The organism is Actinomadura sp. 6K520 (assembly GCF_004349245.1).
Lineage (GTDB): Bacteria > Actinomycetota > Actinomycetes > Streptosporangiales > Streptosporangiaceae > Spirillospora.
The window spans coordinates 1-50,041 of the sequence record NZ_SMLC01000042.1 but is presented as its reverse complement, the minus strand read 5'-3'; the positions used below and the strand labels follow the sequence as shown (position 1 = coordinate 50,041).

44 protein-coding genes and 1 pseudogene are annotated in these 50,041 nt (G+C 73.5%); 17 read left to right on the top strand and 28 right to left on the bottom strand.

The genetic code is table 11. The annotated features are described in order from the left end of the window. From E1289_RS14205 to E1289_RS14195, 3 genes are all read right to left on the bottom strand, one after another. On the bottom strand, positions 1–131 hold a 131-nt coding region (locus E1289_RS14205), incomplete at its 3' end, for a sigma factor (protein WP_279487341.1). Between the two features lie 154 nt (positions 132–285). Further along, complete coding sequence (locus E1289_RS14200) at positions 286–1,353, bottom strand: alcohol dehydrogenase catalytic domain-containing protein (protein ID WP_131980132.1); 1,068 nt, start codon at positions 1,351–1,353, stop codon at positions 286–288. A 14-nt stretch (positions 1,354–1,367) separates the two neighbouring features. Beyond that, positions 1,368–1,865 carry an XdhC family protein gene (locus tag E1289_RS14195; RefSeq protein WP_131980130.1) on the bottom strand — a complete coding sequence of 166 codons (498 nt, stop codon included), beginning with the start codon at positions 1,863–1,865 and terminating at the stop codon, positions 1,368–1,370. Between the two features lie 147 nt (positions 1,866–2,012). On the opposite strand from E1289_RS14195, the gene E1289_RS14190 reads away from it, so the two are divergent. Both E1289_RS14190 and E1289_RS14185 read left to right on the top strand, forming a co-directional pair. Then, positions 2,013–2,564: a universal stress protein gene (locus E1289_RS14190; RefSeq protein WP_165970463.1), complete on the top strand. Its 552-nt coding sequence runs from the start codon at positions 2,013–2,015 to the stop codon at positions 2,562–2,564. Beyond that, on the top strand, positions 2,561–3,400 hold the full coding sequence (locus tag E1289_RS14185) for a pyridoxal-phosphate dependent enzyme (protein ID WP_131980126.1): 840 nt from the start codon (positions 2,561–2,563) through the stop codon (positions 3,398–3,400). The genes E1289_RS14190 and E1289_RS14185 overlap by 4 nt, the downstream gene beginning before the upstream one ends. Before the next feature lie 50 nt (positions 3,401–3,450). Here E1289_RS14185 and E1289_RS14180 read toward each other — a convergent pair whose 3' ends face one another. From E1289_RS14180 to E1289_RS14165, 4 genes and pseudogenes are all read right to left on the bottom strand, one after another. After that, positions 3,451–4,539: an acyl-CoA dehydrogenase family protein gene (locus E1289_RS14180; protein WP_131980124.1), complete on the bottom strand. Its 1,089-nt coding sequence runs from the start codon at positions 4,537–4,539 to the stop codon at positions 3,451–3,453. Then, a complete protein-coding gene (locus E1289_RS14175) occupies positions 4,536–5,729 on the bottom strand; it encodes an acyl-CoA dehydrogenase family protein (protein WP_131980122.1) in 1,194 nt (397 codons plus the stop codon). The genes E1289_RS14180 and E1289_RS14175 overlap by 4 nt, the downstream gene beginning before the upstream one ends. Before the next feature lie 104 nt (positions 5,730–5,833). Next, entirely contained in the window at positions 5,834–6,244 is a 411-nt protein-coding gene (locus tag E1289_RS14170; protein WP_131980120.1) for a nuclear transport factor 2 family protein, read from the bottom strand. A gap of 40 nt (positions 6,245–6,284) precedes the next feature. Then, positions 6,285–6,515, bottom strand: a pseudogene (locus E1289_RS14165) (hypothetical protein); the annotation flags it as partial. A 137-nt stretch (positions 6,516–6,652) separates the two neighbouring features. Here E1289_RS14165 and E1289_RS14160 point away from each other — a divergent pair. After that, on the top strand, positions 6,653–7,447 hold the full coding sequence (locus tag E1289_RS14160; RefSeq protein ID WP_131980116.1) for an SDR family NAD(P)-dependent oxidoreductase: 795 nt from the start codon (positions 6,653–6,655) through the stop codon (positions 7,445–7,447). A gap of 21 nt (positions 7,448–7,468) precedes the next feature. On the opposite strand, the gene E1289_RS14155 is transcribed toward E1289_RS14160, so the two are convergent. Further along, a complete protein-coding gene (locus E1289_RS14155) occupies positions 7,469–10,684 on the bottom strand; it encodes a carboxyl transferase domain-containing protein (protein WP_131980114.1) in 3,216 nt (1,071 codons plus the stop codon). Positions 10,685–10,854: 170 nt separating this feature from the next. Between E1289_RS14155 and E1289_RS14150 the strand changes: the two genes are divergently transcribed. Next, entirely contained in the window at positions 10,855–11,421 is a 567-nt protein-coding gene (locus tag E1289_RS14150) for a TetR family transcriptional regulator (RefSeq protein WP_131980112.1), read from the top strand. Between the two features lie 3 nt (positions 11,422–11,424). Here E1289_RS14150 and E1289_RS14145 read toward each other — a convergent pair whose 3' ends face one another. Then, on the bottom strand, positions 11,425–12,858 hold the full coding sequence (locus tag E1289_RS14145; protein WP_243712822.1) for an aldehyde dehydrogenase family protein: 1,434 nt from the start codon (positions 12,856–12,858) through the stop codon (positions 11,425–11,427). Between the two features lie 189 nt (positions 12,859–13,047). On the opposite strand from E1289_RS14145, the gene E1289_RS14140 reads away from it, so the two are divergent. Further along, positions 13,048–14,229, top strand: a complete 1,182-nt coding sequence (locus E1289_RS14140; RefSeq protein ID WP_131980110.1) for an acyl-CoA dehydrogenase family protein — start codon at positions 13,048–13,050, stop codon at positions 14,227–14,229. Between the two features lie 26 nt (positions 14,230–14,255). On the opposite strand, the gene E1289_RS14135 is transcribed toward E1289_RS14140, so the two are convergent. The 3 genes from E1289_RS14135 to E1289_RS14125 form a co-directional block, all read right to left on the bottom strand. After that, positions 14,256–15,053 (bottom strand): enoyl-CoA hydratase/isomerase family protein, encoded by a 798-nt coding sequence (locus tag E1289_RS14135; protein ID WP_131980108.1) that lies wholly within the window; start codon positions 15,051–15,053, stop codon positions 14,256–14,258. Then, positions 15,034–16,014 (bottom strand): alpha/beta hydrolase, encoded by a 981-nt coding sequence (locus E1289_RS14130; protein ID WP_131980106.1) that lies wholly within the window; start codon positions 16,012–16,014, stop codon positions 15,034–15,036. The genes E1289_RS14135 and E1289_RS14130 overlap by 20 nt, the downstream gene beginning before the upstream one ends. A 99-nt stretch (positions 16,015–16,113) precedes the next feature. Then, positions 16,114–16,866, bottom strand: coding sequence for a gamma-glutamyl-gamma-aminobutyrate hydrolase family protein (locus E1289_RS14125; RefSeq protein ID WP_131980104.1), 753 nt, complete (start codon positions 16,864–16,866; stop codon positions 16,114–16,116). 554 nt (positions 16,867–17,420) lie between these two features. Between E1289_RS14125 and E1289_RS14120 the strand changes: the two genes are divergently transcribed. After that, complete coding sequence (locus tag E1289_RS14120) at positions 17,421–18,530, top strand: globin domain-containing protein (protein ID WP_243712821.1); 1,110 nt, start codon at positions 17,421–17,423, stop codon at positions 18,528–18,530. A 4-nt stretch (positions 18,531–18,534) separates the two neighbouring features. Here E1289_RS14120 and E1289_RS14115 read toward each other — a convergent pair whose 3' ends face one another. After that, positions 18,535–19,335 carry a helix-turn-helix transcriptional regulator gene (locus tag E1289_RS14115; protein WP_131980100.1) on the bottom strand — a complete coding sequence of 267 codons (801 nt, stop codon included), beginning with the start codon at positions 19,333–19,335 and terminating at the stop codon, positions 18,535–18,537. Positions 19,336–19,441: 106 nt separating this feature from the next. On the opposite strand from E1289_RS14115, the gene E1289_RS14110 reads away from it, so the two are divergent. Next, positions 19,442–19,846, top strand: a complete 405-nt coding sequence (locus E1289_RS14110; RefSeq protein ID WP_243712820.1) for a PaaI family thioesterase — start codon at positions 19,442–19,444, stop codon at positions 19,844–19,846. Positions 19,847–19,860: 14 nt separating this feature from the next. On the opposite strand, the gene E1289_RS14105 is transcribed toward E1289_RS14110, so the two are convergent. The 4 genes from E1289_RS14105 to add all read right to left on the bottom strand — a co-directional run bounded on the left by E1289_RS14105 (position 19,861) and on the right by add (position 23,767). Further along, positions 19,861–20,559, bottom strand: a complete 699-nt coding sequence (locus E1289_RS14105; protein ID WP_207928958.1) for a dienelactone hydrolase family protein — start codon at positions 20,557–20,559, stop codon at positions 19,861–19,863. Positions 20,560–20,607: 48 nt separating this feature from the next. Further along, positions 20,608–21,735, bottom strand: a complete 1,128-nt coding sequence (locus tag E1289_RS14100; protein WP_131980096.1) for an LAGLIDADG family homing endonuclease — start codon at positions 21,733–21,735, stop codon at positions 20,608–20,610. 151 nt (positions 21,736–21,886) lie between these two features. Then, positions 21,887–22,618: an FAD-dependent thymidylate synthase gene (gene thyX, locus E1289_RS14095; protein WP_131980094.1), complete on the bottom strand. Its 732-nt coding sequence runs from the start codon at positions 22,616–22,618 to the stop codon at positions 21,887–21,889. A 123-nt stretch (positions 22,619–22,741) separates the two neighbouring features. Continuing rightward, positions 22,742–23,767: an adenosine deaminase gene (gene add / locus E1289_RS14090; protein ID WP_243712819.1), complete on the bottom strand. Its 1,026-nt coding sequence runs from the start codon at positions 23,765–23,767 to the stop codon at positions 22,742–22,744. A 111-nt stretch (positions 23,768–23,878) separates the two neighbouring features. Between add and E1289_RS14085 the strand changes: the two genes are divergently transcribed. Further along, a complete protein-coding gene (locus tag E1289_RS14085) occupies positions 23,879–24,859 on the top strand; it encodes a YafY family protein (protein WP_131980092.1) in 981 nt (326 codons plus the stop codon). Positions 24,860–24,886: 27 nt separating this feature from the next. Here E1289_RS14085 and E1289_RS14080 read toward each other — a convergent pair whose 3' ends face one another. The 4 genes from E1289_RS14080 to E1289_RS14070 form a co-directional block, all read right to left on the bottom strand. After that, positions 24,887–25,291 carry a ChaB family protein gene (locus E1289_RS14080; protein ID WP_131980090.1) on the bottom strand — a complete coding sequence of 135 codons (405 nt, stop codon included), beginning with the start codon at positions 25,289–25,291 and terminating at the stop codon, positions 24,887–24,889. 115 nt (positions 25,292–25,406) lie between these two features. Continuing rightward, positions 25,407–26,324 (bottom strand): SDR family oxidoreductase, encoded by a 918-nt coding sequence (locus tag E1289_RS14075; protein WP_131980088.1) that lies wholly within the window; start codon positions 26,322–26,324, stop codon positions 25,407–25,409. Positions 26,325–26,394: 70 nt separating this feature from the next. After that, positions 26,395–26,541, bottom strand: coding sequence for a GPGG-motif small membrane protein (locus tag E1289_RS38195; protein WP_165966046.1), 147 nt, complete (start codon positions 26,539–26,541; stop codon positions 26,395–26,397). A 273-nt stretch (positions 26,542–26,814) separates the two neighbouring features. Beyond that, positions 26,815–28,989, bottom strand: a complete 2,175-nt coding sequence (locus E1289_RS14070) for an anthranilate synthase component I (protein WP_131980086.1) — start codon at positions 28,987–28,989, stop codon at positions 26,815–26,817. Between the two features lie 250 nt (positions 28,990–29,239). Between E1289_RS14070 and E1289_RS14065 the strand changes: the two genes are divergently transcribed. After that, on the top strand, positions 29,240–30,448 hold the full coding sequence (locus E1289_RS14065; RefSeq protein WP_131980084.1) for an acyl-CoA dehydrogenase family protein: 1,209 nt from the start codon (positions 29,240–29,242) through the stop codon (positions 30,446–30,448). A 159-nt stretch (positions 30,449–30,607) separates the two neighbouring features. Continuing rightward, complete coding sequence (locus E1289_RS14060; RefSeq protein WP_131980082.1) at positions 30,608–33,400, top strand: family 20 glycosylhydrolase; 2,793 nt, start codon at positions 30,608–30,610, stop codon at positions 33,398–33,400. A gap of 64 nt (positions 33,401–33,464) precedes the next feature. Here the strand turns inward: E1289_RS14060 and E1289_RS14055 are convergent, their stop codons facing one another. Both E1289_RS14055 and E1289_RS14050 read right to left on the bottom strand, forming a co-directional pair. Continuing rightward, on the bottom strand, positions 33,465–33,869 hold the full coding sequence (locus tag E1289_RS14055) for a phosphomannose isomerase type II C-terminal cupin domain (RefSeq protein WP_243712818.1): 405 nt from the start codon (positions 33,867–33,869) through the stop codon (positions 33,465–33,467). Continuing rightward, entirely contained in the window at positions 33,866–34,546 is a 681-nt protein-coding gene (locus tag E1289_RS14050) for a TetR family transcriptional regulator (protein ID WP_131980080.1), read from the bottom strand. The genes E1289_RS14055 and E1289_RS14050 overlap by 4 nt, the downstream gene beginning before the upstream one ends. 112 nt (positions 34,547–34,658) lie before the next feature. On the opposite strand from E1289_RS14050, the gene E1289_RS14045 reads away from it, so the two are divergent. The 3 genes from E1289_RS14045 (at position 34,659) to E1289_RS14035 (ending at position 39,489) form a co-directional block, all read left to right on the top strand. Next, positions 34,659–36,029, top strand: a complete 1,371-nt coding sequence (locus tag E1289_RS14045; protein WP_131980078.1) for an LRV domain-containing protein — start codon at positions 34,659–34,661, stop codon at positions 36,027–36,029. Between the two features lie 252 nt (positions 36,030–36,281). Beyond that, complete coding sequence (locus E1289_RS14040; protein WP_131980076.1) at positions 36,282–37,925, top strand: NAD(P)/FAD-dependent oxidoreductase; 1,644 nt, start codon at positions 36,282–36,284, stop codon at positions 37,923–37,925. A 172-nt stretch (positions 37,926–38,097) separates the two neighbouring features. Next, positions 38,098–39,489, top strand: a complete 1,392-nt coding sequence (locus tag E1289_RS14035; RefSeq protein WP_131980074.1) for a GntP family permease — start codon at positions 38,098–38,100, stop codon at positions 39,487–39,489. Positions 39,490–39,500: 11 nt separating this feature from the next. Here the strand turns inward: E1289_RS14035 and E1289_RS14030 are convergent, their stop codons facing one another. Further along, positions 39,501–40,208: an FCD domain-containing protein gene (locus E1289_RS14030; protein WP_131980072.1), complete on the bottom strand. Its 708-nt coding sequence runs from the start codon at positions 40,206–40,208 to the stop codon at positions 39,501–39,503. A gap of 32 nt (positions 40,209–40,240) precedes the next feature. Between E1289_RS14030 and E1289_RS14025 the strand changes: the two genes are divergently transcribed. Continuing rightward, positions 40,241–40,777: a gluconokinase gene (locus E1289_RS14025; protein WP_131980070.1), complete on the top strand. Its 537-nt coding sequence runs from the start codon at positions 40,241–40,243 to the stop codon at positions 40,775–40,777. A gap of 68 nt (positions 40,778–40,845) precedes the next feature. On the opposite strand, the gene E1289_RS14020 is transcribed toward E1289_RS14025, so the two are convergent. From E1289_RS14020 to E1289_RS14010, 3 genes are all read right to left on the bottom strand, one after another. Beyond that, complete coding sequence (locus E1289_RS14020; RefSeq protein ID WP_131980068.1) at positions 40,846–42,075, bottom strand: acyl-CoA dehydrogenase family protein; 1,230 nt, start codon at positions 42,073–42,075, stop codon at positions 40,846–40,848. A gap of 93 nt (positions 42,076–42,168) precedes the next feature. Next, entirely contained in the window at positions 42,169–43,152 is a 984-nt protein-coding gene (locus E1289_RS14015) for a glucosyl-3-phosphoglycerate synthase (protein WP_131980066.1), read from the bottom strand. Positions 43,153–43,293: 141 nt separating this feature from the next. After that, positions 43,294–44,730: a helix-turn-helix domain-containing protein gene (locus E1289_RS14010; RefSeq protein WP_131980064.1), complete on the bottom strand. Its 1,437-nt coding sequence runs from the start codon at positions 44,728–44,730 to the stop codon at positions 43,294–43,296. A gap of 150 nt (positions 44,731–44,880) precedes the next feature. On the opposite strand from E1289_RS14010, the gene aceA reads away from it, so the two are divergent. Further along, on the top strand, positions 44,881–46,164 hold the full coding sequence (gene aceA, locus E1289_RS14005) for an isocitrate lyase (RefSeq protein ID WP_131980062.1): 1,284 nt from the start codon (positions 44,881–44,883) through the stop codon (positions 46,162–46,164). Between the two features lie 140 nt (positions 46,165–46,304). On the opposite strand, the gene E1289_RS14000 is transcribed toward aceA, so the two are convergent. Next, complete coding sequence (locus E1289_RS14000; protein WP_207928957.1) at positions 46,305–46,814, bottom strand: hypothetical protein; 510 nt, start codon at positions 46,812–46,814, stop codon at positions 46,305–46,307. Positions 46,815–47,043: 229 nt separating this feature from the next. Between E1289_RS14000 and E1289_RS13995 the strand changes: the two genes are divergently transcribed. Both E1289_RS13995 and E1289_RS13990 read left to right on the top strand, forming a co-directional pair. After that, complete coding sequence (locus tag E1289_RS13995) at positions 47,044–49,140, top strand: DUF6077 domain-containing protein (protein WP_131980060.1); 2,097 nt, start codon at positions 47,044–47,046, stop codon at positions 49,138–49,140. 91 nt (positions 49,141–49,231) lie between these two features. Then, positions 49,232–49,969, top strand: a complete 738-nt coding sequence (locus E1289_RS13990) for a hypothetical protein (protein WP_207928956.1) — start codon at positions 49,232–49,234, stop codon at positions 49,967–49,969. The last annotated feature ends 72 nt before the right edge of the window (positions 49,970–50,041 follow it).

The window sequence follows — 50,041 nt, the reverse complement described above, 5'->3', positions numbered from 1 at the left end:
AGGTAGGTCTCCTGCACCAGGTCCTCGGCGTCGTGGATGGAGCCGAGCATCCGGTAGCAGTGCGCCAGCAGTTCCCGCCGGTACGGATCGGCGAGTTCCTGGAAATCCCGCTCTAGGGTGCTGTTCGCCATCGTGGTCGTCACCTTCGCTGGGCATCGTCGCTGGGACGGGCACCCCGGCGGGCCCCGTCACTCCCGACGGTAGGCGGACCCACCGACAGAACACGCTCGCCGCCCATACTACGCCGCTGACCAGCGAGATCACCGAGGAGGAGGAGCGGTGGCGCTACCCGCCGTCCGCGCCCTGCGGCCCACCCTGCCGGTGCGGCTCGATCATCGTGATGCCGGGGGCGGGCAGGTCCGTGAGGGCGGCCGGGGCCTCGTCCAGCGCGAGGACGCGGCCGATCAGCAGATCGGGGCGCAGCGTCCCCGCCCGGACCAGCTCCACCATCGGGCCGTAGGCGTGGGCGGCCATCCCGTGGCTGCCGACGATCTCCAGCTCCATGGCGACGACCCGTTCCATCGGGAGGTCCGCGCGGCCCGCGCCGGGCGGGAGCAGGCCGACCTGGACGTGCCGGCCCCGCCGGCGCAGGCACTCGACCGAGGCGCGGGCCGTCTCCGGGCTGCCCAGCGCGTCCAGCGAGACGTGCGCGCCGCCCCGGCAGGCCTCCCGCACGGCGCCCGCCACGTCGGCGTGGCCGGCGGCGTTGACGACCGCGGACGCCCCGCTGCGCCGCGCCAGCTCCAGCGCCCCGGGCGCGACGTCGACGGCCACGACGCGGGCGCCCGCCGCCGCGGCGATCATCACGGCGGACAGGCCGACGCCGCCGCAGCCGTGCACGGCCACCCACATGCCCGCGGAGGCACCGCCCTGCGCGAGGACGGCCCGGAACGCGGTGGCGAACCGGCAGCCGAGGGCGGCGGCCGCGGTGTACGACATCTCGTCCGGCAGCCGCACCAGGTTGACGTCGGCGTTCCCGACCGCGACGTAGTGGGCGAAGGAGCCCCAGTGGGTGAAGCCGGGCTGCGTCTGCGCCTCGCAGACCTGCTGGTCCCCCGCCGCGCAGGCGGCGCAGCGGCCGCAGGCGCACACGAACGGGACGGTGACGCGGTCCCCCGGGCGGGCGGTGGTGACGCCCGCGCCGACCTCCTCGACGGTCCCCGCCAGCTCGTGGCCGGGCACGTGCGGGAGGACCCGGATCGCGGGATCGTGCCCCCGCCAGCCGTGCCAGTCGCTGCGGCACACCCCCGTGGCCTCGACCCGGATGACCGCGCCGCCCGCGGGCGGCCGCGGATCGGGGACCTCGCGGACCTCCGGCGGCGCGCCGAACTCCGCGTAGACGACCGCCCGCATCAGAGGGCCCGCACCTAGAACTCGAAGCCGCCGGGGCGGCCGTTGCGGTCGGCGATGAGGCCGGCCAGGGTCGCGATCGCGATCTCCGCCGGGGTCCGCGACCCGATGTTGAGGCCGATGGGCCGGTGGACCCGCGCGATCTCGCGGGCGGGTACGCCGAGTTCGGTGAGCGCCGGGATGTGCGGGGCGGGATGGCGGGGGTTGCCCATGACGCCGACCCAGCGGACCGGCTGGGTCAGCACGTCCCGCAGGACCGGTCCCAGCTCGGGGCGGTGGTGGTCGGTGACCACGACGTCGGCCGTCGCGTCGAGGTGCGGCAGCTCGGCGGCGCCGCCCCGGTCCTTGTCGGGGTCGACGAGGAAGGTGCGGTAGCCGAGGTCGGCGCCGTAGCGCAGCAGGTGCTCGGCGACGGGACCGGCGAACACCGCGACCAGCGTCCGCTCCGCCGCGGGCGCCGGGACGTCGCCGTGCGCGACGGCGCAGGCGGGGTCGGTCTCGTGCGGTGTTCCCATACCCGCAAGTCTGCCCCGCGCGGGCGCGGCCGGTCCAGCGGGCCGCACCGTTGACGGAAAGCCGGGTTTCCCCGACGCGAGACCCTTCCTTGGGAACGGGTATGCCTGCACCCTAGAGTGCACATCCAGGCGGGCTCGGGAGGAACCGTGATCACGAGACCGGAGGGCGGCCCCCGCGTCGTGGTCGGGGTGGACGACTCGGCGGGCGCTCGTAGTGCCCTGTCCTGGGCGATCGGCGCGGCCCGGCTGCGCGGGCTGCCGCTGCTGGTGGCCCATGCCGCTCCGCTGCCGCCGCACGTGTCGGCGGCGGGGCAGCTCGGCTGCGGCGTCACCGAGGCGCTGCGCGCGTCCGGCGCCGAGCTCATCGCCCGGGTCCTCGGCGACGTGTGCGGCGGCCCGCCCGAGGGCGTGGACATGACGGCGCTGGCGCTGGTGGGCGAGCCGGGCGCGGTGCTGGTGCGGCTGGCGGGCGACGGCGACATCCTCGTCGTCGGGCACGGGACGCGCGGCCCGTTCTCGCGGCTGCTGCGGCCCTCGGTCCGGCTGCACTGCGCCCGCCGGGCGCGGGCGACGCTCGTCTGCGTGCAGACGCCCTCGTTCGACACGATGCTGGAGCGCCTGGCCGTGCGGGACGAGTCACCCGACGTGCAGGGCTCCCGGTTCCGGCGGCTGGGCCGCCGGCTGCGTCACCCGCTGTGACCTCCCCGGTCGTGGAGCTGGCGGACGAGCGGGCCGCCCGGCGGGGCGTGCGGCTGTTCCTGAAGCGGGACGACCTGATCCACCCGGAGCTGCCCGGCAACAAGTGGCGCAAGCTCAAGCACAACCTCGGGCCGGCCCGGGAGCACGGGACGGTCCTCACCTTCGGCGGCGCCTACTCCAACCACATCCGGGCCACGGCCGCGGCCGGGAGGATCTTCGGGTTCGCGACCATCGGCGTGATCCGCGGCGAGGAGCACCTGCCGCTGAACGACACCCTCGCCTACGCCGAGCGGATGGGCATGCGGCTGACCTACCTGGACCGCGCCGCCTACCGGCGCAAACACGAGCCCGGCGTCGTCGCCGCCCTGCGCGAGCGGTGGGGCGGCTTCCACCTCCTCCCCGAGGGCGGCAGCAACGCGGCGGCCGTCAGGGGCTGCGCGGAACTCGGCGCGGAGGTGCCGGGCTACGACGTCGTCTGCTGCCCGTGCGGCACCGGCGGGACACTGGCCGGACTGGCCGCCGGGCTCGCCCCGGGCCAGCGCGCCCTGGGGTTCTCCGTCCTGAAGGGCGGCTTCCTGCACGCCGAGGTGGAACGGCTCCAGCGCGAGACGTACGGCGGGCTGCGCGGGGCCTGGCGCGTCGAAGACGGCTTCCACTTCGGCGGCTACGCCAGGCGGACGCGCGAGCTGGACGCCTTCATCGCCGACTTCGCCGAGCGGCACGGCATCGTCCTCGACCGCGTCTACACGGCGAAGATGATGTCCGGCGTGCTCACGCTGGCCGAGCGCGGCGCGTTCCCGGAGGGCGCACGGGTGCTGGCCGTCATCACGGGGTGACCGGGCGGGCCCCGCATGCCGCGCGCGGGGCCCGCCGGTCACCGGTCCGGTCAGGCGGGGGGCAGGTCGGCCAGGCGGGCCAGGGCGGCGCGGTGCCGGTCGGGCGTGCCGAGGGCGATGGAGTCGGCCTTGGCGCGCTTCAGGTACAGGTGCGCGGGGTGCTCCCAGGTGAAGCCGATGCCGCCGTGCATCTGCACGCACTCCTCGGCGGCCTTGACGGCGACGGCCGAGCAGTGCGCCTGCGCGACGGCCACGGCGATCGCGGTGTCGTCGTCACCGGCCGCGACATCACCGGCCGCGACGGACGACGCGGCGTGGCGGGCGACCGCGCGGGCCTGCGTGATGGACGTCCACAGGTCGGCGAGGCGGTGCTTGAGGCCCTGGTAGGAGCCGACCGGCCGGCCGAACTGGTAGCGGGTCTTCACGTAGGCGACGGTGTCGTCCAGGCAGCGCTCGGCGAGCCCGAGCTGCTCGGACGCCAGCATCGCGGCGCCGGTGAGCAGCGCGGCCCGGACGGCGTCCGCCCCCTCGGCGACGAGCCGCGCCGGCGCCCCGGAGAACGTGACGTCCGCCAGGCGGCGCGTCATGTCCAGGGAGGTCACGGCGGTGCGGCGGGCGTCCGCGGCGTCCACCGCGTAGAGGCCGCCGGACGCCGGGACGAGGAACACCTCGGCCGCCATCCCGTCGGCGACGCTGGTGACCTCGCCGGTCACCGTGCCGTCCGCGGCCCGGACCTCCGGCGCCGCGTCGCCGGGCGCCGTGCTGAACGGCACGGCCAGGACGGCGATCGTGCCGCCCGACGCGAGCCGCGCGAGCAGGTCGCGCTCCCCCGCGGCCAGCAGCGCGGCCGTCGCGGTGACGGCGCTGCCGAGGAACGGTACGGGCGCGGTGCAGCGGCCCAGCTCCTCCATGACGACGGCGGTCTCGCGCCAGGTGGCCCCCGCGCCGCCGAGGTCCTCGGGGACGGGCAGTCCGGCGCAGCCGAGCTGCCCCGCGACGGCCCGCCACAGCGCCGCGTCGTAGGGCTCGTCCTTCTCGGTCCCGGCGAGGACGGACGTCCAGGGCGCCTTGTCCGCCAGCACCTCGCGGACGCTCGCGCGCAGGTCGTTCTCGATCTCGCTGTACAGCAGATCGCTCATTTGGGCAGGTCCTTCCACGGCACGTCCTTGTCGACCCGGATCTCGCCGGGGAGCCCCAGCACCCGCTCGGCGATGATGTTGCGGAGGATCTCCGACGTGCCGCCCTCGATGGAGTTGCCCTTGGCGCGCAGGTAGCGGTACCCGGGCGAGCGGCGGGTGAAGTCGACCTCGGCGGGCCGGCGCATCGTCCAGTCGTCGTAGCGCAGGCCGTCCTCGCCCAGCAGTTCCAGCTCCAGGCCGGACACCTTCTGGTTGAGCTCGGCGAACGCCAGTTTGGCCCCCGAGCCCTCCGGGCCGGGCTGCCCGGCGGTGAGCTGCTGGCGCAGCCGCTCCCCGGTGAGCCGCGCGGCCTCGGTCTCGACCCAGGCCCGCAGCACGGCGTCGTGGAGGCCGGGGGTGCGCAGCTCGGGGCGGTCGCGCCACAGCGCGGCGACCACGCCGATCATGCCGCCCCCACGGGGCGACCCGGCGCCGCCGATGGCGACCCGCTCGTTCATGAGCGTCGTGGTGGAGACCCGCCAGCCCTGCCCGACCTCGCCGAGCCGGTGCTCGTCGGGGATCCGCACGTCGGTGAGGAAGACCTCGTTGAACTCGGCCTCGCCGGTGATCTGCCGCAGCGGGCGCACCTCGACGCCCGGCGCGGTCATGTCGCAGACGAAGTAGGTCATGCCGCGGTGCTTGGGGACGTCCGGGTCGGTGCGGGTGACGAGAATCGCCCAGCGCGCCTCGTGGGCCATGGACGTCCAGACCTTCTGGCCGTTGACCGTCCAGGCGTCGCCGTCGCGGACGGCGCGGGTGCCGAGCGCGGCGAGGTCGGAGCCGGCGCCGGGCTCGCTGAACAGCTGGCACCACACCTCCTCGCCGGTCCACAGGGGGCGCAGGAAGCGGCGCTTCTGCTCGTCGGTGCCGAACGCGAGGATCGTCGGCGCGGCCATGCCGAGCCCGATGCCGTTGCGCTCGGGATGGTTGGTGGGCGCACCGGCCTTGGCGAACGCCCGGTCGACCGCGGGCTGCAGGGCCCGGGGGGCGCCGAGGCCGCCGAGGCCCTCGGGGTAGTGGACCCAGGCGAGGCCGGCGTCGAACCGGGCCCGCAGGAACTCCAGGGGCTCGCCGGCGGACGGGTCGTGCGCGGCGAGGAACTCGCCCACCCGCCTCTCCAGCTCCTCGGCGTCGGGCGGTGCTGTGCTCACGGGGCGGACCTCCGCAGGGCGAGGGGGCGGCGGCCGGGCCGCCCCACGAACATACCAACCGGTCGGTATGGTCCGCCCAGCCTAGGAACCGGCGGGTCGGCGAGTCAACCGCCGTCCGCTCCCATGGCGCGGTCGAGCCCGGCGTGGTCGTGGTAGTCGCGGAACTCCACGATGCGCCCGCCGCGCACCCGCAGGACGAAGACGCTGGGCACGACGAACTCGCGCCCGGTCTCGGTGTTGTGCCCCGCGTACTCGAACTCCGCGATGATCACCTCGGGGTCGGCGGTGTGGTGGACGACGACGTTGCGCGCGGTCATCTCCAGCGGCATCGCCTCCAGGCGCGCGAAGTGCTCGCGCACCGCGTCGCGTCCCTCCAGGCGGATGGCGGGATGGGCGAACGGGCGGACGACCACCGCGTCCTCGGCGTACAGCCGCGGCAGCGCCTCGGGCCGCCGCGCGGTCACCCCGTCGATGAGCCGCTGGAAGACGGCCCGGGGGCTGGCGAACTCGGACATGTCCCTCCACTACAAGTCACGGCTTCACTTGTCAACGGCTTCACTCGCCGGAGGCGTGTGCACGGTATCCGTCCGGCGGTGGACGGTGGGCGCCTCGGCCGTTCGGTTCGGCGGGGAGCTCGTCCCGGTGCGGCACCGTCAGCGACGTCACGGCGCGGGTGAGGACGACGTACAGGCGGGCGGGGCCGCGGGCCTCGGCGGCGGCGATGCCGGCGGGCTCGGCGACGACCACCCGATCGTACTCCAGGCCCTTGGCCGGCGTCGCGGGGACGAGGTCCTCACCGGCCCGCCCCGCATCCCGCCCACCGGTTTTTCCGGCCGGGTGCGGCTGCGCGCGGCGTTCCTCCTTGCCGGGCGGGGACCCGTGTGTGACGTTGGGCGCCATGATGAGGTCGGGATGGTGATGGCATGGTGACGCTGAGCGGCCGGACGGCGCTGGTCACCGGCGCCTCGTCCGGCATCGGCGCGGTCGTGGCGGAGGCGCTCGCCGAAGCCGGCGCCCGGGTCGGGCTGGTGGCGCGGCGCAAGGACAGGCTGGAGCAGGTGCTCGCCCGGTGCCGCGAGCACGCCCCGGACTCGGCGATGTGGGTCGCCGACCTCGCGGACCTGGACGGCATCGCCGGCCTCGCCGCGGACGTCGAGCGCGAGTTCGGCGCCGTGGACGTCCTGGTGAACAACGCCGGCATGCCGAAGCGCCGCCGCGTCCAGGACCTCGCGCCCGCCGAGGCCGAGGACGTGATGCGGCTGAACTACCTGTCCCCGGTGCGGCTCACGCTGGCGCTGCTGCCCGGGATGCTCGCGCGGGGGCACGGCCACCTGGTGGCGGTGGGGTCGGTCGCGGCGCGGCTCGGGCCGCCGCACGAGGCCGCCTACGCGGCGTCCAAGGCGGCGCTCACCGCGTTCTGGGAGAGCACGGCGGTCGACCTGGACGGCACCGGGGTGCAGGTCCACGTCGTGCAGCCCGCGATCATCGCGGGGACCGAGCTGTTCACGCTGCCCGGCAACGAGAAGCCGCTGAGCGACGTGTCCGAGGGGCTGCCGCCGCGGGAGGTGGCCGCGGCCGTCCTGGACGTCCTCGGCGACGGGCGGTTCGAGCGGTACGTGCCGGGGTGGTTCCACGAGATGGCCTCGGGCAAGGCCGCCGACGTCGACGCGTTCGTCGCCGGGGTCAAGGAGTGGACCCGGGAGCGGCTGGAGGGCTGACCCGCGCGCCCGGCGCGCCCGTCACCAGGTGTCGATCCAGCGGCGGCCGTCCCCGGGCGGCGGGGCCGAGGCGAACGCGGTGGTGATCCAGCGGCGGGTGTCGGCCGGGTCGATGACGTCGTCCAGCTCGAAGACCGTGGCGGCGTGCAGGGCCTTGCCGTGCTCGTAGGCGGCGGCGACCATCGTCCGGAACAGCTCCTCCGGGTCGTCGGCCTCGGCGAGTTCCTTGCGGTACCCGAGCCGGACGGCGCCCTCCAGGCCCATGCCGCCGATCTCGCCGGTGGGCCACGCGACGGTCGCGAGGGGCGCCTTGAACCCGCCGCCCGCCATGGCCTGCGCGCCGAGGCCGTAGCCCTTGCGGAGCACGATCGTGACGAGCGGGACGCGCAGGTTCGCGCCGATCACGAACATGCGGCCGAAGTGCCGGACGGTGGCGGTCCGCTCGGCGTCCGGGCCGACCATGAAGCCGGGCGTGTCGCACAGCGACACCACGGGCAGCCCGTGGGCGTCGCACAGCTGCAGGAACCGGGCGGCCTTGTCGGCGGCGTCGCGGTCGATGGCGCCGCCGAGGTGGGCGGGGTTGCTGGCGATGAGGCCCATCGGGTGTCCCTCGATCCGCACCAGCGCGGTGATGATCCCGACCCCGAAGGCGCGGCGCAGCTCCAGCACCGACCCGGTGTCGGCGAGGCGGGCGATCGCGCGGCGGACGTCGTAGGCGCGCAGCCGGTTCTCCGGGACGACGTTCCGCAGCGGCCGCTGGTCGTCGCACGTCCAGTCGCCGCTCGGGCCCTGGAAGTAGGACAGGTAGCGGCGGGCGGCGGCGACGGCGGCGGCCTCGTCCGCCACGGCGATGTCCACGACGCCGTTGGGCTCCTGGTCGGTGATCGGGCCGATCTCCTCGGGCGCGAACACGCCGAGCCCGCCGCCCTCGATCATCGCGGGGCCGCCCATCCCGATGTTGGCGTCGCGGGTGGCGATGATGACGTCGCAGCAGCCGAGCAGCGCGGCGTTCCCGGCGAAGCAGCGCCCGGCGGCGATCCCGACGGACGGGACGCGGCCGCTGAGCCGCCCCATCGCGTGGAAGGTCGTGACGTCCAGGCCCGACACCGTGGAGGTGTCGGTGTCGCCGGGCCGGCCCCCGCCGCCCTCGGCGAACAGGACCACGGGCAGGCGGCGGCGGTGGGCGATGTCGAGCATCCGGTCGGTCTTGCGGTGGTTCTGGTAGCCCTGCGTCCCGGCCAGGACCGTGTAGTCGTAGGACATGACGACCGCCTGCGCGCCGGCCACGTCCCCGATGCCGCACACCATGCCGTCGGCGGGGGTGCGCTCGATCAGGTCCTCCAGGGACCGGCGCCGCCGCTGCGCGGCGATGGCCAGCGCGCCGTACTCGACGAACGTGCCGGCGTCGCACAGGTCCTCGATGTTCTCCCGGGCGGTGCGGTGGCCGCGCGCGTGCCGCCGGGCGACCGCCTCCGGACGGGACGCGTCCAGGCCGGTCTCGTGCCTGCGCAGTGCCTCGGCGAGGTCGGCGCGGATCTCGCCGGGGTCGGGCTCGGCGTCCTCGGCGGCGTGGCCGGCGCCGGCCTCGGCGGGTTCCACGAACAGCAGCGGGGCGCCCTCGGCGACGGTGTCCCCGGCCGCGGCGGCGACGCTCCGCACGATGCCCGCCTCGCCCGCGCGGACGACGTGCTCCATCTTCATGGCTTCGAGGACGAGGACCGGTCCCCCGGCCCGCACGAGGTCGCCCTCGGTCACGTCCACGCTCACCACCGTGCCCTGCATGGGCGCGGACACGGTGATCGTGCCGGGCGGCGCGTCCGGGGCTGCGGCGGCGGGGGTGCCCTCCTCGTCCCGCACGGTCTCGACGTAGTAGCGGCGGTGCTCGCTCTCCAGCAGCTCGGGCAGGTGGCCGGCGATGAAGGACGTGTCGAAACCGCCGGCGGTGAAGCCGGGGTGGCGCAGCACGCCCTGCAGCAGCGGGATGCTGGTGGCGACGCCGGCGATCTCGAACTCGCCGAGCGCGCCGTGCGCGCGGGCGGCGGCGGACGGCAGGTCCTCCGCGCGGGCGACGACCTTGGCGAGCAGCGGGTCGTAGCGGGGGCTCGCGCGGTAGCCGGCGTACCCGCAGGTGTCGACGCGGACGCCGGGCCCGGACGGCGGCGCGAACGCGGTCAGCGTCCCGGCCCGCGGGTGCGGCGTGCCGTCCGCGTCGAGGGTCTCGGTGTTGACCCGGACCTGGACGGCGCACCCCGCGGCGCGGGGCGGCCCGCCGGCCAGGCCCACGGCCGCGAGGTCCTCCCCCAGCGCGAGCCGGATCTGCGTCTTGACCAGATCGACCCCGGTGATCTCCTCGGTCACGGTGTGCTCGACCTGGAGCCTCGGATTGACCTCCATGAACCAGAAGTCCCCGTCCGCGACGAGGAACTCGAACGTGCCGATGCCGTCGTAGCGGACGCGGGCGGCCATGCGCAGCGCCGCGTCCAGCAGCGCGTCCCGGACGTCCCCGGGCAGCGCGGGCGCGGGCGCGACCTCGATCAGCTTCTGGTGCCGCCGCTGGATACTGCAGTCGCGCTCCCACAGGTGGACGACCGCGCCGCTCCCGTCGCCGGCGATCTGCACCTCGATGTGGCGGGCGCGCGGCACGTACCGCTCGGCGTACAGGTCGCCGGAGCCGAAGGAGGCGAGCGCCTCGGAGCGGCACCGCTCGTACGCGGCGGCCATGCCGGCCGGATCGGTGACGGCGCGCGTCCCGCGCCCGCCGCCGCCGGCCACGGCCTTGAGCATCACGGGCCCGTGCGCGCGGGCGAACTCCTCCGCGCCGGCGAGGCTCACCGGGCCGTCCGTGCCGGGCGCCACCGGCACGCCCGCGTCCCGGGCGAGCGCCCGCGAGCGGGTCTTGTCGCCGAACAGCTCCAGCAGCTCGGGGCGCGGGCCGGTGAACGTCAGCCCGGCGGCGGCGCAGCGCGCGGCGAACGCCGCGTTCTCGCTCAGGAAGCCGTAGCCGGGGTGGACGGCGGTGACGCCCGCTTCCGCGGCGGCGGTGAGCACGGCGGCGGCGTCCAGGTAGCCGGCCGGGCCGTCGCCGGGCAGCACCCGCACCTCGTCCGCGCGGCGGGCGTGCGGCGCGGGGGCCTCGTCGCGGGTGCGCACGGCGACCGTCCGCAGGCCCAGCTCCGCCGCGGCGCGGACGATCCGCAGCGCGACCTCGCCCCGGTTGGCCACCAGGATCCCGCCCACCCGTCCTCCTCGCCTCGCTCCGCGCGCCCTCGCCTCGGCTGGGCCTCACTCTAGAGAGGCGGGCGGGTCCCGGTGACCGGCGGGCGCCCGGTGACCGCCGGCGGGACCGGGGTGATAATGGTCCTGTGGGGCCGCCTCCCCACGATCACCTCCGGAGGGATCGACGACTCATGGGCACCGCCGGCCGTTCCGTGCGCGAATCCCTCCTGGACGCCGCCGCCTCCCTGCTCGTGGAGCGCGGCTACCGCGGCGTCCGGATGCGGGACGTCGCGGCGGCCGCCGGGGTGAGCCGGCAGACCGTCTACAACGAGTTCGGCGACAAGTGGGGCCTGGCGCAGGCGGTCGTGATCCGCGACAACGAGCGCTACCTCGACGGCGTCGACGCGGCGCTGTCCGCGCACGACGACCTGTACTCGGCGGTGACGGCGGCGGTCATGTACACGCTGGAGACGTCCGCGGACGACCAGCTGAAGAAGGCGGTGCTGACCGGTGCGGGCGGCGACGAGCTGCTCCCGCTGCTCACCACGCAGGCCGAGCCGGTGCTGTTCACCGCCAGCGCCCGCATCGCCGAGCACGCGCTGCGGCACTGGCCGGACCTGGACCGCGACGCCCTCACCGAGATCGCCGACGCCGCGGTGCGGCTGACGATGAGCCACCTCATGCTGCCCTCCGGCCCCCCGGAGCGCTTCGCCCACTTCGTCGCCCGCATGGTGACCCGCTACGTGACCGCTACATGACCGCTACGGGATGACGGTCTGCAGGTGGACGACCTTGACGGCCGTCATCTCGTCGAGGAGCTCGGGGCCGTAGCCGAAGCCCCGCCCGCTGGCGCCGCGCGGGGTCGCGGCCCCGCCGGGGGCGCCGCCGAACACCGCGTTGATCTTCACGGTGCCGGTCTTCAGGCCGCGCCAGGCCGCCTGGGCGTGGGCGGGGTCGCGGGTGAGGACGGTCGCGGCGAGGCCGTAGCGGGTGCGGTGCGCCGCCTCCAGGCCCTCCGCGAAGGACGCGACGGTGCGGACGGGCGCGACGGGCCCGAAGGTCTCCTCGGCCATCACGGCCATGGTGTCGGTGCAGCCGGTGAGGACGGTGGCGGGGTAGAAGCAGCCGGGTCCCTCGGGGATCCGCCCGCCGGTGCGGAGCCGCGCGCCGTCCGCGACGGCCTTCTCGACCTGCTCGTGGACCCGGGCGCGGTGCCGCTCGTCCACCAGCGGGGCGAGTTCGGTGGCCGGGTCGGCCCCCGGCCCCATCCGCAGGGCGCGGGCCCGGCGGGTGAGCGCGTCCAGGAACTCGGCGGCCACGGCCTCGTGCACGTAGACGCGTTCGACGGCGGTGCAGATCTGGCCGGCGTTGGCGAAGCAGCCGGTGGCGGCCTGCCCGGCGGCCCACGCCGGGTCGACGCCCGCGTCGACGATCAGCGGGTCGGCGCCGCCGTTCTCCAGCAGGACCCTGACCCCGGTCCCGGCGGTCAGCTCGGCGATGCGGCGGCCCGCGCGGGTCGAGCCGACGTGCGCCACGACGTCCACGCCGCCGTGGCCGGCGAGCGCCTCGCCCAGCTCGGCGCCGCCCGTGACGAGGTTGAGGACGCCGCCGGGCAGCCGCCCGGCGATCAGCTCGGCGAGCATGGCGCCGGCGTGCGGGGTCCGCTCGGACGGCTTGTGCACGACGGTGTTGCCGGTGACCACGGCGGCGCCGATCAGCCCGCAGGCGATGGCGACGGGATCGTTCCACGGCGTGAGCACCGCGACGGTCCCGTGGGGCTCGCGGACCATGAAGTCCGCCGCGTCCCACCCGCCCTGCAGGCTGCGCCCGCCGTGCAGCGGGCCCAGCTCGGCGTACTGGCGCAGCGTCCCGATCCCGGCCTCGACGCCGGCGAGCGCGTCGCCGGACGGCTTGCCCATCTCGGCGGTCACCAGCGCGGCGAGCTCGGCGGCGCGCCCCTCGACGGCCCGCGCGGCGGCGTGCAGGGCGGCGCCGCGCTCGGCGGCCGGGACCACCGCCCAGCCGGGCGCGGCGGCCCGTGCCGCCGCGACCGCGGTGTCCACGTCGCGGCGGGTGCAGACGGGCACCACCCCGAGGGGCTCGCCGTCCGCCGGATCGGTGACCGTGAACATCCGCTCCCCGGTGCCCTGGCTCCAGCGTCCTCCGGCCAGCATCCACCTGTCACGCGGTCGCATGATCGCTCCCTCGCCTCCCCCGCGGGGCAGAGACGCGCCCGGGCCTCGCGGTCGCCTAGCCGACGTGTTCCGTCCTCTCCATGCGTCGCCTACCCGGGAAGGCGGCGTTCATTGACCGCCCCCGGATGTCAGTGACCACTTACTGCATGGGCTACCGTGGGGCCGACAGCCGAGTGCGAGGGAGGCGCGGTGGACTTCGACCTGCCGGAGAGCGCGGCCGCGGTGCGCGAGGGCGTGCTGGCGATCGCGGGGAAGTACGACCAGGAGTACTGGAGCCGCTGCGACGCGGACAAGCGCTGGCCCGAGGAGGTCTGGCGGGAGCTGGTCGGCGACGGCTGGCACGCCCTGGCCGTCCCCGAGGAGTACGGCGGCGGGGGGCAGGGCCTGCTGGAGCTCGCCGTCGCCCTCGAAGCCCTCGCCCAGGGCGGCGCGGGAGGCGCCGCGTCGTTCATGTACCTGCTGACGCCCGCGTTCGGCGGGCTGACCATCGCCCGCCACGGCACCCGGGAGCAGCGGGACGAGTTCCTGCCGAAAATCGCCTCCGGGGAGCTGGAGACCTGCTTCGCCATCACCGAGCCGGACGCGGGCAGCAACTCGATCAACATCTCCACCCACGCCCGCCGCGACGGCGACTCGTTCGTGGTCAACGGCCAGAAGATCTGGATCTCCGGGGTCGAGCGCGCGGACCACATGGTCCTCGTCACCCGCACGGTCCCGGCCGCCGAGGCGCGCCCCCGGACGTCGGGCTTCACCGTCCTGCTGGTGGACCTCAAGGAGGCCGTCGCCGAGGGCACGCTGAGCTACCAGCCGATCCCCAAGCTCGGCACCAACACCGTCGCGTCCAGCACGGTGTTCCTGGACGACGTCCGCGTGCCGGCCGAGCGGGTCCTCGGCGAGGTCGACATGGGGTTCGCCGTCCTGTGGGACATCCTCAACCCCGAGCGGATCCTGGCCGCGGCGGGCGGCGTCGGGTCCGGCGAGCTGGTGCTGAGCCTCGCCTGCGAGTACGCCACCGACCGGGCGCCGTTCGGCAAGCCGATCGGGACGAACCAGGGCATCGCCTTCCCGCTCGCCAGGGTCAAGGCGCAGCTGGAACTGGCGCGGCTGATGACCTACAAGGCCGCCTGGCTGTGGGACCGGGGCCGCCCCTGCGGCTCGGAGGCCAACATCGCCAAGCTCACCGCGGCCGACGCGGCCTGGCAGGCCGCCGACCGCGCGTTCCAGACCTTCGGCGGCATGGCGTACTCGCTGGAGTACCCGATCTCCCGGATGTTCCGCGACGCCCGCATCGCCAAGAACATCCCGGTCGCCGAGGAACTCGTCCTCGCCCACATCGCCCAGCACGAACTGGGCCTGCCCAAGTCGTACTGACCGCCGGAACGCGCGGGGGGACGTCCTCAGCCGAACCTGGGCGGGCGCTTCTCCCGGATCGCCGAGACGCCCTCCCGCACGTCCGGGCCGGTGAACCCGAAGAACTCCATCGCCAGCGACGCGTCGAACGTCGGGCCCGCGAGGCGCAGCCAGTTGTTCAGCGCGTGCTTGGTGAACGACAGCGCCTCCGCGGGCCCGGCGGCGAGCCGGCCGGCGATCTCCAGCGCGCGCTCGTGCACCTCCCCGTCGTCCACGCACAGGGAGACCAGGCCGATCCGCTCGGCCTCCTCCCCCGTCAGGACGTCGTTGAGCAGCAGGTAGTACTTCGCCTTCGCCATCCCGCACAGCAGCGGCCACACGATCGCCGCGTGGTCCCCGGCCGCCACGCCCAGCCGCGTGTGCCCGTCGATGACCTTCGCGGTGCGGCCGGCGACGGAGATGTCGGCCAGCAGCGCCACCGCCAGCCCCGCGCCCACCACCGGGCCCTGCACCGCGCTGACCACCGGCTTCGAGCAGTTCACCACGTTCATGACGATGTCGCGCGCCTCGCGCATGATGCGGCGGCGGGCCCCGTGGTCGGCCATCATCTCCTCGATCATGGCGAGGTCGCCGCCCGCCGAGAACGCCGCCCCCTCGCCGCGCACGACGACGGCGCGCACCTCGTCGTCGGCGTCGGCGTCCCGCCAGATCTCCGCCAGCTCCCGGTGCCCGGTCATGTCGACCGCGTTGAGCTTGCCCGGCGTGCTGAGCACGACCCGGAGCACGCCGTCCGCCGCCCAGTCGATCTTCAGCCGCTGGTAGCCGTCATACCGCCCGCTGCCCATGGCAGGTCGCCTCCCGCGTCCGCGCGTCGAATGCCGCGCGCAATCGTCGCACAGCGAAGTCCCGCGCCCGGACACCGGCGTCGAAGATCTCCGGGAGCAGGAAGAACGAGTGCACGACACCGTCGTAGCGGCGCAGCTCCACCGGCACCCCGGCGGCGGCGAGCCGCCGCGCGTACGCCTCGCCCTCGTCGCGCAGGATGTCGTACTCCGCGGTGATCACGGTCGCGGGTGCGGCGCCGGCGAGGTCCGGGGCGCGCAGCGGGGCCAGCCGGAAGTCCGCGCGATCGGCGCCGCCCCGGTAGAGCCCCATGAACCGGGCGAGCGTCGCGGCGTCCAGCGCGTATCCGGAGCCGAACTCCCGCCAGCTCGGGGTGTCCATGGCCGTGTCGGTCACCGGGTAGACGAGCAGCTGGTGGACGAGCGGCACCCCGTGGTCGCGGGCGAGCAGCGCGGCCGCCGCGGCGAGGTTGCCGCCCGCGCTGTCCCCGGCCACCGCGACGGCACCGGGCAGTACGCCGTAGCGGTGCGGCTCGCGCGCCGCGGACGCCACGACGGCCCAGGCGTCGTCGACGGCGGCGGGGAACGGATGCTCGGGGGCCAGCCGGTAGCCGACGTTCAGGACGACGCATCCGGCGGCGGCCGCGATGTCGCGGCACGCGGCGTCCACGCTGTCGATGCTCCCGAGGACCCACGCGCCGCCGTGCAGGTACACGAGCGCGGGCAGCGGCCCGCGCCCCGGCGGCACCGGGCGGTACAGCCGCACCGGGACGGGCCCGCCCGGTCCCCGCACGGTGAGGTCGCGCACCTCCGGCAGCTCACGGCCGGCGGGGGACGGCACCGCGGCGACCCGCTCCCGCATCTCCGCGACGGTCGGTTCCGCCCGGGTCCCCGCGCCGGGCGGCAGCGCCGTCCAGGCGGCCACGAACTTCAGGAAGCTCACGGTCTGCGGGTGCAGCGGCATGCGGCGGCCTCCGGGGGATCTGCGGCGGGATGTACCGGATCGCCTTCCCCGGGACCGCCGCGTCAATCCCCGCCCGCGCCGGGGCCGGGCCCGGCCGGCTCAGCGGCCGGCGGCCTCGGCGACCAGGGCGTCGAACAGCCGCCCGTCGTCGCCCTCCTCCGGATGCCACTGGACGGCGAGGCCGAAGCGGTGCCCCTGCAGCTCCACGGCCTCGACCACCTGGTCCTCTGCCCACGCCACCGCCGCCAGGCCCCTGCCGAGCCGGCTCACCGCCTGGTGGTGGTAGGTGGGGACGTCGGCGGAGTCCCCCATGATCTTGCCGATCATGCTGGTCACGCTGATCTGCACCGGATGCGATCCGACCAGGCCGCTCTCCGGCGCGTGCCCGTCATGGCCCACCGCCTCCGGCAGGTGCTGGACGAGGGCTCCGCCGCGGGCCACGTTCAGGACCTGCATGCCCCGGCAGATGGCCAGGAACGGCAGGCCGGCGTCCACCACCGCGCGGGCGAGCGCCAGTTCGAAGCGGTCGCGCTGCGGCTGGGGCGGGCCCGTCAGGGCGTGCCGGGCGGTCCCGTACAGCCCGGGGTCGATGTCGCCGCCGCCCGCGAGGACGAGGCCGTCCAGCCGCCCGACCAGCGCGTCCACCCCGCGCAGCTTCGCGGTCGGGGGCAGCATGACCGGGACCCCGCCCGCCCGCTCGACGGCGCGGACGTACGGCACCGGCAGCAGTGCGGCCTCGCGCACCCAGGCCCCCCAGCGGGCCGGCTCCTGGTAGGTGGTGATGCCGATGAGCGGCGGCGCGCCGGCACCTGCGGCGTTCGGGGACGGCCCCCCGCGGCTGGCCTCTGACATGCCCGGTTCCCCCTCTGTCGTGCGTTGGCCACGGGACGACTTCCGGTATGGGCGATTCGCTGCGTTCGGCTGCCCCTCATGGTGCCGCACCCGCCCCGGGCCGTCCCGTCCCCCGGCCTCCTACCAGCCAGCTTGCCGCACGGGACGGATCTCCGCAGTCGGAAGCGGCGAGACGGGCCCGGCGCCGCCGCCCCCGGCAACGGCCGCCAGGCGGGCCGCCCGGGCGGCGGGGCCCCGAAATTCTGAAATCTTCCACCCGATAGCAGTTTCCTACCCCGGTCCGCGTCCTCCGCGCCGGGTCGCCGACCCCCCGCAGGAGTACCGATCAGTATGCGTGCTCCCGCCCGCCGCGAACCGATCACGGAGAATTCACCGGCGACTACACACGGAGACATCACCCCCTCCACACGGCCACCATGTTTGAGGACCCGCGCGCCGGAATGCGAGAATCTCAGCAAGCCGGGCATCGGACGCGCCTCGACGACCGCGCAATCCCAGAACTCTCCGCCGACGGCCCAGAGGGGGCGAGCTGGAGAATGTCACCGGAACCCCGAATGCTCAAAGAGTGCTTCGCCCGGCTTGACGCCGACCCCGCGGGCGCCACCAGCTATTTCTACGGCCGCCTTTTCGCCCGCGAACCGCAGCTGCGCGCCCTGTTCCCGCCCGCGATGGGCCCCCAGCACGACCGGTTCTTCCAGGCGCTCACGCGGATCGTGTGGAGCCAGGACAACCCCGCCGAGCTCGCCAGCCACCTCGGCCGGCTCGGCCGCGACCACCGCAGGTACGGCGTCCTGCGCGAGCACTACGCCGCCGTCGAGACCGCGCTGCTGGCGACGCTGCGGACCTTCGCCGCCGACGTGTGGACCCCCGAGGCCGAGGCCGCCTGGACCGCCGCCTACCGGTCCGCCGCCGCGGCCATGATCGCCGCCGCCGAGCGGGACGCGGCCGCGCACCCGCCCTGGTGGGTCGCCGGGATCACCGGCCACGACCGCCGCGCCCACGACCTCGCCGTGCTCACGCTGCGTCCCGAGCGGGCGCTGCCGTTCCTGCCCGGCCAGCACGTGCGCGTGCAGACCGCCCGCTGGCCCCGCGTCTGGCGGCCCTACTCGATCGCCAACGCGCCCCGGCCCGACGGGACGCTGCGGCTGCACGTCCGCGCCCGGCCCGCCGGCTGGGTCAGCGGCGCCCTGGTCCGGCACTGCGCCCCCGGCGACACCGTGCTGCTCGGCCCCGCCACGGGAACCATGACCCTCGCCCCCGGCTCCACGCGCGGGCTCCTCCTGATCGGCGCCGGCACCGGCCTCGCCCCGATGAAGGCGCTCGCCGAGCAGGCCGCCGGGGCCGGCCGCGACATCCGCCTGCTCCTCGGGGCCCGCACCGAGGACGGCCTGTACGACCTGCCCGCGCTGCGGAGGCTGGAGGCGGACTGCGCGCGGCTGCGGGTGACCCCCGTCCTGTCGGGGGCGCCGGCGCCCCCCGGCGGCCTGCACGGCCGGATACCCGACGTCCTGCCCGGCTTCCTGGACGGCCTCCGCGACTGGCGGGACCACGACGCCTACGTGGCCGGCCCCGTCCCGCTCGTCCGGCGGACCGTCACCGCGCTGCAGCGGCACGGGCTGTCCCTCGCCCGCATCCACCACGACCTGCTCGCCGCCGAGAACTGAGGGGTCACCACCCGGCGCGCTCCCGCAGGAACGCGGTCGTCGCCTCGTCCGCCGGGTAGAACGACTCGATCGCCAGCTCCGCCACCGTGATGTCGACCGGCGTCCCGAACGTCGCGATCGTGCTGAAGAACGACAGTTCCCTGCCGTCCACCCGCATCCGCAGCGGGACGAACACCTCGTGGCCCTCGGGCGGCGCGATCGCCTCCCCCACGTCCCCCGGGAAGCTCCGCAGCTCCCGGTGCAGCTGGGCGAGCGACGCGTCCGCGGTCAGCGCCACGTGCCGCCGCACCCGGTCGATCATGTGCGCGCGCCACTCGGCCAGGTTCAGGATGTTCCGGGCCATCCCGGCGGGATGCATGCTGAGCCGCAGCACGTTCAGCGGCGGCTCCAGCAGTTCCGGCGGCGCCCCCTCCATGAAGAACGCCGCCGCGCCGTTCGCGTCGACCAGGTTCCAGAAGCGGTCGACGACCACCGCCGGGTACGGCTCGTGCCCCGCCAGCACCTGCCGCAGCGCCGCCCGCACCGAGTCCATCCTCGGCTCCTCCATCGGCGTCTCGCCGAAGACGGGCGCGTACCCCGCCGCCACCAGCAGCAGGTTCCGGTCGCGCAGCGGCACGTCCAGGTGCTCGGCCAGCCGCAGCACCATCTCCCGGCTCGGCGCCGAACGCCCCGTCTCCACGAAGCTCAGGTGCCGGGTCGACACGTCCGCCTCCGACGCCAGCTCCAGCTGGCTGAGCCTCCGCCGCTGCCGCCACGCGCGCAGCTGCTCCCCGATCGGTCTCACATCGCTCAGCGCCGTCGTCATCGCACCGACGCTACCCGGGCCGCGTCATGACGACGATGACGTCGGAGGTAATGGACGCGGCAGGAGCCGATCACGAGAGTGGGCCGCGACGACCCGAGGAGGAGCCTTGACCACCGAGCTCACACCCGACCAGCTCGCCGACGCCATGCCCTTCGCCCGCGCCATGGGCGTGGCGATCGACTCCGCCGGGCCCGAGGAGGTCACCGGCCATCTCGGCTGGTCCCCGGACCGCTGCACCGCCGGCGGCGTCATGCACGGCGGTGCCCTCATGACCCTGGCCGACACCCTCGGCGCGGTCTGCGCGTTCCTCAACCTGCCGCCGGACACGTCCACGACGACGCTGGAGTCCAAGACGAACTTCTTCCGCGCCGTGAAGGACGGCCACGTCCGGGGCGTCTCCCGCCCCCTGCACACCGGCCGCACCTCGATCGTCGTCCAGACCGACCTGTTCGACGCGGCCGGCCGCCGCGTGGCGCAGGTCACCCAGACCCAGGCGGTCCTGCGGGCGTGAACCGGCCGACGCCTTTACGTTGTAGATTTTTTGAGATGGCCGTCGAAGAAGTCGAAGATCCGCCGCCAGCCATCCGGCGCGTTCTCCCGGCCCCGCCCCATCCCGAACGCGATCTTCGCTACCGGCCCGAGCGGCCCCGGCAGCGCGGACTCGGTCATGAAGGAGTGCCCGGTCGCCGGGTACTCCTTCACGTCGTGCGCGACGTCCGACTCACTGAGCGCCCGCTCCAGCTTGCCCGCGGCCCCGCGCAGCGAGGGGTCGGCGGCACCGTAGCTCGCGACGATCGGGCACGCGCCGCGCAGCGCCTCCTCCGGCCGGCGCGGCAGCATGCCGTAGTTGACCGCGGCCGCCGTGAAGTCGTACTTCGCCGCCGCGACCAGCGCGAACCCGCCGCCCATGCAGAATCCGCAGACGCCCACGTCGCCGGTGCAGTCGTCCCGCCCCGCCAGCCAAGCCCGCGCCGCCTCGATGTGGTCGTACGCGGCGCCGCGCCCGGCCCGCATCTCCCGCATCGCCTTGGTGACGCAGCGCACCCACGGCGCACCGTTGTAGAGGTCCGGCAGGACGGCGAGATACCCGTTCGCGGCGAACCGGTCGGCCTGGGCCCGCATGTCCCCGGTGGCCCCCAGCGCCTCGAACACGACGACAACCCCAGGCCAGGGCCCCTCCCCCTCGGGAACGGCGAGGTACCCCGGCAACTCCTGATCACCCACGGAAATCCTGATCTTCGACATACCGCCCAACACTCCCCCATCCGGCTCCTATGCGCCATCCCCCGAGACAACGACCTTGCCCTTCCGGCGGACCAGAAGAAGTCCATGCTCGACGGTCACCGAATGGAGTCCACCCGAGTACTCCTCGAACCCGTCGTGATAGCCATCCTCATTCCAGTAACGGCTGGGCATGGATCGTCCGTGGTTCACCAGCGGCCTGTTGCGTCTCGTCACCAGCGACACCACATATGTCGGCCGGAGATTATGGAAGATCTGCCCACTGGGCATAACGCGCCGCAGCCCCGTGCGATCGTCGATTCGGATGTTGGCGCTGATGCCCGACTTGATGGCGAGTACCTGCAGCCCGCCGGCGAGTTCCTCGGACGCCGTGTAGATCACGCGGTGTCCGTTCCTATGATGCGTGGTGCCGTCCCCATCCACCATGGCGTCGAGAAAAATCCGAATGATCTCCGGCGTCCAGCGATGCGCGACCGTGGGCAGTCGCTTGTCCACTGCGTGGCCCAACTGGGCGAGGAAGTCGCGGAGGGCGACACAGCAGGTGATCACGCGGCTATGGCCGGACGGAGGCAGGTAGGCGGTGAGTCCCAACCGCCGCACGGTCCCCATCATCGCGTCCAGCACGGGGCCGGGGTTCTGCGCGAGGACGATCTGATGGCCGTTGATGGAACCTTCCGATAAGAAGTAGCCGAGGAATTCCGCGAAGCCCATCGCCGGGAAGACCGCTCCCGGATACTCCCGCGAACATGCAGCCCCGTTGTCCGAACGCGCCCAGGTCCGGCTTGTCCCCGGAATCTTCACGTCCGCGTCCGTGCCAGAGATCCATTTCGCCGTCTTGTCATAGCGGACGCGTTTGTGGAGGAGAGCGCCAGGTGCCTCGATCCCGAACGGCTGCTCGCCACGTCTCGCCGCGCGCGTGTCGTAACGTTGAACCCAGAGCGGATGGTCGGCACCGACCAGCAGGTCGACCTGCTCCGAACGGACCCGGTACATGCGGCCGCTGACCTCGCCGTGGTGTACGGCTGTGGCCCGCCGGTACTCCAGACCTCCCGTGGACGGGTTAACCGTCCCGAAGTTCTCGCTTCCGTCGATCTTGGGCCAGGGTTTCCAGCCGGCTTCCGTGAGCACGTCGGTTTCGTCGTCGTAGCCGCCCGCCATCCGGTTCCCGCCTCCATCACTTCAGGCAGCAAGGCGGTCACACAGAATCACAGGCCACGGACATTCGCTTCGCCTGCGGCCCTCGGCGGCCGCTCCGCGCCGGGTGAGGACATGGGGCCCGGTCAGGGCGCGCGCGGCGCTGTCGCGGACGTCAGGGACAGACGCGGCCGTTGCCTTCGAACGCCGCGTGGGTGAGCGGCATGAGCGCAGCCCACTGTTCTTCCATCTGCTCGGCGACCATCTCGATCTCACGCTGCGGGAACGAGGGGAACGCCGAGTCTTCCCGGCTCGTCCGCAAGGACAGGAAGTTCATCAACGCCCGCGCGTTGCAGGTCGCGTACATCGACGAGTAGAGGCCGACGGGGAGGACGCTCCTCGCCACCTCCCGGGCGATGCCCGCTTCGAGCATCTCCGTGTAGGCGCGATAGGCCTGCCGATAGCTCTCCTTGGTGGCCTCGGCGACCAGCTTGTGCTGCTCCGGGCTTCCGTCCATGAAGACGTACTTGCCGGGTTTGCCCTCCTGGACCAGCTTGCGGTCGGGGGCGGGCACGTAGAAGACGGGCTCCAACCGCCTGTAGCGGCCACTCTCCTCATTGTAAGAAAACGTGCGGTGACGCATAAATTCGCGGAACACGAAGATGGGCGCCTTCACGTAGAAGGTCATCGACGAGTGCTCGAACGGGGTGCCGTGCCGGTCCCGCATGAGGAAGTTGATCAGTCCCTTGGACCGCTCGGGGTCTGCCTCGATCTCCGCCAGGGAGCTCTCCCCTTTGGTCGACACCCGCGCGGCCCAGAGCACGTCCGCATCCGACGCCGCAGACTTGATCAACTCCACGGTCACGTCACTGCGGAACTGGATGTCCGTCGACTCGTCCCCGGCCATTGGTCTCCCCCTCGTGTCCGCTCGATCGCCTCCGCAACCTTAGCCGCCACCACAGTCACCGACCGCCATGGTGCCCGGAACAGGGCACGGGCAAGACCATGGCGCCGGATTGCCTGGGGTGAGTCAGAGCAGGGCGTCGATGTCGGTGAGGATGGCCTGGCGGCCCTCCTCGTCGAGGGAGGAGGCGTGGACGGCGTTGCGGGCCAGGGACGCCAGGGCGGGGCGGTCCAGGCCGAAGACCTCGGCGGCGACGCGGTACTCGCCGGTGAGGGTGGTGTCGAACATGGGCGGGTCGTCGCTGTTCAGCGTGACGAACAGGCCCGCGTCGAGCATCCTCGGCAGGGGGTGCGAGGCGAGGTCGGCGACCTGCCCGGTGCGGAGGTTGGAGGTGGGGCAGACCTCCAGCGGCAGCTGCGTCTCGCGCAGGTGCGCGACGAGGCGCGGGTCCTCCAGGCAGCTGACGCCGTGGCCGATGCGCTCGGCGCCGAGCCCCTCGATCGCCTCCCAGATCGTCTCCGGGCCGGTCATCTCCCCCGCGTGCGGGACGCTGCGCAGCCCCGCGGCGCGGGCGGCGGCGAACGCGTCGCGGAACGCGTCCCGGTGCGGCGGGCGGCACTGCTCGACGCCGCCGATCCCGAACCCGACGAGCGCCTCCGGCGGGTGGCCGAGGGCGTGGTCGGCCGTGCCGCGGGCGCCTTCGGCGCCGAACTCGCCGGGGATGTCGAAGATGTAGGCGACGCGGATGCCGTGCCGGTCGCGGGCCTCGCGCACGGCGTGGTCGAGGGCGTCGGTGATCGCCGGCATCGGCATCCCGGCCCGCTGGTGGGTGTAGGGGGTGACGGTCAGCTCGACGTAGCGGGCGTTCTGCGCGGCGAGGTCGCGGGCGGTCCCGAGGACGAGCGTGGCGACGTCCTCGGGGGTGCGGACGAGGCTGGAGACGGCTTCGTACACCTCGGCGAAGTGGGGGAAGTCGCGGAACTCGTAGAAGGCCCGCAGTTCCCGCTCGTCCACCGGGACGGGCCCGTCGGGGTGGCGGCGGGCGAGTTCGAGGACGGTGGGGACCGAGGCGGAGCCCACGAGGTGGACGTGGAGCTCGACCTTCGGCAGGGCGTCGATGAACGCCTCGATGGACGTGGTTTCGGTCAGCACGCCGCGAAGCTAACAGCCATCCGGGCCGCCGCGACAGGCAAACCATCCGAATCTGCCACAAGATTGTCAGAAACCCCCGGAGGGCGTTCCGGGTGCGGCAGGATGGGAGGCGTGCGCGCGGCCCGGTTGATCTCCATGGTGCTCCTCCTGCAGTCACGGGAGACGATGACGGCGGGCGAGCTGGCGCGGGAGCTGGAGGTTTCCGAGCGCACCGTCTACCGGGACATGGAGGCCCTCTCGGCGGCCGGCGTCCCGGTGTACGCCGACCAGGGACGCGGCGGCGGGTACCGGCTGGTCGGCGGCTACCGGACGCGGCTCACGGGCCTGACCCGCGAGGAGGCGGAGGCGCTGTTCCTGACCGGTCTGCCGGGCCCGGCCGGGGACATGGGGCGCGGCGACGCGGTGGCGGCGGCGGAGCTCAAGGTCCTGGCGGCGCTGCCCGCGTCCCTGCGGGACGCCCCGTCGCGGGCGAGCCAGCGGTTCCACCTGGACGCCCCGGGCTGGTTCGGCGCGGCCGGGCCGCCGCCGCTGCTGCGGGACCTTGCGCGGGCCGTCTGGGAGGACGAGCGGGTCGAGCTGCGCTACCGGCGCGGGGACGCCGAGGTCACGCGGGAGGCCGAACCGTACGGGCTCGTCCTGAAGAGCGGCACCTGGTACCTGGTCGCGCGGGTGGCGGGCGGGCCCCGCACCTACCGGGTGGACCGGGTGACGGACGTCCGGCCGACCGGGGACGTCTTCGACCGCGACGAGGGGTTCGACCTCGCGGCGCACTGGCGGGAGGCGGCGGCGGCGTTCCTGCGGTCGATCCTGCGCGAGGAGGTCACCGTCCGGCTGTCGCCCGCCGGGAGGCGGATCCTGCGGTACGCCGTCGAGCCGTACGCGGCGCGCCGGGCGGCCGAGGACGCCGGGGAGCCCGACGAGGCGGGGTGGGTGGTGACCACGCTCCCGGTCGAGTCGCTGGACGTCGCCGCCTCCGAGCTGATGCGGCTCGGCCCGGAGGCCGAGATCCTGGCCCCGCCGGAGCTGCGGGAGCGGATGGCGGACGGCGCGGCCCGGCTCGCCCGGCTGTACGCCTCCCGGCCGGACGATTGAGGGCCCCGCCGGACGGAGGCCGCGCCCTCAGTCCTGCTTGCGCGCGATCGCCTCGGCCAGTTCCTGCTTGGTCATCTTCGACCGGCCCTGGACGTCGAGGCCGGCCGCGCGGTCGTAGAGCTCCTTCTTGCTGCTGCCCTCGACGTCCACGCCGCCGGCGCTCCGGCCGCGGCCTCGGCGGGCCTCCGGGTCCTTGGCCCGCGGGTCGGACGGGCCCTTGCGCTTCTTGGGGACCCACCGGTCCCCGCGCTTCTCGAACTTGTGCTTGAGCGCGGAGTAGGCGGTGCGGTGCGCGCGCTGCCCCTCCCCGTAGGTCTCGACCGCGGAGTCGTGGGCCTTGGCGAACGTCTCCTGCGCCTCCTTCGGGGAGCGCTGCAGCGTGCCGGGAAGCTCGTCCTTCCGCGGCTTGCCGCCCTTGGTCGTCTTCGGCATGGCTCCTCCTTCCGTCTGCCCGCCGCCATATCCGGGCAGATTTCGTTCAAACCGGCGCAACGGGCGAGGCCGCAGGCGATCCGGGATCGCCTGCGGCCTCGCGGGCGGCGGTCGGTCAGCGGTATCCGGTGACGTCGGCGGGACGTCCGGCGTCCACCACCTCGGTGATGTAGCGCCAGGCGTCGGGACTGCTGCCGTCGGCGTCGGTGAACCCGTAGACCTTGGCGAGCCCGCCGCTGGACAGCGAGGCGCCGTTCCAGCGCGCCCGGTCCGGGTCGGCGGCGAGCGCGGCGGCGGCGCGGCCCACGAACACCGGGGACTCGGAGATCGCGAAGTTCGGGACCTCCTTGGCGGCGTCGAGCCAGTTCTCCTCGGTGACCCCGAAGTGGTCGAGCATCGCCTCCGAGCGCAGCCAGCCCGGCGTCAGCGCCAGGGCGGTGCCGCCGTACCCGGCGATCTCCTCCGACTGGGCGAGCGCCATCCGGAGCACGGCGCTCTTGGCGAGGTCGTAGAAGTAGCCGACGTCCTTGCGGTACCGGGCGTTGTACTCGGCGGTGCCGTCGGTCATCTCGATCACCAGTCCGCCGGGTTCGCGGATCAGCAGCGGCAGCGCGCGGTGGCTGGTGATGGCGTGGGTCTCGATGGCGAGCCGCAGCAGCCGCAGCCCGTTCTCCAGGGACTGCTCCCACAGCGGCTTGCCGAACTCGAACAGGTGGTCGGCGCCCCAGATGTCGTTGACCAGGACGTCCAGCCGCCCCTGTTCCTCGTCGATGCGGCGGACGAGGGCGTCGACCTGCCCGGGGTCGAGGTGGTCGACCCGGACGGCGATGCCCTCGCCGCCCGCGGCCGTCACCCGTTCCGCGGTCTCCTCTATGGTCTCGGGACGGTCCATCTCCGATCGGCTCGACCGGGTGGACCGTCCCGTCACGTACACGGTCGCCCCCGCGGCGCCGAGCTCCACGGCGATGCCGCGGCCCGCGCCCCGCGTTCCCCCGGCGACCAGGGCGGTCTTTCCTCTCAGTGCACGGCTCATGGGGACGATGCTCGCACCGAAACCTGACAGGTCACGTCAGGGTTCCGCGTCCCCCGGCCGGGTTTCCCCGTCAGGTGAAGATGCTGACCCCACCGGGGCCGACGAGGAGCCCGACGACGATGAGGACGATGCCCCAGAGCAGGTCGCGGCGGGCGACGATCACGTAGATCCCGGCGATCACCAGGACGACGGCGATGAGCCACAGAATTGTCATCATGGCACCCGAGATCCCCGGTAGATACACGACAAAACCGGATTCGTGCCACGGATGTCCATATTTCCTGTTACGGACCATCCGTTATGGGCGGAGGGGGAGTCTCCTCCCCCTCCGCCGGGATAACGGCGATCACCCGCGTCACCCGGAGGCGGCGCGGTGGCCGGTCACCAAGTCTTCCGGGTTTCCACGGTCCCGCGACAGCGACCTCAGGACCATTTCGGGCCTGCCGATCTCCTGCTTCAGGACTAGGACCGGTTCAACTCCACGACCGGTTCAACTCTGGGAACGGCTCAGCTCCAGCACGTTCGCGACGATCCGGTGCCCGGCCCCGCCCGCCGCGGTGAGGATGGACTCCGGGTGGAACTGGACCGCCCAGCGCCGCCGCGCGGGGTCCTCGACCGCCATCACGACGTCCCCGGTCAGCGCGGTCACCTGGAAGCCCTTCACCCGGTCGGGCGTGGCGTGCAGCGAGTGGTAGCGGGCGGCGGTGAACTCGTCCGGGAGCCCCGCGAACAGCTCCCCGCCGGCCACCTTCACCTGGCCGGGCTTGCCGTGGGCCGGCTCGGGCAGCAGCGCCAGCTCGCCGCCCGCGTGCTCGACCATCGCCTGGAGGCCGAGGCAGACGCCGAAGACCGGGAGGCCGCGCTCGTCCAGGGCGTCGAGGAGGGCGTGGGCGTTGAAGTCCTCGGGACGGCCGGGGCCGGGCGACAGCACGACGAGGTCGGGCGCGTACTCGTCCAGCATCCGCACCGGGAACCCGTGCCTGAGCGTGGTCACGGCGGCGCCCTGCTGGCGGAAGTAGTCGGCCAGGGTGTTCACGAACGAGTCCTCGTAGTCGACGATCAGCACCGTGCGGCCGTCGCCCGCTCCGGCCGACGCCGCCGCCGGCGCCCCCTCCTGCGGGGCGGGCCCGGCGTCCCGCTGGGCCGCGGTGAGCGCGCCCAGCAGTGCGCTCGCCTTGAGGTGCGTCTCGCGCTCCTCCTCGTCGGGGTCGGAGTCGTACAGCAGCGTCGCCCCGGCCCGGACGGTGGCGACGCCGCCGCTGATCTGCGCGGTGCGCAGCGTCAGGCCGGTGTTCATCGACCCGTCGAACCCGACGAACCCGACGGCGCCGCCGTACCAGCGGCGGGGCGAGTCCTCGTGGTCCTCGATGAACTGCATCGCCCACGCCTTGGGCGCGCCGGTGACGGTGACCGCCCACATGTGGGTGAGGAACGCGTCGAGGGCGTCGAACCCGGGGCGCAGCCGCCCCTCGATGTGGTCGACGGTGTGGATCAGCCGGGAGTACAGCTCGATCTGCCGGCGGCCGAGGACGCGCACGCTGCCCGGCACGCAGATCCGCGACTTGTCGTTGCGGTCCACGTCGGTGCACATGGTCAGCTCGGACTCGTCCTTGGCGGACGACAGGATCGTGCGGATCTGCTCGGCGTCCTCCAGCGCGTCGGCGCCGCGCCTGATCGTCCCGGCGATCGGGCACGTCTCGACCCGGTCGCCGGTGACCCGCACGAACATCTCCGGCGACGCGCCGACGAGGTACTCGCCGCCGCCGAGGTTGAACAGGAATTCGTACGGCGCGGGGTTGGTCTCCCGGAGCCGCTCGAAGAACGCGGCGGGCGCGTCGCAGCGCGCGTACATGGCGTGGCCGGGCGTCACCTCGAACAGGTCGCCGCGGACGAACTTCTCCTTGGCGTCCCGCACCATCCGCGCATACGCGCCGGGGACGGGCTGCGGGGGAAGCTCCGGCCCGGCCGGCGGCGCGGGCGTCGGCTCGGTGCGGCGCGGCAGGCCCGCGGTGCCGGTGCCGCCGACCTCGAACTCGTAGGAGATCCGGTGCGAGGTCTCCCGCTTGCGGTCGACGACGATCATCTCGTCCGCCAGGTGCAGCACGAGGTCGCGCTGGTCGGCGGGCCGCTCGGTCCGCGTCCGCAGCGGCTCGAACTGGAGCGACAGGTCGTACCCGAACGCCCCGTACAGGCCGAGGTGGGGGTCGTCGCAGCGGAACAGGTCGACGACGGCGCGCAGGGCGGTGAAGACGGTCGGCCGGCGGCTGCGCTCCTCCTCGGGGAAGAACCCGTCCGCGGGCGGGATGAACACCTCGAACAGGTCCGGCCCGTCCGCCCGCACCTCGCCGGTGCCGCGCAGGACGGCGGCGAGCGCGGGCAGGACGACGCGGCCGCGCCCGTTCAGGGCCCGCACCTCGACGGCCCTGCCGCGGGCGACGATCTCCAGGCAGGGGTCGATGTAGGCCATGTGCCAGCGGCTGTACCGGCCCGGGTACTCCATGCCGGAGCTGAGGACGCCGCCGCGCCGCTCACCTACGGCGGCGACGAGCGCGTTCAGCACATCGGACTTGCGCTCCGGGTCGACCGGTGTCGCGGTACGGGTGACCCGCACTCCCCCGGCCGTGACGAACCCGCCGGTCGGCGGCTGCTGTGAGACGGTTTCCACCGCGGTGGCCCCTCGATTTTCCGGGCCCTGCACCCCAGGCGGCGAACACGCGAAACGACCGCCGGGTGAGGGCGGTCGCCTTGGTCTGCACGTGCACGAACCGGCGCCGCCTCAGCGGCGCCACCACCACCGGGAGGCTGCGGTTCGCATGGCGCCGAGGGTACCAGGTTCCCCGGGCGGACCGGGAGCCCGTCGCGCCGCCGCCCGTTCCACGACAGAATGCGATTCTAGTCATCCTGGAGGGGATCCCATGGCCTTTGACATCCCGGCGTCCGTCCGGCCGGTGCGCGACGCCGTGCACGCCTTCATGACCGAGCGCGTCGAGCCCGCCGAGCCGGTGCTGCGACGCGGCGGCGACGAGGCGGCCGCCCTGGTCGCCGACCTGCAGCGCGAGGCCAAGGCCGAGGGCCTGTGGGCGCTCGGCCATCCGAGGGAGCTCGGCGGGGGCGGGCTGCCGTTCCTCGACTACGTCTACGTCAACGAGGTGCAGGGACGCAGCGAGTTCGGGCAGCTCGCGCTCGGGACCTACACGCTGCAGGACTCGCTGATGCTGCACCGGCACGCGGGCGCGGAGCAGCGCGAGCGCTTCCTGGAGCCGCTCGTCCGGGCGGAGATCAACCCGAGCTTCGCGATGACCGAGCCGGGGATCTCCGGATCGGACCCGACGCAGCTGACCACCACCGCGACCCTGGAGGACGGGGAGTGGGTCATCCGGGGTCGCAAGTGGTTCACGACGTTCGCCAACAGGGCGGCGTACACGACCGTGATGTGCCGGACGGAACCGGAGGGCACCTCCCCCTACCTCTCGTTCAGCATGATCCTGGTGCCGACCGACACCCCCGGGTACACGATCGTGCGCGACACGCCCGTCCTGGGGCTGGACGGGGGGCACTGCGAGGTGGTGTACGACGAGGTGCGCGTCCCGGAGGGCAACCTGCTGGGGCCGCGCGGGCACGGGTTCGTGATCGCGCAGGAGCGGCTGGGGCCGGGCCGCATCTTCCACTGCATGCGGTTCCTCGGGCAGGCGCAGCGGGCGTTCGACCTGATGTGCGCGCGGCTGCACGAGCGGACCGCGTTCGGGGAGCCGCTGTACAAGAAGCAGCTGCTCCAGCTGCACGTGTTCGACTCCTACGCCGAGATCCAGTCGGCCAGGCTGCTCACGCTGCAGGCCGCGCACAAGATCGACTCCGGTGGGCACGGCCTCGGGGCCGAGGCGCGGGTGGAGATCGGGGTCGTCAAGGTGGTGGCGGCGCGGATGCTGAACAACGTCGTCGACCGGGCCGTCCAGGTGCACGGGGCGGAGGGCCTCACCGACGACACGCCCCTCGGCCACATGTTCCGGCACGCCCGTGCGGGCCGGATCTTCGACGGCCCGGACGAGGTGCACGTGACGACGACCGCGCGGCGCATCCTGAAGGAGTACGGCAAGGGCGGCAACTGGGAGTTCGGCCTGCGCTGACCGCGATCCTCCCGCGCCCCGCGGGAGGATCGCGGCACGGGCGCCGCCTGTCAAGATCGCCCGGGTGTCCGGAGGCGGCCGGGCGGCGCCGCCTGCGGCTTCGGCGGTGGCCGGTTCGGGCGCGGGACCGCGGCAAATTATTAGGATACTTTCCTATTTATGTCGAACAGACACCTGGCCGTGCCGGCGGCCGCCGCGCTCACCGCCGCCCTCGCGGTGGTGGTCCCGGCGGGCGCGGCGTCGGCGGCCTGCCATCCCGACGCCCGCGACCTCCTGCTGACCTACCAGCCGGTCGACCACACCGTCACCGACGCGCAGTACCACCTCGCGCGGCTGACCGTCGACAACCGCGACCCCCGCTGCGCCCTCGCCGGCGGGTGGGCCCTGTACTTCAACTCCGTCCGGCAGCCCGCCGCCGTCCTCGCGGGCGAGACGGGCGAGACCGCCCGCGGGCGGCTCGCCGCCCAGGGCCTGGCCGTGGCCCGCGCGGACGCGGCGCAGAGCGGCGACCTCTACACGCTCCGGCCGGTGGACGGCTTCCGGGCCGTCGCCCCGGGCGAGCGCCGGGCGGTCGACATCGACATCGAGCTGTGGGCCGTGCACAAGTCCGACGCCCCCGCCGGCTGGACGATCGCCTTCGGCGGCGGCAGGCCGGAATGGGTGCCGGCCAGGTCGCTCCTCGACCCGGCGGACCCGAAGCAGACGACCGCGTTCTCCGGCGACAACCGCCCGGTGGAGTCGGCCGCGACCCGGTACGCCGGGAACACCGCCCCGAAGACGGACCTCACGCTGCGGCAGAGCCTCGTCCCGCAGCCGCTGTCGGCGGCCGCGTCCGGCGGCACGGTCGCGATCGGCGGCGGCTCCGCCGTCTCGGCACCGCGCTCGCTGCGCGGGGAGGAGCGCTACCTGCGCTCCGCGCTGCGCGACGTCGCCGGCGGACGGGGCGCGCCGATCTCCCTGCGCGTCGACCCGGATCTCGACGTCGACCGCGACGGCGAGGCCGACCCGGAGGGCTACACGCTCACCGCGGCCGGCCGGGGCGTCCGGATCACCGGCGCCGACCGCGCCGGCGTGCTGTACGGCATCCAGACGCTGCGGCAGCTCGTCCCCGCCAGCGGTTACGAGGCGGCGGCGCGCGGCCGGCGCCCGGCCACGGTGCGGGTCCCCCGGGCCGAGATCGCCGACGCGCCGCTGTTCGGCTACCGGGGCCTGCACATCGACGTGGGCCGCCACTTCGAGACCGTGGCGACCGTCAAGAAGTTCCTCGACCTGATGAGCTTCACCAAGCTCAACAAGCTGCACTTCGGGCTGACCAACGACGAGGGCTGGCGCCTGCAGATCCCGGGGCTGCCCGAGCTGACGGGCTACGGCTCCAAGCGGGAGTTCGACCTGAGGGAGAAGGCCGCGCTGCACCAGGGCATGGGGTCGGCGAACGACCTCGCACCCGGCGACGGCATCGCCCGGAAGCCGCGTGACGAGACGGAGGCCAACCTGGGGCACCGGCCCGCGTACCAGGGCTTCGAGCAGGGCACGGTCAACTTCGTCGGCAAGGGGAGCGGCTTCTACACGGTCCGGGAGTTCGAGGAGATCCTGCGGTACGCGGCCGAGCGGCACATCGAGGTCGTCCCCGAGCTGAACTTCCCCGCGCACGCCCGCGCCGCCGTCCAGTCGATGGAGCACCGCCACCGCCGGACGCACGACTCCACGTACCGGCTGCTGGATCCGGACGACACCAGCCGGCACGTCAGCGTCCAGTACTACAACGACAACCTCGTCAACCCGTGCCTGGACAGCACCTACAGGTTCCTGGACAAGGTCGTGTCCGAGGTGGCGGAGATGTACGCCAGGGCAGGCGTCCCCTTCGAGCGCCTCAACCTGGGCGGCGACGAGCCGCCCGGTCCGCCGGAGGGCTGGTGGTCGGGATCGCCCGCGTGCCGGCGCGATCCCGAGACGGCGGGAAGATCGGGTGAGGAACTGAAGCGGATGTTCTTCACCCGCTGGAACGGCATCGCGCAGAAGGCCGCGGCCAAGACCGCCGGGTGGGAGGACATCACCGACCCGACGCACTCGTTCCGCCTCAAGAACTTCAGCCCGCTGCCCTGGCAGAACGTATGGGGCTGGGGACGCGAGGACTGGGCGTACCGGTTCGCCAACGAGGGCACGCCGGTGATCCTCGCCCACGCGACCAACCTCTACATGGACCTCGCCTACAACAAGGACCCGGACGAGCCCGGCTACTACTGGGCCGCCTACGTGGACGAGAAGAGCACCTTCACCTACCAGCCGTTCGACGTGTACGCGAACGCGGTCGAGGACCGCTGGGGCAACCCCGTCACACCGAACCCGTCCTGGACGCGGCTCACCCCCGAGGGCCGCGGGAACATCCTCGGCCTGGAGGCCCAGCTGTGGGGCGAGAACGGCAAAACGCCGGAGCTGCGCGAGTACCAGGCGTTCCCCAAGCTGCTCGGCGCCGCCGAGCGCGCCTGGAACCGCGACACCCCGGCACCGGGCGAGATGGAGGCCGCATGGCAGGTCTTCAGCAACACGCTCGGGCAGAAGACGTTCCCGCTCCTGTCGTTCTACCGGCCGGTGGGGCTGCCCGGCAAGGGGGTGAACTACCGCATCCCGCCGCCCGGCGCGCGGATCTCCGGCGGGACGCTGTCGGCGAACGTCCGTAACCCGGGCATGGCCGTCGAGTACTCGACGGACGGCCGGCGCTGGCGGCGGTACGGCGGGCCGGTGCGGGTCGGCGCGTACGCGCTGACGCGCACCCGCGCCGCGGACGGCCGCACCAGCCGCATCTCGCCGGTCGGCGTTCCCACCTGGGAGGACGGCACGTCCTACAGGGCCGGCGCGCTGGTGACCCACCGGGGCGAGCTGTACCGGGCGATCCGTCCGGGCACCGGCCAGGAGCCCGGCGTCACCCGCGGTCACTGGAGCCTCCTCCGGTAACCGCCGGCGCGCAGAAAGCGGCCCGGCCGCCCGTTCACCGGGGCGGCCGGGCCGTTCCGCTCGTTCAGGCGCGCCCGTACTCGTCCTCCAGGCGCTCGATGTCGTCCTCGTCGAAGTGCCCGAAGGCGATCTCCAGGACGCGCACGGCGGGGCCGTCCGACCCCAGGCGGTGCGTGTCGCCGGCGCGGATCAGGACCCGCTCCCCCACCTCGGGCAGGATGCGCCGCCCGGCCACCTCGAACACCGCGCCCGGGTCGAGCGCCACCCACAGCTCGTCGCGGTCGCGGTGCCGCTGCAGGCTGAGCCGCCGGCCGGGCTCCACATGAATGATCTTCACGGTGGACGGCTCGTTCAGCGTGAAGCGCTCGAAGCTCCCCCAGGGGCGCCGTTCGGTCTCCACGGCGGGTTCCGTCTCGGCCCGCTCGGGCCGCACGTCGGCCTGCACGCGCGCGTCGGTCTGCACAGTCACCTCGGGAATCGTGGGTCGGGGGAACGGTCGGGGGAACGCGGGCCGCCGGGCGGCCGCGCCGCGCGGTCACCGGACGCGGCGGCCGGCAGCCCGCGGAGGACGAGGTCGACGAGCCCGTCCACGACGTCCTCCCTCGGGACGTCGTCGCCGTGGTCGAGCCACCAGTCGCCGGCCGTCTGCACCATGCCGACGATCGCGTGGCCCCACACGTACGCGCGGGTCCGGTCCGCCAGCTCGCCGTCGGCGATCATCACCTCGGCCAGTTCCCGGCTCACGTCGCGGATCATCGTGCTCATCGCGCTGTGCGTGGCGGTGTCCTCGGCGCTGGCCCGGTGCATGAGGAAGCGGTAGAGGTTGAGGTTCTTGGAGATCGTCGCCAGGTAGGTGTCGATGGTGGTGCGGGTGCGGTCGCGGATCGGGTCGTCGCGGGAGAACTCCTCCCGGATCCCGTCGATCAGCTTGCGCGTGTGCCGCTCGGCCAGCGCCTGGTAGAGGCCGCTCTTGTCGCCGAAGTGGCGGTAGAGGATCGGCTTGCTGATCCCCGCCTCCGCGGCGATCGCCGCCATCGACGCCTCCGGCCCCTCCCGCTGGATGACCCGGTCGGCGGCCTCGAGCAGGGCGCGGCGGCGCCCGGGATCGCGCCGAGCTCCCGCCGCCCCGCCCCGCTCACGTGTCATGCCCGCAAAGGTATCCGGGGGTGTTACCCGGCGACAACACCGCCTGGCCTGGGCGGAACTCGGGCACCGGTGAGCTTCCCGGCACGCGGCACCGGCGGCTAACGTGATCGGGGTGCGGACGCTCTACTCGGTCCGGCTGGAGGGCCTGGCCGCCAACCCCGCCGCCCCGGCCGACCTGCTGCTGCTGATCCTGGAGCGCGCGGAGCCGCGGATGCGCAACGCGCTGCTGCGCCGCGAGGGCGTGCCGGACGCGGTGTACGAGGCCGCCGCCCGGCATCCCGACCCGCGCACGCGCCGGCTGGTCGCCGCCGCCGGGCACGCGCCGGTCGCGATCCGGGCGGGCCTCGCCGCCGACCCCGATCCCGCCGTCCGCCGGGCGGTGGCGTCGGCGCCCGAGTACCGGGGGGCCGCCGAGCCCCTCCCCCGCGACGTCCTCGCGCGGCTCGCCGCCGACCCCGACGCGCAGGTGCGCGACGCCCTCTGCGGCAACGCGGCCCTGCCCGGCGCCGTCCGGGCCGCGCTCGCCGCCGACCCGGACGCGAAGGTCCGGATGCGCGCGCTGCTGGGCTGGCCGGAGCCGCCCGACGAGGTCGTCGACGCGGCGCTGGAGGACCCGGACCCGGCCGTCCGGCGCCTCGCGATGCGGCTCGCCTGCCACCGCCGTCCCGAGTTCGCCGCGCCGCTGCTCGCCACCGGGCAGGCGTCCGCGGTGTCCACCGTCCCGCTGGACGGCGACCAGGCGCGGGAGCTGTGCCGCGACCCGAGCCCGGCGACCCGCGCCGCCGCCGCCGCGAACCCGCACCTGCCCGCCGACCTGGTCGAGGTCCTCGCCGCCGACCCCGCGCACGAGGTCCGCCTCGCCGTGTCCCTGCGCCCGGAGCTCACCGAGGACCGGCGCGCGGCCATCGACTACCACGTCGGGCCGCACGACCGGCTCCACCCGCCGGAGTGGCTCTGGGCACGCCTGGACGACCTCGGGCTGATGCGCCGCTGCGCCGCGTCCGCGCACGTCGGCCTGCGCCGCTTCGCGGCCTACAGCCCCCACCTGCCGGCCGACGTCGTCGCCCGCCTCGCGGCCGACGACGACTTCGTCGTCCGGCTCCTGCTGTCGGAGCACCACCCCGACCCGCCCGGCGACCTCCTCCTCGCGGTGGCCCTGGAGTCGCCGTTCATCACCCGCCTGGACCGCGTCGGCCACCCCAGCTTCCCGAGCGCGGGCCTCGCGCGCCTCGCCGGCTCGGCCGACCCGGTGGCCCGCGTCCTGGCCCTGCGCGATCCCGCGCTCGGCCCCGGCGCCGTCGAGCGGCTCAGCCGCGACCCCGACCCCGCCGTACGCGCCGCCGCCGCGCGGGACGGCCGCCTCCCCGCGGCCCGCCTCCTGGAACTCCTCGACGACCCCGACGCGGCCGCCGGCGCCGCCCGCAACCCCCACCTCCCCGAGTCCGCCATGAAACGAATCCTCTACGACGTGGCGATCATCTGAAGCTCCGGCGTCCGGCCGTCAGAGCCGATCCGCGTGGCGCGGAGGACGTGCTCCCGTTTCCTGGAATCATCCCCACCTTCTTCGTCAACGGTCGCCGGTGACAAAGTGGCACCGGGGAAGGCCGCGCGCCTCCCCGGTTCCGGATATAGCATTCATGGTCGCGGTCGCTGAAAGTGCGCGGGCTCTTCGCACCCGGTTCAGCCGGCCCGGTGTTTCGCCGACCCATCGGACTCTTTGAGAGGAAGGCCGACGATGACCCAGACGTCACCACCGCCGCGGCAGGACGCCGAGAACTCGCGCGAGGTCGACGCGGTAGTGGTGGGTGCTGGACTGTCCGGCCTCTATATGTTGCACAAGCTGCGCGGTCTCGGCCTGTCCGTGCAGGTCTACGAGAAGGGCGACGGCGTCGGCGGCACGTGGTTCTGGAACCGGTATCCCGGCGCGCGCGTCGACGTGAAGAGCCTGGATTACGCCTACTCGTTCGATCCCGCGCTGGAGCAGGAATGGGAGTGGACGGAGAAGTACCCGGCCCAGGAAGAGCTGCTCAGGTACATCGACCACGTCGCCGACCGGTTCGGCCTGCGACCGCACATCCGGCTCCGGACGCGGGTGACCGAGGCCGCGTTCGACGAGGGCGCCGGGCGCTGGGACGTGCGCACCGACCGCGGCGACCGCGTGTCGGCCCGGTACCTGGTCATGGCGACCGGCTGCCTGTCCACGCCGAGGCTGCCGGACGTGCCGGGCCTGGCGGCCTTCGGCGGCGGGTGGTACCACACGGGGAACTGGCCGGCGGAGGGCGCGGACTTCACCGGGAAACGGGTCGCGGTGATCGGGACGGCGTCCTCGGGCGTGCAGATCATCCCGCTCATCGCCGAGCAGGCCGCGCAATTGACGGTGTTTCAGCGCACGCCCAATTTCGTGATACCCGCCAACAATCATCCGCTCGACCCGGAAACGCAGCGGGCGGTGAAGGCGCGGTACGCGGAGGTGCGCAAGGCGAACCGCGAGTCCGGATTCGGAGTCGCGTTCCCCGAGGCGACCAAAGGGGCGATGGAGGTGCCGGAGCAGGCGCGCACCGCCTACTACCGGAAAGTGTGGTTCGACAAGGACAACAGCCTCGTCAGCCTGCTCAGCGGCTACAACGACCTGATCATCAGCAAGGATTCCAACGACACCATCGCGCAGTTCGTCCGCGACCGGATCGCCGAGGTCGTCGACGATCCCGAGGTCGCCCGGGAATTGCAGCCCAGGGACCACCCGCTGGGGGCCAAACGCCCCTGCCTGGGCACGAACTACTACGAGACCTACAACCTGCCGCACGTCCGCCTGGTGAACGTCCGCAGGACGCCCATCGTCGAGATCACCGCCACGGGCATCCGCACTTCGGAAGAGGAATTCGCGTTCGACGCGGTGGTGTTCGCGACGGGGTTCGACGCGATCACCGGCGCGCTCACGGCCGTCGACATCCGCGGGCGCGACGGGATCCGGCTCACCGAGAAATGGGCGGAGGGCCCGCGCACCTACCTGGGGCTCGCCGTGGCCGGTTTCCCGAACCTGTTCACCATCACCGGCCCCGGCAGCCCCTCCGTGCTCTCCAACATGATGGTCTCCATCGAGCAGCACGTGGAGTGGGTGGGCGACGCGATCGCCGCGATGCGGTCCCGGGGCGAGCGGACGATCGAGGCGACGGCGGAGGCCGAGGACGCCTGGACCCGGCACGTCGACGAGGTCGCCCAGGCCACCCTCTACCCGGCCGCCGACTCCTGGTACATGGGCTCGAACGTGCCGGGCAAGCCCCGGGTGTTCATGCCCTATCCCGGCGGCGTCGGCGTGTACCGGCAGAAGTGCGACGAGGTCGCCGCGTCCGGCTACGAGGGGTTCCGGCTGGCGGGCTGACCCCCGGCCGCCCCGGCCGTCCCGATGCCCCCTGCCGTCGCCGCGGCGGCAGCGGGCATCGTGCTTCCGCGATCGACCGGAGCCGTTGGGTCTTGTGAAAGGTAGTACCTTTGCGGCACCGTGTCCGTACGCGCCCGGGACCTGCCGGGCCGGACCGGTGGCGGAGGCGCCCGTGGAAGCGATCGAACCCCAGTTCGGCACCCTCACCCTGCTGCTGATCGCGGCCGGTGCCGTGGCGGTGCTGCTGTTCCTGATCATGAAGGTGAAGCTGCACGCCTTCATCTCACTCGTCCTGGTGAGCGTGCTGACGGCCGTCGCCGTCGGGTTCGAGCCCGGGGACATCCCCGATGTGCTGATGTTCGGATTCGCCGACACGATCGGGTCGGTGGCGCTGCTGGTCGCGTTCGGCGTCATGCTCGGGCGGCTGCTGGAGGTGACCGGCGGTGCGCAGACGCTCGCGGACACCCTCATCGGCCGGTTCGGCGAGAAGCGGGCGCCGATGGCGCTGGGCGTCGCGTCCCTGCTGTTCGGATTCCCGATCTTCTTCGACGCCGGGCTCGTCATCTTCGTCCCGATCATCCTGACCGTGGCGCGGCGCTTCGGCGGTTCCGTGCTCTACTACGCGCTCCCCGCGGCGGGCGCGTTCGCCGCGATGCACGCGATCGTCCCGCCGCACCCCGGGCCCGTCGCCGCGGCGAACCTGATCGGCGCCAACGTCGGGCTGACGCTGCTCGTCGGCATCCCGGTCGCGGCGGTGGCGTGGTACGTCGGCGTCATGCTGGTCTCCCGGTTCCTCGCCGCCAGGGTCGACGTGCCGGTGTCGGACGTGGTCTTCGGCGAGGTGCAGGACGGCGAGAACGCGGAGGAGCCCGGCTGGAGGCAGCCGTCCTTCGCCACGGTGCTCATGCTGCTGCTCATCCCGCTGGTGCTGATCTCCTTCAACACGGTGCTGTCGACGCTGGTCGAGTCGGAGGTGCTGGCCGAGGGCCAGGACTGGGTCGACTTCCTGAGCCTGATCGGCATCACGCCGGTGGCCCTGCTGATCACGGTCCTCGTCGCGATCCTGGTGCTCGGCCGGCCCAACGCGTCGATGGCCACCGTCAGCAAGATCCTCGACCAGGCCCTCGGCCCGGTGTGCGCCATCATCCTGATCACCGGTGCGGGCGGCATGTTCGGCGGGGTGCTGGAGCTCAGCGGCATCGGTGACGCGCTGAGCGGCAGCCTGTCCGACCTCGGCATCTCCCTGATCCTGCAGGCCTTCATCATCGCGACCCTGCTGCGCGTCGCGCAGGGCTCGGCGACCGTCGCGCTGACCACGACCGGCGGACTGATCGCGGGGGCGGTCGGCGAAGCCGGCCTGAACGACTTCAAGCTCACGCTCCTCGTGATCGCCATCGCGGCCGGCGCGACCGTGCTCTCGCACGTGAACGACTCCGGGTTCTGGCTGGTGAGCCGGCTGTTCGGCATGGACGAGAAGACCACCCTGAAGACCTGGACCGTCATCGAGACGACGCTCGGGCTGACGGTGTTCGCGATCGCCTCGCTGCTGTGGCTGGTCACCTGAGTACGGCCAGGTCAGGACGCGGGGGCGCCGTCCCCGTCGAGCCGGCCCATCTCGTCGGTGACCTCGACGCAGATCGCCGTCATCGCCGCCCTGGCGACCTCGGACTCGCGGCCGGCGACGGCCTCGGCCACCACGAGATGGAGCCGGCGCGCCTCGCGCTTGGGCCGCGGCGGCATCAGCCGGTGCTGCGTGCGCCCGCGCAGCACCTCCTCCACGACGTAGGCGAGGCCCGCGAACATCACGTTCCCCGACGCTTCGAGCAGCAGCCGGTGGTACGCGATGTCGTGTTCGAGGAACGCGGCCAGGTCCCCGGCCTCGCCCGCCTCCTCCAGGGCCGCGCCGAGCTCGACGATCCGGTCCCGCTGGCGGCCGTCCGCGTGCCGGGCGGCCAGCGCGGCGGCCGGCGGTTCGATCGCGGTGCGCAGCTGCGAGAGCTGGTGCAGGTGGACGCCGCGCTCCGGCCCGGCCAGCCGCCACCTGATCACGGCGCGGTCGTAGGAGTCCCACTCGTCCTTCGGCAGCACCGTGACGCCGGTCCGCCGGCGGCTGGCCACCAGCCGCATCGACGCGAGGACCTGCACCACCTCCCGGGCGACGGTGCGCGACACGCCGAACTCCTGCTGCACCCATTCGAGGTTGACCGTCGACCCCGGCGCCAGCTCACCCGAGATGATCAGTGGCCCGAGCCTGGCGAGCACCTCCTCGTGCAGAGTCGACATGGCCGCCAGCGTACCCGCGGACGGAGAATCCCATGATCACAAGCGTCCACGTCGTGGTGATGGGGGTTTCCGGCTGCGGCAAGAGCACGATCGCGCGCCGGCTCCGGGACGGGTTCGGGCTGCGGATGGCCGAGGCCGACGACTTCCACCCGCCCGCGAACATCGCGAAGATGTCCGGCGGCGAAGCGCTGACCGACGACGACAGATGGCCGTGGCTCGAGGCGCTCGCCCGCTGGACGGCCGATCAGCGGGCCGCCGGGACGTCCACGGTCCTCGCCTGCTCGGCCCTCAAGCGCTCCTACCGCGACGTCCTGCGCCGCCCGGTGCCGGACACCTACTTCCTCCACCTGCACGGCGCGGAGGAGCTGCTGCTCCGGCGGATGCGGGGCCGCGACCACTTCATGCCGCCCGCGCTACTGCGCTCCCAGTTCGAGACTCTGGAGCCGCTCCAGCCGGACGAGCACGGCGCGCTGCTGGACGTCGCGCCACCGGTCGACGAGGTCGCCCGGCAGGCCGTGCGCCTCATCCGGCCGCTCCTCCCGGCGGGTTCCGGCGGCACGCGGGACTGAGCCGCCCGGACCCGGTGTGCCCGCGGGCGCGGTTTCGCGGGCACACCGGGCGCTGCGCGGGTCAGGGGCTACCGGACGGAGAGGCCGGTGACGGTGCGGCCGATGACGAGGCGCTGGATCTCGCTGGTGCCCTCGAAGATCGTGAAGATCTTCGCGTCGCGGTGCATGCGCTCCACCGGGTACTCGCGGGTGTAGCCGTTGCCGCCGAGGATCTGGATGGCCTCCTCGGTGACGTTGACCGCCATCTCGCTCGCCATGAGCTTGGCCATCGAGCCCTCGGCGTTCTCGAAGTCCTTGCCGGTGCGGGCCATCCAGGCGGCCCGCCACACCATGAGGCGGGCGGCGTCCAGCCGGCACTTCATGTCGGCGAGCTTGAACGCGATGGCCTGGAAGTCGCCGATCTTGCGGCCGAACTGCTCGCGCTCGCGGGCGTACTGCAGGGCGTAGTCGTAGGCGGCGCGGCCGACGCCGATGGCCATCGCGCCGACCGACGGGCGGGTGGTCTCGAACGTCTTCAGCGCGGCCTGGCCCTTGGAGCTCTTGCCCTCGCGGGCCCGCGCGACGCGCTCGTCGAACCGGTCCTTGCCCCCGATGATGAGGCGGCTCGGGATGCGCACGTCCTCGAGGATCACCTCGGCGGTGTGCGAGGCGCGGATGCCGTGCTTCTTGAACTTCTGGCCCTGCCGCAAGCCCGGCGTGTTCGGCGGGACGATGAAGCTGCCCTGGCCGCGGCTGCCGAGTTCGGGGTGCACGGACGCCACGATGATGTGGACGTCGGCGATGCCGCCGTTGGTGGCCCAGGTCTTGGTGCCGTTCAGGACCCACTCGTCCTTGGCCTCGTCGTAGACGGCGCGCGCGCGGATGGCGCCGACGTCGCTGCCCGCGTCGGGCTCGGAGGAGCAGAACGCGCCGAGCTTGACGTCGTCGGGGGTGCCGAACATCTGCGGCACCCACTCGGCGACCTGCTCCTGGGTGCCCACGGCGGCGACGGACGCGGCGGCGAGCCCGGTCCCCACGATGGACAGCCCGATGCCGGCGTCGCCCCAGAAGATCTCCTCGAACGCCACCGGGATGCCGAGCCCGGTCGGCTCCAGCCACTGCGTGGCGAAGAAGTCGAGCGAGTAGAGGCCGACCTTGGACGCCTCCTGGATCAGCGGCCAGGGCGTCTCCTCGCGTTCGTCCCACTCCTCGGCCGCGGGACGGATGACGTCCCGGGCGAACTCGTGCACCCAGTCCCTGACCTCGCGCACGTCCTCACTGGGCTCCAGCGAGAACGGCGTCGGCTCCGCGCTCGTCATGATTAATAGACCCTCTCTCCAATATCCGTGTTACCAACGGTAGCACCATCTGCCGTTACCAGAGGTAACACGGTGGGCCGAGTCACAGGATTTTCAGCCGCGGCCCGGGGAGAACGACCGTGCGGCGGCGTACCCGGGCACCTCCGCCATCGGGGGCCGCTCCCCCACCGCGACGTCGACGGTGCGGGGGTCGTACCCGTCCGTGCCGCGGCGGATGCGGGTCAGCGCGGTCGCCGGCGCCTCCAGGGGCATCATCCGGCCGTGCCGCTCCAGCCGCGACCAGGCGGTCAGCATGATCTGCCCCGACATCTCGCCGAGCGCCTCGGTCGACTGGTGCGCGTGCACCCGGCGCCCCAGGTCGACCTGCGCGATCGCGTCGAGGCCGGAGTCGTGGTAGACGTCCAGGAGCAGGCCGAGCTCCACGCCGTAGCCGGTGACGAACGGCAGCCGCTCCAGCAGCGCGCGGCGCCCCGCGTACTCGCCGCCGAGCGGCTGCATGACGCCGGCGAGCAGCGGCCAGTGCAGGTTGATCAGGGGCCGCGCGACGAGCTCGGTCACCCGGCCCCCGCCGCCCTCGACGCGCCGGTCCCCCTCGACGAACGGGCGGTCGTAGCAGCCCTTGACGTAGCCGACGGACGGGTCGGCCAGCAGCGGCCCGAGCAGCCCGGTCACGTAGGACGGGGTGAACTCCCGCAGGTCGGCGTCCACGAAGACGACCAGATCACCGGACGTCGCGGCCAGGGACTTCCACAGCGCCTCGCCCTTGCCGGACATCCGGCCTTCCTCCGGCAGGACGGCGTCCTGGGCGACGACCTCGGCGCCCGCCGCGGCGGCCACGGCGGCGGTCCGGTCGCGGGACCGGGAGTCGACCACGACGATCTCGTCCACCAGCGGGATCCGCTCGGCCAGCTCGGTCCGGATCGCCGCCACGATGGCGCCGACCGTCGCCTCCTCGTCGCGCGCGGGCAGCACGACGCTGATCCTGGTGTCGCCCTTGGCGCCGAGGAGCAGGCGCGGCGGCCAGTCCTCCGCCGTGCTCGTGCGGCGGCGCAACCACGACGCGACCTCAGGCAGCACGCGCTCTCCCTCCGTGCGGACCGTCCCGGGACCGGGCGTCCCCCTCACCTATCAGGAACGCCAGATCCTCCCAGATCATTCACCGCCGGGACGGGAGAGAGCAGACCGGCCCGAAGAGTTAACGCGGGGACAACACGGTCGTCATTCGGCGGCGTGCCGGTCCAGGAAGGCGTAGACGTCCGCCTCGTCCACCCCGGGGAAGGCCCCGGGCGGCAGGACCGACAGCACATGCGAGTGCGCGCGGGCCGACGGCCAGGCCATCCCCTCCCAGCGGTCCGACAGCGTCTTCGGGGGACGCTGGCAGCAGTCGCCGTCCGGGCAGGACGACCTGCGCCGCCGGGTCGTCTCCCGCCCGCGGAACCAGCGGGAGTCCTCGAACCGGACGCCCAGCGTGATCGCGAAGTCGCGCTCGTGGCTGGGGTCGATGTGCGACAGGCACCAGTACGTGCCGCGCGGGGTGTCGGTGTACTGGTAGTAGACCGAGAAGCGGTCCTCGGCACCGAACACGTGGCGCCCGGCCCACTCGCGGCACATCCGCTGGCCCTCGATCGCGCCGTCCTCGTCCTGGGGGAACGCCAGGCCGTCGTTGGCGTACGCCTTGTAGATCGTGCCGTTCTCGTCGTTCTTGGTGAAGTGGAGCTGCAGGTCGAGATGGTGGGTCGCGACGTTGGTGAAGCGGTGCGCGGCCATCTCGTAGGAGACGGAGAAGACGTCCGCCAGGTCCTCCACGGACAGCTCCCGCGCCGCCTTCGCCTCCTGCAGGAACGGGACGACGCTGCGCTCGGGCATCAGGATCGCGGCGCCGAAGTAGTTCGCCTCGACGCGCTGGCGCAGGAAGTCGGCGAAGTCGCGCGGCTGGTCGTGGTCCAGCGCGATGTGCCCGAGGGTCTGCAGCAGGATCGTCCGCGGCGTGTGCATGCCGAGCTGCTCGCGCTCCAGGTAGATCCGCCGGTTGCGCAGGTCGGTGACCGACCGCACGGAGCGCGGCAGGTCCTTGACGTACCGGAGGCCGAAGCCGAAGTGGCCGACCAGCGTCATCAGCAGTCCCTGCGACACCGCGCCGCGCCGGTAGCCGACCGCGTCGAGGGTCTGGGACGCGACGGTCTCGATGTCGGCGAAGTGGTTGCCGCGCTCGTGCATCTGGCGGCGCAGCTCGGCGTTGGCCTTGCGCGCCTCCTCGGGGCTCGCGGTCGGCTTGGTCCGGCTGCGCTTCAGCTCCCCGTACAGCGCCAGGATGTGCTCGATCACCTCGTTCGGCATCCGCTTGCCCGCCTTGAGGTGGGACAGCCCGAGCGTCCGGTAGAGCGGGTCGCGCTGCGCCTCCTCCAGCTCGATCTCCAGCTGCGCGCGGCGGCTGGGAGGCTGGCGCCGCAGCAGCTCCTCCACCGGGCACTCCAGCGCGGTGGCGAGCGACTGCAGCAGCGACAGCTTGGGCTCGCGGCGCCCGTTCTCCAGCAGCGACAGCTGGGACGGGGCGCGCCCGACGCGCTCGCCGAGTTCCGCGAGCGTCAGGCCGCGGGTGCGCCGCAGATGCCGGAGCCGCTGCCCGAACGTCACGAGGTCTACGTCACTCGTCAAGTTGAGGGGTTCTTCTGGCCGCAAGGTCGTCACGGGTTCATGGTAGCGGAAATATCGCAGTTCTTCTGTTACTCGCGAGTTCATTAAGGGGTTGCGATCGGGGCATAGTCGATGCAAGCACCCAGGGGACGACACGGAAGGGCTGAGACGATGAGCGACAGTCGCCTCAAGGGCGCAGCCGAAGAGCTGCAGCGTCAGTGGGAGACCGATCCCCGCTGGCAGGGGATCGAGCGGACCTACACGGCGGAGGACGTCGTGCGGATCCGCGGTTCGGTCCAGGAGGAGCACACCCTCGCGCGCCTCGGCGCCGAGCGGCTCTGGAAGCTGCTGCAGGAGGAGGACTACGTCCACTCCCTCGGCGCGCTGACCGGGCTGCAGGCGGTCCAGCAGGTGAAGGCGGGCCTCAAGGCCATCTACCTGTCGGGCTGGCAGGTCGCGGCGGACGCCAACCTCGCGGGCCAGACCTACCCCGACCAGAGCATCTACCCGGCGAACTCGGTCCCGGCCGTCGTGCGCCGCATCAACAACGCGCTCCTGCGCGCCGACCAGGTCCAGTGGGCCGAGGGCGAGGGCGACACCCACTTCCTCGCCCCGATCGTCGCCGACGCGGAGGCCGGCTTCGGCGGCGTGCTGAACGCCTTCGAGCTGATGAAGGGCATGATCGCCGCGGGCGCCGCGGGCGTGCACTGGGAGGACCAGCTGGCCTCCGAGAAGAAGTGCGGCCACCTCGGCGGCAAGGTGCTGATCCCGACCTCGCAGCACATCAAGACCCTCAGCACCGCCCGCCTCGCCGCGGACATCTCCAACGTGCCGTCCCTGATCATCGCGCGGACCGACGCCGAGGCCGCGACACTGATCACGACGGACGTGGACGAGCGCGACCGCGAGTTCATCACCGGCGAGCGCACCGCCGAGGGCTTCTACCGGGTCCGCAACGGCATGGAGCCCTGCATCGCCCGCGCCAAGGCGTACGCGCCGTACTCCGACCTCATCTGGATGGAGACCGGCACCCCGGACCTGGAGCAGGCCCGCAAGTTCGCCGAGGCCGTCAAGGCCGAGTACCCGGACCAGATGCTGGCCTACAACTGCTCGCCGTCCTTCAACTGGAAGGCGCACCTGGACGACGCGACCATCGCCAAGTTCCAGCGGGAGCTCGGCCACATGGGCTTCAAGTTCCAGTTCATCACCCTGGCCGGCTTCCACGCGCTCAACTACGGCATGTTCGACCTGGCGCACGGCTACGCCCGCGAGGGCATGACCGCCTACGTCGACCTGCAGGAGCGCGAGTTCGCCGCGGCCGAGAAGGGCTTCACCGCGGTCAAGCACCAGCGCGAGGCCGGTACCGGCTACTTCGACATGGTGAGCACCGCGATCAACCCGGACTCGTCCACCACCGCCCTGAAGGGCTCGACGGAAGAGGGCCAGTTCCACTGAGCCGCCGGCTCACCCACCGGCCCCACCTTCCGGTCTGATCTCCCCCGGACCCCGGAGGCCCCCGCGTTCCTACACCCGCGGGGGCCTTCTGGCGTCCCGGGGCACCCGGGGCCGGCGCGCGTACCGGAGACCGGACCGCCTCAGCGCCCGTGCCTGGACGGCCCGGGTCCCGGTGACGGCCGGCGTTCCATGGCGGAGTAGAAGTCGGCGTCGGCCGGCTCCCCGTCACGGCGGGAGCTCCAGCGGCGCGGTGCCCACGTCGGCATCAGCAGCGCGAACCCCATCATCGCGAACACGCCGGAGCCGAGCAGCATGCGGAGCCCGAAGTCCATGTCACCGGCCGGCGGCGCCTCCTCCGGCAGGGTGAGGGCGCGCTCCGGGTCGACCAGGAAGTAGGCGGAGAGGCCGAGCAGGGCCAGCGCCGGGATGAGCGAGACCAGCGGCGACGCCCAGCGCGCGACGATGATCACGCCCATCACGAGGCCCACGGCGGCGAGCAGGGCGAACGCCCCGTAGATGCGGGTGCGGTCGGTGATCTCCTGTCCGGTGCCGCTGAAGGACTGGCCGGCCTGGACGTATCCCCAGGCCGCGCCGTACACCAGGGCCGGCGTCAGCAGTACGCCGAGGACGAAGCCGAACGCGTGGCGCACCGGGCATCACTTCCGTTCGCATGGGCCCGCCGAGCGCGGGTAAACCGATGGCGCCTCAATCAGAACATGCATATCAGGCATACCGCAGTAAATCCGTACTGATAACGGGAGTGGCGCTCGCCCGTGACGGCACCAGGGGATATCGGGAGCGCGGCGGCGTGTGAACCTCGGGTCTGAACACGGCGTCCAACACAGCAAGATCGTCACGGGCGTACGGGGGAGGACCCGGATGGTTCAGTTACTCGACCGTGCCGCTGAAACGCGGCTCCGCCGGCCGGACGAAACCCGCACGACACGCCTGGTGGACGGGCTCTCCGACGCCGCCGTCGTGCTCTTCGCGGCCTGGACCGTCGTCTACCATCTCGGCCTGCTGCTCCGGTCGCCCACCTGGGCGCTGCTGCTGGCGTGGCTCGCCGCCGCCGGGGCGCTCGCCGCGCTCTACGCGACCGGCCGCGCGTGGTGGGAGGGCGGCCCGCTCTGGCGGGAGAGGGCGCGGCGGGCCGCACGGCGCCCCAGGCGCTCCCTGGCCGTGGTCGCGGTGGCGGCGGGTGCCGCGGCGGGGACGTGCGCGGGCCTGTACCCGTCCGGTGTCCCGTGGTGGTGCACATGGCTCTGCGGGACGGTGAGCGTCGCCGCCGCGGCGGCCTACCTCCTCCCCCGTCTCGGCGGCCGGAACGGGGCAAACGGCGACGGCCGGGACGGGGACCGCGCGCACGCGGACGAGGGCACCGGGGACGAGGACGCCGGGTACGAGGACGCCGGGTACGAGGACCACGGGGAGGAGCCGGCCCGCAGGGGCACGCCGCTCGCGCTGCTCACCGGGGCCGGGTTCGCCGTCGCCTCCCTGTTCATCGTGAACTCCGACGGCGACGACGCCTACTTCGTCTCGCGCTCGGTCGCGACGGCCGCCACCGGCGAGATCCCCCTCAAGGACGTCATCTTCACCCCCGGCACGGCCGACGAGATCGCGGGCGAGCCGCCGGTCGCCTCGGTCGAGGTCCTCGCCGGGGCCCTCGCGCGGGTGCTCGGCGCCCACGCCGCGTCGTTCCTGTGGTACCTGATGCTGCCCGCGGCCGTCTTCCTCGCCGTCTGGGCGCTCTGGCGGCTGGTCCGGGCGTGGGCGCCGCGCCGCGCCGCGCTCTGCTTCGCCGTGGCGGCGGCCTACCTGCTGCTGAGCGGGACGAACTCGGCCTCGCTCGGCTCGTTCCACCTGCCGCGGATGTGGCAGGGCAAGGCGATGCTGGTGTCGGTGCTGGTGCCGCTGCTGTTCGTCTACCTGACCCGGTGGGCCGAGCGGCGCTCGCGGCGGGACCTCGCGCTGCTCACCGCCGCCGGGATCACCGCGGTCGGGCTGACCTCGTCGGCCGCGTTCGTCGTGCCCCTCGTCGTCGGGGCCGCCGCCGTCCCGCTGCTGGCCGCCGGCCGCGTCCGGACCGGCCTCGCCGCGTGCGCGGCGGCGGCCTACCCGATCGCCGCGGGCCTCGCGGTCATGCTGTTCAACGACGACACGAGCGTGGCCGGCAGGGTCCACGACGCCCCGTCCGCCTACGGGTGGGTCCTGCTGCAGGGGGTGCTGGGCGTGCTCGCCGGGTGCGCGCTGTGGCTGTCGCCCTGGACCGCCCGCCGCGGCGTGCCCGCGCTGATCGCCACCGGGGTCGCAGCGGTGCTGACCGCCCTCGTCCTCCCCGGTGTGCTGCACACGGCCGCGGACCTGTCGGGGGCGGGGCAGGTGCTCTGGCGGACGATGTGGGCCGTGCCCGCGCCGGTGCTGATCGGCCTGCTGGCCACGGTGCGGATTCCCGCCGCGCGGCCGGGCCCCGCCCGCCTGGCCGCCGCCGGCCCGGCGGCCGCGCTCGCCGTGGCGCTGGCCGCGGGCGGGGTTCCGGTGTGGTCGGCGTCCAACGGCTCGGCCGTGGCGGCGCGCCCGTCGTGGAAGATCTCCGGGAAGGCCGCCGGGACCGCGCGGGAGGTGGTCGCGCTCGCGGGACCGGGCGGTCTCGTGCTCATGCCGTCCCGCGTGATGCGGGCCGTGCCGCTGCTGACCGTCGGCACGCACGCCGTGAACCCCAACGGCCACTACCTGCGGAGCCTGCCCGCGCCGCGGCGGTTCGTCGACGACCGCAAGGTGCTGACCGCCGCCGTCCGCGACCCGCGGGGCGGCAAGCCGCGCGCCGCCGAGGTGCGGGCCGCGCTGGAGCGCACCGGGGTGGACGTGGCGTGCGCGTGGCGGCGCGACGAGCGCGCGCTCGAACTGCTGCGGGCCGCCGGGTACGGCGGCGCCCGGCGCGTCGGGCCGCTGAGCTGCCTGGTGCCCCCGGGCCGCTGACCTCCGGGTGCCCGATTCATGGCATTCCGTTTTGAATGCTTTTCTGCGGGCATCGGCGATGCGTTCGATCCGGCGCTTGTTGGAGGAAACAATGTCCACCGCGATATGGGTCGTCATCGCCGTAGTCGTCGTCGCCGCGCTGGTCGCGGTCGTGTACGTGGCCCGGTCCCGGGCGCAGACGCAAAGGCTGAAGCGGCGGTTCGGCCCCGAATACGACCGGGCGGTGCGCAGCGCGGGCGGCCGCGCGGCCGCCGAGCGGGAGCTGCGCTCCCGCGAGCAGCGCCACGAGGAGCTGCGGCTGCAGGAACTCGACCCGGCACGGCGCGAGCAGTACCGCGAGCAGTGGGTCCGCGTCCAGGAACGCTTCGTCGACACGCCCGAGGCGGCGGTGGAGCAGGCCGACGGGCTCGTCACCGTGGTGATGGGCGAGCGTGGCTACCCGACGCACGGCTTCGAGGAGAAGGTCGCCCACCTGTCGGTCGAGCACGGCCGCACCATGGACCACTACCGCCGCGCCCACGCCATCAGCGGGCGGGCGGCGAACGGGGAGGCGTCCACCGAGGACCTGCGGCAGGCCATGCAGCACTACCGCGAGCTGTTCGAGGAACTGCTGTCCGTCCCCGCCGGTGAGCGGCACGGCGGCCCGGCGCCCGCGGCCGACGCGGGCCACCACGACACCGGAACGCGCCACGACACCGGCGCGGCGTCCGGCACGGACCACACCGGCACCGGTCCCGCCACCGGTACGGCCCCCGTGGCCGGGGAGGCGGGGCACGCGGCCGCCGCCGGGCCGGCGGGACGCCGCGACGACCAGGCACCGAGGAGCTGACCCATGGAGCACAGTCGACCCGACCACGCCCCGCCCGCCGGTGGCTCCGCCACCGGCGGGCGGGGCGTGGTC

Coding starts and splice junctions, on each gene's coding strand:
- E1289_RS14075 (WP_131980088.1), bottom strand. CDS start 26,324: ATGAGCCGTGCACTGAGAGGAAAGACCGCCCTGGTCGCCGGGGGAACG.
- E1289_RS14145 (WP_243712822.1), bottom strand. CDS start 12,858: ATGCGACCGCGTGACAGGTGGATGCTGGCCGGAGGACGCTGGAGCCAG.
- aceA (WP_131980062.1), top strand. CDS start 44,881: ATGAGCGACAGTCGCCTCAAGGGCGCAGCCGAAGAGCTGCAGCGTCAG.
- E1289_RS14195 (WP_131980130.1), bottom strand. CDS start 1,865: ATGGGAACACCGCACGAGACCGACCCCGCCTGCGCCGTCGCGCACGGC.
- E1289_RS14025 (WP_131980070.1), top strand. CDS start 40,241: ATGATCACAAGCGTCCACGTCGTGGTGATGGGGGTTTCCGGCTGCGGC.
- E1289_RS14125 (WP_131980104.1), bottom strand. CDS start 16,866: ATGTCAGAGGCCAGCCGCGGGGGGCCGTCCCCGAACGCCGCAGGTGCC.
- E1289_RS14130 (WP_131980106.1), bottom strand. CDS start 16,014: ATGCCGCTGCACCCGCAGACCGTGAGCTTCCTGAAGTTCGTGGCCGCC.
- E1289_RS14100 (WP_131980096.1), bottom strand. CDS start 21,735: ATGGCGGGCGGCTACGACGACGAAACCGACGTGCTCACGGAAGCCGGC.
- E1289_RS14040 (WP_131980076.1), top strand. CDS start 36,282: ATGACCCAGACGTCACCACCGCCGCGGCAGGACGCCGAGAACTCGCGC.
- E1289_RS13990 (WP_207928956.1), top strand. CDS start 49,232: ATGTCCACCGCGATATGGGTCGTCATCGCCGTAGTCGTCGTCGCCGCG.
- E1289_RS14180 (WP_131980124.1), bottom strand. CDS start 4,539: ATGAGCGATCTGCTGTACAGCGAGATCGAGAACGACCTGCGCGCGAGC.
- thyX (WP_131980094.1), bottom strand. CDS start 22,618: ATGGCCGGGGACGAGTCGACGGACATCCAGTTCCGCAGTGACGTGACC.
- E1289_RS14160 (WP_131980116.1), top strand. CDS start 6,653: ATGGTGACGCTGAGCGGCCGGACGGCGCTGGTCACCGGCGCCTCGTCC.
- E1289_RS14060 (WP_131980082.1), top strand. CDS start 30,608: ATGTCGAACAGACACCTGGCCGTGCCGGCGGCCGCCGCGCTCACCGCC.
- E1289_RS14080 (WP_131980090.1), bottom strand. CDS start 25,291: ATGCCGAAGACGACCAAGGGCGGCAAGCCGCGGAAGGACGAGCTTCCC.
- E1289_RS38195 (WP_165966046.1), bottom strand. CDS start 26,541: ATGATGACAATTCTGTGGCTCATCGCCGTCGTCCTGGTGATCGCCGGG.
- E1289_RS14135 (WP_131980108.1), bottom strand. CDS start 15,053: ATGGGCAGCGGGCGGTATGACGGCTACCAGCGGCTGAAGATCGACTGG.
- E1289_RS14200 (WP_131980132.1), bottom strand. CDS start 1,353: ATGCGGGCGGTCGTCTACGCGGAGTTCGGCGCGCCGCCGGAGGTCCGC.
- E1289_RS13995 (WP_131980060.1), top strand. CDS start 47,044: ATGGTTCAGTTACTCGACCGTGCCGCTGAAACGCGGCTCCGCCGGCCG.
- E1289_RS14065 (WP_131980084.1), top strand. CDS start 29,240: ATGGCCTTTGACATCCCGGCGTCCGTCCGGCCGGTGCGCGACGCCGTG.
- E1289_RS14030 (WP_131980072.1), bottom strand. CDS start 40,208: ATGTCGACTCTGCACGAGGAGGTGCTCGCCAGGCTCGGGCCACTGATC.
- E1289_RS14115 (WP_131980100.1), bottom strand. CDS start 19,335: ATGACGACGGCGCTGAGCGATGTGAGACCGATCGGGGAGCAGCTGCGC.
- E1289_RS14050 (WP_131980080.1), bottom strand. CDS start 34,546: ATGACACGTGAGCGGGGCGGGGCGGCGGGAGCTCGGCGCGATCCCGGG.
- E1289_RS14170 (WP_131980120.1), bottom strand. CDS start 6,244: ATGTCCGAGTTCGCCAGCCCCCGGGCCGTCTTCCAGCGGCTCATCGAC.
- E1289_RS14150 (WP_131980112.1), top strand. CDS start 10,855: ATGGGCACCGCCGGCCGTTCCGTGCGCGAATCCCTCCTGGACGCCGCC.
- E1289_RS14020 (WP_131980068.1), bottom strand. CDS start 42,075: ATGACGAGCGCGGAGCCGACGCCGTTCTCGCTGGAGCCCAGTGAGGAC.
- E1289_RS14120 (WP_243712821.1), top strand. CDS start 17,421: ATGCTCAAAGAGTGCTTCGCCCGGCTTGACGCCGACCCCGCGGGCGCC.